Genomic DNA, 45845 nt, shown 5'->3' on the forward strand with positions numbered 1-45845 from the left:
CGCGGCCCGACCCGGTGGAGACCGCCGAGTGGCTGGTGCCGTATCTGCTGAACGAGGCGAACGACACCACCGACATCGACCTCTTCGACTACCGAGAGGTGCTCGGTGACCCGGGCCTGACCCGGGCGCGCGCGCTGGTCGTGGCTGCCTGGCGGGCCAACCCGAAGGGGTGGGCGGAGAAATACCTCATGGAGCACGCCCTGAAGGCCGACGGCGACAACGTGGATGCACTGATCGCGGTACACGCGGCGGACCTCGCCCCAAGCGGCCGAACTCACCTGGTGATCGCCAGGGAGCTGGAGGCGGCGGGCCGCGCGGGCCAGGCCCTCGAGTGGGCAGAACGCGGCCTGCGGGAGACCGTCGCCGAATGGGGACCCGACGATGATCTGGTCAACTTCGTCTGTGAGCGCTACGAGCAGGCCGGCCGTCTGGCCGACGTGGTCGGGGTCCGCCAGGATCTGCTGCGCACCCGTCCCTCGCTGGCCGCCTATCAGCACCTGCGTACGGCGGCGCGTGCGGCCGGCACCTGGGAGAGCGCCGAACGCACGGGCGCCTTGGAAGCACTGAAGGCCGTCGCCCAGCCCAAGAAGGGCCGCTGGTACAACGGCTCCGTGCTGGTCGACGCGCTCATGGACGACGACGACCTCCAGGCCGCCTGGCAGGCAGCCTCCGGCGGCTACGCCGACGAGGGTCAATGGCTCGCCCTGGCCGACCGGATCCGCGACCGGCAACCGGCCAACGCGCTGAACGTCTACCTGCGCCAGATCGAACCGCTGCGCAGGCAGACCGGTGACAGTACGTACGAACGCCTTGCGGAGCTACTGCTCAGCGCCCGCGCCTGTCATCGCTTGCTGGGTTCGGAAGCCGAGTTCGCCAGCTACCTGGCCGCCCTACGCGCCGACCAGAAACGCAAGCGGAAGCTGATGGCCATTCTTGACCAGCACGGGCTCTGAGTGACCTACCCGCTGCCCGCCGCCGAGGTGCGCTCCGCGTACCAGGACATCCCGGTGCCGCTGCCCTGCGGGCAGGTGACCACATAGCCCTCGTTGGTCGCGATGACGGCCGCCGCGCTGGGCCTCACCGGCTGTGAGGGGGTGCTGGAGACCGCCCTGTTGCGGCTTGTGCAGACCGCAGTGAGCGTCGAGCGCTGGCCGGACCTGGCGGCGGAAGCCCGGCGGCGGCTGACCGCGCAGGCGCGTGTGCGCCGCTTCGCCCGGCCGGGAAGCCGGCGCGCTACAGCTGGTGGGCGCACACCTACGGCAGGGTCGGTCACGTTCGAGTCCTCTCGCCCAGCGAAACACTCCTGCCGACGCTAGGAACCCTGAGATCGAACTCTGCCGAGATGGCGATCGCTTCGCCTGAACGAAGGAGACGAAGCTGCCGCCGCCTTACTCTGCACCCTCGTCATCCGGTGGATGACTGAACCCGCGTCGCTGGCGAGGACGGGCGGGTGCGGCCTCGACGAGGTCGGGCTCCACGTGAGAGAGGCCGTCACGACGCGCCGACAAGCACCCTAAGCCAGCAACATGCGTGACTGCCGGCGGTTGTGCTTCCGTGAGCAGCCCCAGGGGCTGATGCTGACCGTTTGCTGACCAGAGCCCCGCCACCACGCCGCTGACCTGCGGAAACGTCCAGATGTCAAATGTAGGACTTGAACATTGTCCGAAACATGAAACAACTCCCGAAATATGTGCTCCCTGCCCGCTTTCCGCAGGTCAAGGGCGGTCTCCGGAGACTACAACGATTCGCATGTCCGGTCAGCTCCCCGGGTCTTTCAGGACTCCTGGTGACCGGTGCCTTCGCCCGCGGCTCGCCGGCCGCGGGCTGAACACCATCAGCGCACGGCCGAAGTCTCCGGCGTGGGGCGGGAGGCCATCGGCTCAGTCAAGCGTGGCGAGATGGTCGGCGTCGCCCCCGCGCCACTCGATGAGGAAGATGGTCGCGTCGTCGCTGGTGATGCCGCCCCGCTCCTGTTTCAGCGCGTGGGAGAGAGCCCGCACCACCGACCGCACCCCGGTGTGGTCACTGACGACACGGTTGGTCCACTCGATGAGTTGCTCCTCGCCGAACTGCTCCCCGCCGGCTTGGTGCTCCTCGATCAGGCCGTCGGTGAAACACAGCAACCGGTCCCCGGGTTGCAGCACCCGCTCACTGACTACCGGCTGCTCGCCGCCGAAGCCGACCGGCAACGTGGTCGGGCTCTCCAGCCGGTCCACCACGGCGCGGTCACGGATCAGCAGCGGTGCCGGGTGACCAGCATTGACCCAATGCAGCTGGCCCGTGGCGATGTTCAGACGCATCATCTGCGCGGTGACGAAGTGTTCGTGGCCGAACTGTTCGTTGATGGCCCGGTCCATGAACGCGTACACCTGGGACAGACCGGTGTCGGCCCGTCTCGAGTGGCGATAGGCGCCGATGGCCACCGTCGCCATGGTCGCCGCGTCCAGGCCGTGGCCCATCGCGTCGATCATGGCCACGTGCAGGATGTCGCCGTTGAGGGCGTAGTCGAAACTGTCTCCGGCCGCCTTGTACGCGGGCTCCAGGATTCCGGCCACCTCGACCTGCGGAACCGTCATCGACAGCGGAGGCAGCAGCGACCACTGGATCTCGGCGGCCACGCTCATCGGGGCGCGGCGGCGGGCCTGGAAGAACAGATCGGTGTAGGCGTCTTTGGTGACGATCATGTCGGCGACCAGACCGGCGAGTCTGCGCAGCAGCCGCCGGTCGTCGTCATCGACGCTGTCCAGGGTGACGGACATGACCCCGACCTGGTCACTGCCGTCCAGCAGCGGCAGGTACATCCGCACACTGCCGTCCTGCGCCACCTCTACCGTTTTGCGGCTCAGGAACGACTCTCCGGCCGGGGAGTCCTCGATCGGTTCGGGGTCGCCGACCACCAGCTGCCGGCCCGGCAGCGGCACCAGCAGCATCTGTTCGTAGTCCTGCAAGAGGATCGAGAGGTCCCGGCCGCCGACCCTGGCCACCTCCTCCGCAACGAGCGGGGCGATCAACTGGGGCGGCATCTCGTGCGCCCGGTCCAGCAGCACACCCAGCAACCGCTCACCGAACCCCTCGGACCGGTCCACCCGGAACGTGGTCGGCTTCCGCCCTCCCTCGGGCATCGCTGATTGCACCCCTTCGTACCGCTGCCTCGGGAAACTCACTGGGTGTGACGCGCACCGCGCACATCATGCACGGTGGCCGACCCCGGGCCACCGCCGCAACGCCGCTCTCGCCGGCAAGCAGCAGCTCGCCAACCCGCCGCGCCGACCACCACGGCGTCCACCGAGAGCCGCCGCTCCCCGCACCAGCACACGTCTCCGGGGGCGCAGGAGCCACGCGAACTCGGATACGAGCTGCCTCCGACCAGGACAACCGGAGCTCACACCGACGGTCACCCTGAGTGATTCCCATCGGGCTCGCTCTCCCGGGGAAGGAAGCGGCCTCGGGATCGCCACCGCTCGGCCCCGCTGCCGATGGCCCCCAGAGGTTAGAGAATGGACTATGAGCAACCTCCTGGGACCCTTCCGGCGTTGGCTGCTCCGCTCTACCACGAGCTCTTCCCCTCCCCCTCGGCGTCCCCGCTCAGGACACCGGCAGGAGCACGCCCGGCCCCCGATGGCAACGGCGCGGCCGCAGCGTCTGTCCTCCTTGCTGAGCGTGCGCAGCGTGGCCGGGGAGGTGTTCCTCCTGCAGCTGGCCGTCGTGGTGCTCCTCGTGGCCGCCGCGGTGGTGGCCCTCGTGGTGCAGGCCCGGGGCGACGCCATGCTGGACGCCCGGCACCGTACACTCGCCGCCGCCGGAACGTTCGCGGAGTCTCCGGGAATCGTCGCGGCCCTGCGCAGCCCCCATCCGAGCGCCGTGCTGCAGCCGAGCGCCCGGGCGGCCAGTGACATCGCCGGGGTCGACGGCATCAACGTGTACACGCTCGACGGGATCACCGTCGCCCACAGCGACCCGCAGCAGATCGGGAAACGCGTCGTCGGCCCCTTCGCCGGGGCTGCGGCCGGCAAGTCCTTCACCGAGACGTTCGAAGGGTCCCTGGGGCGGTCCGTGGTCTCCGTGGTGCCCGTCAAGGACTCCCACGGAACCGTCATCGCCATCGTCTCCTCCCCGGTCACCATCCAGAACGTCCAGACCATGGTGAACCGGCAGCTGCCGGTCGTCCTCGGCAGCGCTGCCGCGGTGCTCGCCCTGTCCGCGGGCGGGACGGCCCTGGTGAGCCGTCGGCTGCTGCGCCGGACCCATGGCCTGGGCCCGGCCGAGATGACGAGGATGTACGAACACCACGACGCGGTCCTGCACGCGGTGCGGGAGGGCGTACTGATCGTCGGCGGCGACGGACGGCTGCTGCTCGCCAACGACGAGGCGCGCCGGCTGCTGGACCTGCCCATGGACGCGGAAGGGCGCCCCGTCACGGACCTGGGTCTGGAGGAGGCGATCGCCGAGCCGATCGCATCGGGCCGTTCCGCGACCGACGAGCTGCACATGTCGGCCGACCGGCTGCTGGCGGTGAACATCCGGCCCACCGCGCCCTACGGGCAGGCGGGCACCGTCGTCACACTGCGGGACACCACCGAGCTGCGGGCACTCACCGGCAGGGCCGAGGTGGCCCGCGAGCGGCTGAAGCTGCTCTACGACGCGGGGGTGCAGGTCGGAACGACGCTGAACGTGGAGCGCACCGCGGAGGAGCTGGCGGAGGTGGCGGTCCCGCGGTTCGCCGACATGGTCACCGTCGACCTGCTGGACCCGGTGCTGCGCGGCGAGGAGCCACCCGAAGCGAGCACCGAGATGCGCCGCACCGCCGTCGCCGGCCTTCAGGGCGACCACCCGCTCTCCCCCGTCGGCGAGCTGATCCGGTTCGCTCCCACCGGTCCCATGGCCGCCGGGCTGGCCGGCGGCCATGCGGTCCTGGAGGCGGACCTGCGCGCCACCCACCGCTGGCGGTCCCAGGACCAGGTCAACGCCCTGCAGATCCTGGACCGGGGCATCCACTCCCTGATCGTCGTGCCCCTGCGGGCAAGGGGCGTGGTACTGGGGATGGCCGGCTACTGGAGGGGGAAGGACTCCCCGCCGTTCGACGAGGAGGACGTGTCCTTCGCCGAGGAGCTGACCGCCAGGGCGGCACTGTCCGTCGACAACGCCCGCCGCTACACCCGCGAGCACACCATGGCCGTCGCCCTGCAGCGCAGCCTGCTGCCCCGGGGCGTACCGGAGCATTCCGCCGTCGAGGTCGCGCACCGCTATCTGGCCGCCCAGGCCGGGGTGGGCGGGGACTGGTTCGACGTCATCCCGCTGCCCGGCGCCCGGGTGGCCTTGGTCGTCGGCGACGTCGTCGGCCACGGTCTGCACGCCGCCGCCACCATGGGCCGGCTGCGCACCGCCGTGTACAACTTCTCCACCCTCGACCTGCCCCCGGACGAACTCCTGAGCCACCTGGACGAGCTGGTCGCCCACATCGACACCGACGAACAGGAATGGCAGGGGATCACCGGAGCCACCTGCCTGTGCGCCATCTACGATCCCGTCTCGGGGCAGGTGACCGCAGCCACCGCCGGGCATCCGGGCCCCGCCCTGGTCAGTCCCGACGGGACCGTGTCCTTCCCCGAGGTGCCGGTCTCCCCGCCGCTGGGCCTGGGCGCGGGCCTGCCCATGGAAACCATGACGGTCACACTGCCCGAAGGCTCCCGGCTGGCACTCTTCACCGACGGGCTGATCGAGAGCCGCGACCGCGATCCGGACGCGGGCCTCGCAGCGCTGCGCGCCGCCCTGGCGGGGCCCGCCCGCACCCCCGAGGAAACCTGCACCGAGGTGATCAACGCGATGCTGCCCGCCAGGCCCAGCGACGACGTCGCACTGCTGGTGGCCCGCACTCGCCGACTGGATCCCGCGCGGATCGCCGAGTGGGACGTGCCCCCCGACCCGGCGGCCGTGTCCCCGGTGCGCAACTCCTGCGCCCGCCGGCTGTCGGACTGGGGCCTGGACGACATCGCCTTCACCACGGAACTCATACTCAGCGAGCTGATCACCAACGCCATCCGCTACGGCACCGAGCCCATCCGGGTGAGGCTGCTGTACGACCGCAGCCTGGTCTGCGAGGTCTCCGACGGGTCCAGCACCTCCCCCCACCTGCGCCGGGCCGAGGCCACCGACGAGGGCGGCCGCGGCCTGTTCCTCGTCGCGCAGTTCGCCGAGCGCTGGGGCACCCGCTACACCGCCCGCGGCAAGATCATCTGGAGTGAGCAGGCCCTCCACGGCGGGGCCGCCCCTCCCGGGGTGGATCTGGGCGAGGCCCTCCTGGCCGGGTGGGACGACGAGGGGGCCTGAGAACGGGCGGTACGGCAGTCGAAGGGAAGACTGCGGACACCACCGTCCGGGACTGCGCCGCCGGGGCCGGCGAACGTACGCTGGCCTCGATCAGTACGCGACCGCCCGTTATGGAGCCTTCGTGCCCGCACCTCGTGTCCGGACAGTCTCCGTCGCCGCCTGCCTGGCCCTCGCGGCGGCGCCCCTCGGTGGCTGCGGCGACGAGCCTCCCGCCTCGCCGAGAGCACCCGCGGTGGCCACCTCCGCGGCGGACGCCGGCGGCATGGCGGCATTGACCGCAGCGGCCAAGAAGGAGGGCTCGCTCAACGCGATCGCGCTCCCGAGGGACTGGGCCAGCTACGGTGCGTTGATCGACGGCTTCGAGCACAAGTACGGGATCAAGGTCACGACGGAGAACCCGGAGGGCACCAGCCAGGACGAGGTCAACGCCCTGAAGGAGCACAGGGGCGGCGGCCGCGCCCCCGACGTGATCGACGTGGGGGGCTCGTTCGCGCAGTCCGCGGCCCGGCAGGGCCTGCTCGCGCCGTACAAGGTCGCCGCGTACGACCAGATCCCCGATGAACAGAAGGACCCGCGGGCCCGCTGGTACAACAACTACGGGGGCTACGTCTCGATCGGCTGTGACGCCAAGCGCGTCAAGACCTGCCCGGCGACCTTCGCCGACCTGCGCAAGCCCGAGTACAAGGGCCGGGTCGCGCTCAACGGCGACCCCACCAAGTCCGGCTCCGCCTTCGCCGGAGTGTATGCGGCGGCCCTGGCGAACGGGGGTTCCTTCGACGACATCCAGCCCGGTATCGACTTCTTCGCCGAGCTCAGCAAGAACGGAAACTTCATCCCGGTCGAATCCACTCCGGCGACGATCGAGAAGGGCCAGACCCCGATCAGCATCGACTGGGACTTCCTCAACCTCGGATACGCCGACGAATTCCGCGAGAAGGGCGCGGACGTCGACTGGCGGACCGCCATCCCCTTCGACGGCGGCTTCGCCGAGTACTACGCGAACGGGGTGAACAAGGACGCCCCGCACCCGGCGGCGGCACGTCTGTGGCAGGAGTACGTCTTCAGCCCGGAGGGCCAGAACCTCCGGCTCGGCGCCTACGCACGCCCCGTCCTCATGGAGGCGATGAAGAAGGACGGCACGCTCGACAAGGCCGCCGCGGACAAACTGCCGACGGTCGAGGGCACGCCGACGTTTCCGACCGAGGCGCAGACGGAGAAGGCGAGAGAGACCGTCAACCGCGGATGGGCCAAGGCCGTCTCGGGCTGAGGGCGGGCCTCCGGCGGGACTCGACCCGGGCTGCACAAGTGGTGACGCAGAGCGATACTCGGAAGCAGTACGCAGAGCGTACGCAGGGAGTCGTTCCGCGGATCGGGAAGTGGGGCGCAGTGATGCACGACCCGGTGTTCCACGATGCCTCCGGCGTGGTTGCGGAACCGGGCGACGAGACGTACGCCCTGCTGGACGCGCGCGGGGTGGTCATCGGATGGGGGCAGGGGGCCGAGCGGCTGCTCGGGTACACCGCCCGGGAGGTCCACGGGCTGCGCGGGGCCGATCTGCTGCTCACGCGCTCCGAACTCGGGCACGCGGTGCTGCGGCACCGGAGCGGGCGTGAGGTCGAGGTGGCGCTCCACGCGCGGCCCATGACGTCCACGACCGGGGAGCGGCAGTGGCTGATCCAGGCGACCGACACCGACGCCACGCAGCGGCGCGAGCTCAGCGAGGCCCTGATCAGGGGGCTGTTCACCGAGTCCCCTTTCCTCATCGACGTCTTCGACACGCAGCTGCGGTTCATCGCCCAGAACGACGCCCTGCGGCGCGGCGCCGGCTTCGAGAACGAGGAGTTCGTCGGGCGCACGATGTCCGAGGTGGCGCCGCCCGACCTGCTGGACATGGCGGCCCTCGAAGCACGGCAGCGCCATGTCCTGCAGACCGGTGAGGCACTGGTCCAGACCGAGGTACGGGGCCTGCTGCGCGGCGACCCCGACCGGCAGCACGTCTGGTCCGAGACCATCCTCCCGCTGCGTTCCAGCTCCGGCGAGCTGATCGCCCTCGCGCACACCGTGGCCGACGTGACCGAACGGGCCCGGGCGCGCGAGCGGTTGGCGCTGGTCAACGACGCGAGCACGCGCATCGGCACCACGCTGGACGTGCTGCGCACCGCGCAGGAGCTCGTCGACGTGGCGGTACCGGAGTTCGCCGACCACGCCTACGTCGACCTGCCGGCCCTGGTCTTCGGCGGCGAGGAGCCGCTCGTCGGCACGGTGGGCGAGAGCATGACCCTGCTGCGCGCGGCGACTTCCTCCGCACCCGGGATGCCGGTGAAGGCGGCGGTCGCGACGGGGGATCCCGACCCCTTCACCACCGGGCCCGGCTCCCTGTTCACCCGGGCCATGGCCGGCGGCGAACCACTGCTGCTGACGGGCGAGGAGCTGATCGCGGAGCTCGCGCCGGTCGATCCCGGGCAGGCGGCGCGGGTCCGCGCGTACGGGGTCCACTCCTGGCTGCTCGTGCCGATGTCGGCCCGCGGGGCGGTGCTCGGCGCCGCCGTCTTCGTACGGCACGCCCGCGCCCACGGGTTCGAGCCGGACGACGTCCTGCTGGCCGAGGAGATCTCGGCGCGCGCGGCCGTCTGCATCGACAACGCGAGCCGCTACACGCGCGAGCGCACGGCGGCCCTGGCCCTGCGCCGCAGCCTGCTGCCCCAACGGCTGCCCGCACTCGGCGCGTTGGAGGCGGTGTCCCGTTACCTGCCGGCGCACGGCCAGGCGGAGCTGGGCGGCGCCTGGTACGACGTGATCCCGCTGTCGGGCGCACGGGTCGCGCTGGTGGTGGGCGACGCGCAGGGGCACGGCCTGAACGCCGCGGTGACCATGGGCCGGCTGCGGACCGCCGTACGGACCCTCGCGGACCTCGACCTCTCCCCCGACGAGCTGCTCTCCTACATGGACGACCAGATCCACCGGTTCGTGGACGAGCACGGCGACGAGGAGGCCGGCGGCCCCCGTCGCGGCGGTGCGGCCGGGACGACCTGCGCGTACGCCGTCTTCGACCCGATCACCCGGCAGCTGGCGGTGGCGTGCGCGGGCCATCCGCCGCCCGTCCTCGCCCCGGTGGGCGGGGAGCCCGCCATCGTGGCCCTGCCGGGCGGACCGCCGCTCGGCCACGGCGGTTCGCCGTTCGAGAGCGCCGAGATGGGGCTGAACGACGGGGACGTGCTGGTGCTGTACAGCCACGGCCTGGTCGCGGCTCCCGACCGGGACGTGGACCTCGGCCTCGAACGCCTGCCAGAGGCGCTGTCGGGCATCGCCCTCGCCCCGCCGAACGGGCTCGACCAGGCCTGCGACGCGGTGATCGGCCGGCTGCTCCCGGTGCTGCCGCAGAACGACGTGGCCGTGCTGATGGTCCGCCTGCACGAGCTGCCGTCCGAGCACCACGTCACGTGGGACCTTCCGGCCGAGCCGGAGATCGTGGCGCGCGCCCGGACGCTGGCGACGCGGCAGCTGGCCCTGTGGGGCCTGGAGGCGCTGGAGTTCACCACGGAGCTGGTGGTCAGCGAACTGGTCACCAACGCCATCCGCTACGGCAGCGACCCGATCCAGCTGCGGATGATCCGCGACCGCGAGCTGATCTGCGAGGTCTCGGACGGCAGCAGCACCTCCCCGCACGTACGGCGCGCGGAGGAGACCGACGAGGGAGGGCGCGGGCTGTTCATGGTGGCGCAGCTGGCCCAGCTGTGGGGCACCCGCTACCACGCCCGCGGCAAGACCATCTGGGCCGAACAGCCCTTCCCCGAAGGGTTCCTGGAGGAGGCCGGAGCCTCCCCCAGGAAGGGTTGAGCGCCGCGCCGCGCGGCGGGAAGCGGCGGCCCGGCCCGATCGACAAGACGCCCCCTAGCCGGCCGACGCCTGCCGGTACGCCGCCGCCGGGACGGGGGCGTGGCCCGCGGGCCGGGTGGTGAACGTGCCCCGGCCCTGGGTGCGGCTGCGCAGCCGGGACGCGTAGCCGAACAGCTCGGCCAGCGGCACGGTGGCGGTGACCGCCGTGGTCCCGGCCCGCGCGGCCGAGCCCGAGACCCGTCCGCGCCGGGCCGCCAGATCGCCCAGCACCCCGCCGACGGCTTCGTCGGGGACGGTCACCACGACCTCGGCCACCGGTTCCAGCACCTCCATCCCGGCGGCGCGCAGGGCCTCGCGCAGCGCGAACCTGCCCGCCGCCCGGAAGGCCATCTCCGAGGAGTCCTTGGAGTGCGTGGCCCCGTCGGTCAGCGTGACGCGCAGGCCGGTCACCGGATGACCGCCGAGGGGGCCCTCGGCGAGCGCGTCCCTGCAGCCCGCCTCCACGGCGCGGGCGTACTCCTGCGGCACCCGCCCGCCGACGACGGTCGACCGGAACTCGAACGCGCAGTCGCCGCCGGCGCCTCCCGTGCCGCCGACGCCGTCCGTCGGGCCCTCCAGGGGCTCGACGTCGAGGACCACATGGGCGAACTGGCCCGCGCCGCCCTCCTGCTTGACGTGCCGGTACACCAGACCCGACACCCCGCGCACGACGGTCTCCCGGTACGCCACCCGCGGACGGCCCACGTCGATCCGCAGCCCGTGGCCGCGGCGGATCTTCTCCACCGCGACCTCCAGGTGCAGCTCGCCCATCCCCGACAGGACCGTCTGGCCCGTCTCGGGATCCGTCCGCACCACCAGCGACGGGTCCTCCTCGACCAGTCTGGCCAGCGCCGCGGACAGTCGGCCCGTGTCGGCGCTGCCGACCGCCTCGACCGCCACGGACACCACGGGGGCGGCGGACTTCGGCGGTTCCAGGACGAGCGGCGCCTGCGGGGAGCACAGCGTGGACCCGGCGCGGGTGCCCTTGAGCCCGACCACGGCGACGATGTCCCCGGCCACGGCCTCGTCCACCTCGGCGTGGCGGTCGGCCTGCACGCGCAGGATCCGTCCGATCCGCTCGGTCCGGCCGGTGCCCGCGTCCAGCACGGTGTCCCCCTTCCTCATCGTTCCCGAATAGACCCGCAGGCAGGTCATCCGTCCGGTCGCCGTCGCGTTCACCTTGAAGGCGAGCGCGGCGAAGGGCGCCGCCGGATCGGCGGCCCGTTCCTCCACCGCCGCGCCGCGGGTTCCCCGTACCGGCGGCATGTCCACCGGCGAGGGCAGGTACGACACGACGGCGTCCAGCAGCGGCTCGACACCGCGGTTGCGGTAGGCCGACCCGCAGAGCACGACGACGCCTTCGCCGCTCCGCGTCAGGTCGCGCAGCGCGGCGGTCAGCGTGGCGGCGGAGAGTTCCGAGGTGGCGCAGTACTCCTCCAGGGCGGCCGGGTGGAGTTCCGCCACCCGCTCCTCCAGCATCCGCCGGCGGCCGCGGGCCTCCTCGTAGAGGGCATCGGGCACGGGGCCCGCCGCGAACGAGTCCGGCTCGTCGCCCCAGACCAGCGCCCGCATCTGTACGAGGTCCACGGCGCCGCGGAATCCGTCCTCCTGCCCGATGGGCAGCTGCACGACCAGCGCGGCGACGTGGAGCCGCTCCTGCACGGACGCGACCGCCCGGTCGAGGTCGGCGCCGACGCGGTCCATCTTGTTGACGAACACGAGGCGCGGTACGCCGTGGCGGTCCGCCTGCCGCCATACGGACTCGCTCTGCGGTTCGACGCCCGCGACGGCGTCGAACACCGCGACCGCTCCGTCGAGTACGCGCAGGGAGCGCTCCACTTCGTCGGAGAAGTCGACGTGTCCCGGTGTGTCGATCAGGTTGACGTGGTGGCCGTCCCACGTACAGCTGACGGCGGCGGCGAAGATGGTGATGCCACGGTCGCGCTCCTGGGGGTCGTAGTCGGTGACGGTCGTGCCGTCGTGGACCTCGCCGCGTTTGTGGGTGGTCCCGGTGGCATAGAGGATGCGCTCGGTGACGGTGGTCTTGCCGGCGTCGACGTGCGCGAGGATGCCGAGATTGCGGACGGTGGTCGAGGTGTTCAGGTGGGTGCGCATGGCCCGAGGTCTTTCCGGAAGTTCGTGAAAAGGGCGGCGCGATTTCCGGCGGACGAAGGACGTGCGGGGCAGCACGGAGGAACACGAAGGAGCCCCGGTGCGTAGCCGTGCCTGCCCGGGCGTGCGGGGACGCACCGGGGCGGGGGTCGTGTCAGTCGTCGCGGACATCCGATGGCGGCCGCGCAGCCGTCATCGGGAAGACGGAGACACCAGGATCACGTCGTACCGGGACCGGGGAGCGAAGACGGCGATGCGGTGACACACGGCCCGGCTCCCCTCTCGTCGACGAAGTGCGCACCACGTCCCGTGGCGGCATGGGAGCGAGTGTAGGGACACGACAGCGGCCCGGCACCGCATTTTCTGCGCGGGCCGGGCCGGACGCCCCCTCAGGACGCGGCGGGACTCGGGGAGTCGTGCCCGCCGGCGTGGGAGGTGCCGGGAGAGGCGTCGTGTGCGGGGTGCTGCGAGGGATCGGACGAGGGGTCGGAGGAAGGGTCGTGAGACGGGTCGTGGGCGGAGGAGCCGTGGCCGGAGACCGTCTGGATCGTGCCGCCGAGGCGGGTGTGGGCGCCGGCCAGCGCCTCGGCGGAGGCCGCCGTGATGACCCAGGTGGGGCCGACGAGGTACGTGCCGCCGTACATCTGGGCCTCGGTCAGCCAGGTCTGCCGGCCCTGCTCGCTGGTGAAGGTGGCCATCCGGAAGCCCTCCTGGCCCGATCCGCACGCCCCTTCCCGGAGTTCCTCCGCGTCGACCGTCGTCTCGGGCGTACAGCCGAGGGCGTCGGCGATCGTCTGGAGCGGGGCGGGACGGGCGGTGGCCGGGGCCGGGGCGGCGGACGAGCTCAGGTCGGTCGGAGCCTGCGGACCGGCCGCCACCCGGGCGGCGCAGCCGCCGCACAGCAGCGTCGCGAGCAGCGCGACAGCGGCGGCGGAAGCGGCGGTACGGGGTGAACGGGGCATGGCTGACTGCCTCACATGGGGTCGGGGCCGGGCTGGATCGGAGGGGGCGGCAGGCGCGCTACGCCGTCGGCGGGACCTTCTTGCCCTCGGCCGTGACCGCGAACCAGAGCCCCTGCTTGTTGTGCCCGTTCGCCTGGCCCGGCTGGGTGTCCCCGGTGAACGTGTAGACCGGCCAGCAGTCGATCGTCAGCTGCTCGCTGCCGTCGGGCCGCTTCACCGATCCGACCAGCTTGCCGGAAATTCCCTCGGCCTTCGCCTTGTCGATCGCCGCGGCGGGCTTCCACGTATCCAGGCAGGCCCCGAGGCAGCCGAACTTCATCGGCCACGCACTGTCCTTGTCGAATCGGTAGAGCGTGCGCCACTGCCCGTCCACCAGAATCTTGCCGAGTTTCTCGTTGTCGGCCACGGAAAGCTCCGCGCCCGTCTTCATCTCCATTCCTCCCGTTCCCGCCCCCATTTCCATTCCCGCTCCGCCGTCGCCGCCCGCCTTCTGTTTCTTGTCGACCGCCTTCTTGCCGTCCGGTGCCAGTGCGTGCCAGGTGCCACCGACCCCCTCGCCCTTCGCCTCGCCGGCCTTCGTGTCCTTCGCGTAGCGGTACACGGGCCAGCCGCCCAGGGTCAGCTGCTTGCTGCCGTCGGTGCGGTCCACCGAGCCGAGGAGGGCGGCGTCGATGCCCGCGGCGGCGGAGGCGTCGTCCGCCGGGACCGCGGGCCAGGTCGTGGCGCAGTCCCCGTCGCAGTTGGACTTCGGGGGCTGGGGCGTGTCCTTGTCGAAGCGGTAGAGGGCCATCCCGGCGCTGTCGGTGACCACGCTGCCCACGCTCGCGATCTCCCGTACGGACAGCTGGCCGGCCGAACCGGCCTTGCCGGAGCCCGATCCGACGTCCGAGCCCGACCCGGAGCCGGCGGCGCCCGCCCCGTAGCCGCCCGCTCCGTAGCCCGTGTCGTATGCGCCTCCGAGGGCCTTGCCGGCACCCGCCGGCTGTACGGAATTCGCGTTGCGCGCGGCTCCGTTGTCGCTGCTTCCGCATCCTGCCGCCAGCAGCAGAACCGCGGCCACCGATCCGACCGTTGAGATACGACGCATCTTGTTCACGATCACTCCTTCGGGTTGAACCCGGGGGGTTCGTCTACTGCCTTATTCATAAGGCCTGGCGGGTTCACCGAATTCGAATGAGCGGGAATTTATCAGATCGCGCTAACCCTTGAACTCCCTTCACCGGCAGCCGTTTACCGCCGGCTCATTCCTGAATGCGCAGGGCGAGCGCGGGGCAGCGCCGCACCGCGCGGAGCGCCATCGGCCGCAGCCTTCCGGGCACCGACATGACGGCCTCGGCCGGATATCCGTCCCGGTCCAGCCGCACCACGTCGGGCAGCACGTCCACGCAGAGCCCGTGCCCCTTGCACAACGTCCAGTCAACGACGAGCCGTTCGGGGTTCTCGTCCTCGGGCAGGGGCAGCGCCCCCAGCACACGGCGTCCGCAGCCGCTGCCCAGGGCGTGGTCGCGCATCTCGTCGGGGAAGACGGCGAGCGCGGAGGCCATGAAGGCCGAGGTGCCGTCGGGATGGCTGCACGCACCGCGTCGCAGCACTCCCCGCATCCGCGCCTCGACCGCCTCCAGGGCGGGCCGGCCTCCACCGGCCACCAGGGCCTCCACGGCATCGGCGAGCGAGGGCAGGCCTCTGACGCACGGGCCGCACTGGCCGGCGGTCTCGTCCGCCATCCAGCGCATCACGCGGGCCACTTCGCCGGCCGGGCAGGTGTCCTCGGGCAGCGGCAGGACCGCACCCGCACCCAGCGTGGCCTTGAGCGAGGACAGCGACTCCCGGGAGAGCAGGGCGGTACGCGCCGCCGCCGGCGTCAGCCATTTGCCGTGGTACCCGCCGACCAGGACGCCCTGGCCCGGGGAGGAGCCGCACAGCTCCAGGACGTACGCGAGGGACGTCCCGAGCGGCGCCTCGACGACCGTCGAACCGCTGATCGTCAGCATGACGGTGCCCGGCTCGGACTCCAGGCCGACCGAGCGGAAGCCCGGCACCCCGATCCTGGCCGCGACGGCGAGCTGGGCGTACGTCTCGGTGTTGGACAGCAGGGTCGGCAGTCCGCTCAGACCCCGCTCACTGGTGCGGACCTTCTGCCCGTTGGGGACGGCGGCCCCCCCGTTGAGGCCGTTCACGAGGGAGGTGCCCTCTCCCGAGACGAAGCGCTCGGGAAGCCGGCCGACGCGCAGGCGGTTGCCGGCCACGCCGCGCTCGGCGACGGCGGCCCGCAGGGACTGCTCCACGTCGTCCCGGGTCACCCCGATGGCAACCTCCTCGGCGCCGATCGCGTCGGCTGCCAACAGGGCTCCGTCGAGCACCAGGTGCGGGGAGTGCAGCAGCATCGCGGCGTCCTTGAGGCAGCTCGGCTCCCCCTCGGTGCCGTTCACCACGACGGCGGTCCGCCCCTCCTTGGTCCGGGCGGACCGGATGACCGCTTTGAGCTTGCGGGCGAACGGAAAACCCGCTCCCCCGCGGCCCCGCAGGTCGATGCCCTCGGCGAGCTCCACGAGATCGCCCGAGGTGTACTGCGGCAGCGGACCGTGCACCACCAGGTGATTGGCGCGGTCCAGTCGCGGCAGCACATCGAGGCCGGCCAGCAGCCTGGGCTGGCCGACGCACCCGAGGGCGGGATCGACGATCGAGGTCACTGACGTCCCCGCATCCCGTCGAACGACCCACCGGACCGGTCCGTCCCCGGACCGGCCCCGATTCCGCTCGGGATGACCACCGTGTCGTACGCGTCGGCGCCGTACGACGGCGCGTACGGCGTCGTCCCGTACGGCGGGAGGATCTCGGTCGTGGGCTCCAGGGCCTGCCGGGGCGAGGGCACGAAGGCGCTCCCCACCGGCGCGGTGGCCGGATCCGGCTGCTGTGCGACGGAACGCCGGTCCGACTGCCGGGCCAGCCGGGCCGTCAGCCGTTCGGCCGCCCATTCCGCGGGCTGACGCACGAACCGCTGCGGGGGCTTCCTGGGCCGGGGCGGCGCGCCTTGGGGGGTCGCCGCCGATGCGGCCACCGGGCGGACCGGGGCGGCGCGCAGCCTGGCCCGGAGCCGTACGGCGAGCACGCCGGCGACCCCGGCGAGGCAGAGCGCGTACGACACGGTCACCCAGCCGCTGGCGGGGCGGCCGGCCTTGAGCCCGTGCACCAGGGCCGCGCCCCACGCCGGGTACGCGCCGAAGTGCAGGGCCCGCCACCACAGGGAGCGGCCCTTGGTGGCGAAGGCACTGCGGACCGCGCCGGAAACCGCCGTGGAGACGAATATGTATCCGGCGAGGGTGCCGAGGCCGATGAGGAACGGCTGGTCCTGGTCCGTGAACGGCAGGAGGGCGGAGGCGACCCCCGTCTGCGCCTCGGCGACCTTGACCCAGATGTGGAGGAGCAGGAAGCCCAGCCCCGCGACGGCGAGGCCGCGGTGCGCCGCCTGGGCGACGAGCCGGTGCCCGGAGGTGAGGACCGTACGGTCGGTGGCCGCGAGGCCCCACAGGACGGCGGAGGTGAGCGAGACGAGCGCGAGGACGCCCGCCCCGAAGTCGAGGAAGTCCCAGAGATGGCTCAGGGCGCCCGCCCGGGCCGCCACGGACAGGGCGAGCAGGCCCGTGAGGGCGCCGACGATCAGTGTGGCGGGACGCACGCCTCCGGCGGGGGACAGCAGGGGCGGCCTCCGTACGGCACGCCGGCCTGCGGCCGCCGCAGCGGCCACGCCGGCATGGCGTCTGGTGCGGCGGGCCCGGTGTGAGCGGGGCGTACGGGCTGGGGACAGGGGCATGTAGTTCTCCCATACGCCCAGGCCCGAGGCACTCGACCGCGCACTCGGCGCCCGGGGTAGTCGACGGAACTGCTCCGCGGCGGGCGGGAGATGAGGCCCCACCGGCCGGGAGCGGGGGCCGGAGTGCAGAAGCATCGTGGACCTTCGCAACGCCTCCACAGTATTTATCTAATCGTGACAAGTTCTGGCGCGCGTGGCATCGTCACACCGGACAGCCCCGGAAGATTCCCTTCCAACGGTGCGGTGGCAACAAGAGTTACGCCTTGTCCGCCATCACACCTCCCCGTCGGCAAAGCTCAGGCAAAGCCGCGGGACTGCAAGTGGATGGCACTCTCCTGGAGGGTGTACGAGGTGCTCGACTCCCCCGTCCGCACTGGCGCAGAGGGGGGAGGAAGGCGGCCTCGACAGGCTTGTCACCCTCCCACGGGGCAGGCCGTACCCCGGCATGAACGAGGTAACAATGTGCGAACTTCTGAACCGCATCTGGGCCCGTCCCCGAGGCGAATGGACCCGGGTCCTGCGAAGGGAACTCCCCGCGATCACCGCGGGGATGGTGGAGGAGCTGAGGGAGGAGCTCCCCGGGTTCTCCGCCCTCGTCGACGAGCTCGACGAGGAGGTGGTCAGACAGCGGCTCGAAGTGGCCCTGCTCACCGCCCTCGGGTACCGCGAACCCGCGCCGCAGCAAAAGAACAAGGCCGCGGAACACGCCCACCCCGACGAGGACGAGGAAGAGGAGGACTATGCCGCCGAGCACGACCTCCCGGACCAGGGAGAAGAGGAGGAGGAAGAGGATGAGGAACACCGCGGCCCGCCGGCCGGCATCCGGGTCCCCCGCCAGCGAGGGCAGTTGTCCCCCCTGACGGTCGTCCCCCGCGAGGGGCTCGGCACCCGCACCGAACGGGCCAGGCGCGAGCTGTTTTCCGCCCTCACTAGTGACATGCCCATGGCTGAAATCGCCCTCTCCGAGCTGGCCGCCGCGGCCGACTGGCCGCTCCCGGCGGAGATACGCGCCATCGCCCTCGCCACACCGGGCGAAACCCAGCAGCTGGCGGCCGTCCTGGACGACGGACTCGCGGGCATGGTCGGCGGGCAGCCCTGCCTGCTGGTCCCGAGCCCGGACCCGGAGACCCGGGCCTCGCTGGAGGCCCTGCTGCGCGGCCGGTTCGCCGCCGTCGGCCACCCCGTCGCCCCCCGCGACACCGCTTCCTCCCTGCGGTGGGCCCTTCGGCTGCTGTCCCTCACCCCCAACCGCCCCGGACCGGAGGCGCGGGCCCTCTTCGTGGACGACCACCTCTCCACCCTCCTGCTGCTCCAGGACGAGCCCTTGGCGCACGCGCTGGCCGCACGCTGGCTGCGGCCGCTGGCCAGCCTGACCCCGCGCCAGAGCGAGCGACTCGAAGTGACCCTGCTGGCCTGGCTGGAGGGCGGCGGCGCCCCCGAGGCCGCGAAGGCGCTGAGCGTGCACCCCCAGACCGTGCGCTACCGCATGCGGCAGCTGGAAAAGCTCTTCGGACCCGGCCTGCGCGATCCGCGGACCCGGTTCGAGCTCGAAATGGCCCTGCGCAGCCGCCGCCTGATGGCCCAGGTGCGCCGCCAGAACTCGCGGATCGGCCGCAAGGTGCGCGTCGCCACCACCGACTTCCGGCCGCTGGGCGGCGTCGGGCGCATGGCCCGCGTCAACGGCCTGTAACCCCCCGGGCCCCCCGGCCCCCGAACCCCCCGAACCCTCCCCCCCGACCCTCCCCCGTACACACGGATTCGGCCCCGGTCCCCTCCCCGCCCCCGCGGAGCAGAGGGACCGGGGCCGCCGTGTGCCACGGGTCCACCGGCCGGCAGATCCACGGACCTGCAGATCCGAAGCCCTACGGGTCCACAGGCCTACCGGCCCACGAGGGCCGCGGACGCCGCCCCGGCCCGCAGCGCGGCATTGAGGTCGAGCAGTTCGGCGTACGCACGGGAACAGGACCGGCAGGCCGCCAGGTGCCGGGCGAGACCCCGGCCGCGCGGCGTGGTGCCGCGGCGCCGGATCACCGCCCCGAGCAGGCTGCCGTAGTGGCGGCACCGGGCGTCGGCGGCCGTGTCCAGGTGCGCCCGCAGGTACGCCTCGCGCAGCCCCTCGCGGGCCCGGAAGGCCAGCGAGGTCACCGCGCTCGGGGTGATGCCGAGCAGCAGGGGCACGGGGTGCGGGCAGTCGTCCTCGACGAGGGTGTGCCAGAGGACGGCCCTCCAGCGTTCGGGCAGGCCCTGGAAGGAGCGGGCGACGAGCCGGCGGTCCTCGCTGGCCAGCAGCCGGCGCTGCGGGTCGTCCCCGTCGGGACCGGGCCGGCACCAGGCCTCGACGTCGGGCGTCAGGACCGTCCGGCCGGCGCACTCCCGCCACTCGACCGCCGTGCGGCGGACCACAGACAGGAGGTACGGACGCCAGACCTCCCGGGGCCCGGCCCCGGAGCGGACGGCCTGGAGGGTGCGGATGAACGCCTCCGAGACGAGGTCCTCGGCGTCCTGCGGGGCCCTGGAGCAGCGGCGCGCACATGCGAAAGCGGCGGCACGGTGCCGCCGGTACAGGCGCTCGCAGGCGGCCGGATCGCCGTCGCCGGCGGCGTAGGCCGCTCTGAGCCGCCGGATGAGGTCCCCGTCCGAGGGCTCGGGACCGGGGTCGGGTTCCGGACGCGGTTCCCGACGCGGTTCCGGGCGGGGCGCGGAACGGGGTTCGGGAGGGGTGGTGTGACGAGAGCCGGACATGGCACTCCTCGTATGGGTCTCAGGGCCCGGACCCGGGCCCCTTCGGGCGGGGGCACAAACGCCTGTGCGGTGCCGGCCCGAAGGGGGCTTCGGGCCGGCACCGCTCTCGGGGCGACGCGGGGGAGGTGGGAGGGGGGCGCCGTCCCGAGGGTTCTCAGCGGCAGGCGCGCCCGTCGTTGATGCAGCGCACCGCGCCAGACATCAGGCCGTTCGACATGACGTTGATGAAGTCCCCGTGGTCGGTCACCGGCTTGTGGAGCTGCTCCGGGAAGCTGTCCACGGCGAACCGGGAACCGGGCGGCACGCTGTAGACGATCCGCTGGACCAGCTGCGGGATGGCCTTGAAACCCTTCTTGCAGTTGCCGTTGTTGTCGGCGAAGGCCACGTGGGTGCGGTGGTTGGCGCTGTCGATGTTCTTTCCGTCCCAGCAGCTCTGGAAGTTGAACGTCCGTACGACGTCACTGCCCTTGGGGCACACCGGGTACTTGTCCTTCAGCTGGCGGTTCTCGAAGCCGGTGCAGCTCCACGACGCGTTGGCGTTCGCGTTGCCGTTGGTGAGGGCCTTGGCGTCGCCGGTGATGATCCGCATGAAGCGGGGCATCGCCGTCACCTTGCTCACCGGGCTGCCCTTGAACTCGATGGTCACCTGCTTCGGCTTCAGGATCGTGCCGATGTTGGCGTCCTGGCCGCCGCCGGGCGCCTTCGCGTCCTTCTCCGCCTTGCCGTCGCGCAGTCGCAGCACGGGCCAGTAGTACGTCGACTGGTCGCCGTTGGTGCAGGTGGTCCCGGACTGGGCGAGGCTGTTGTTGGTGGAGAAGGCGTCGGTGGTCTTGTTGCCGACGTAGTCGTGCATGTGGTGGGCGCCGTTGCTCACACCGGGCGCGACGATGACGTTGTCGGGGTTGAAGTGTCCGTTCTCGTTGCGCCCGCACTGCACGGCGAACGATCCGGTGGAGGCGCCGCCGCCGGCCGCGGGCTTGCGCACGTTGGGCTTCACGGTGCCGATGCTGACGAAGTCACTGCGGGCCGGGCCGCCCTTGGCCTGCTGCTGTTGCTGTGCCTGCTGTTGCTGCGGTGCGCCCTGCTTCGCGGCGTCCTGGGCGCCGTTGTCGGCGGCCGGCTCGTCCGCCGGGTCGGCGGCCGCCGCCTCCTTCATCACGCATCCGCTGAGCCCTTGCAGTCCGGCGGGCTTCTGGCCCGCCTTCCCGAGCGTGTCGGACAGGTTGGTGATGGTCTTGTCGCGCTGCTGCTTCAGTCCGCCGAGCAGTGTCTTGCTCTTGGCCTGACCGGAGGAGAGCTGCTTGTAGGCGTCCGCGACCTGGGTGTCGAGCTGCGCGAGGTTCGCGTCCACCTCCTTGCGGGCCTGGTCGGGGACGTTGTCGAGCTTGTCGCCCACGTCCGGGCAGTCGATGGTGGCGGTCACGGGCGCGCTGCGGGAGTTCTGTCCCGCGAAGGCGCCCTGCGAGACGAGCACGACCCCGCCGCCGCCCAGGACCAGGGCGGACATCGCGGCGAGGATCTTGTGCTTCGGCCGCAGACGGCGTTTGTGGCCCTTTTGACTCATGCGATCACTTCACTTCGTCGGTCGGGAATTGGGGGAGGAGGCGGGGGCGGGTGCGGAGGGGGTGCCCGACGGGGCGTCCGCGAGGCCGTCGAAGTCGACGAGCCCACTGGCCTCGAGGACCGTGATGTGGTCCAGGACCGTGCTGTTGGCGTCCGTGGCGAGGGCCCGGACCATCGAATTGCGGGTCTGCGCCCGGATCTGGGCCACGAGTGCGAACACCTTGCCGTGGGCCCTGCGCAGCAGCTGGATGAACAGCTGCTCGTACTGGGGGCCTTGGGCCCGGTCCATCTGGTCGAGCCAGCCCTGCTGCTGCGCGCTGGGCTGGTTGGGGATCTCCATGCCGAGGGCCTGGCTCACCTCCATGACCCTGCGGTCCAGTTCGGTGTGGCCGTCGACGAGGTGCTCCCCCGCGGTGCGGATCGCGGGCCGTGTGCTGCGCTGCATGGCCTGCCGCCCTGCGGGCAGCTCCCACAGGCCGGCGAGCCGCACCTTGCGGACGAAGTCCCGGTCCTGGGGGGTGAGCGGCCCGAAGGCCGTGCTCTGGATACCGGCGCCGTCGTCCTCGGCCGCCGGAGCCGTGGCGGCCGCGGCGTTCCTGCCGCCGAACTTCTGCACGGGGATCAGCAACGCGATCAGGGTGAAGGCCAGGGCGCCGATGACGACGCCGGTTGCCATCACGTGTCTCGATGCCACCGACATGCCACCGACGGCCGACCGACGGAAAGACAGCACTGCGCCTCCTTGCTGCGTGGACCGGGAGGGGGTGCGCAGGCTCGGGCTCCAGCAGTTGCCCGTGTCCAATGCACCCGCGCTCCCCGGGTGCCACGGGACGCTAGTGCCAGTTGTGGTGCCCGTTTGGAAGGACCATCACGAATGGACAAACATCCGGTCAACGCCCTGAAAGGCTGGTACCGTTCGCGGGCGCTAGCTCTCGGGCGCCGTGGGCACCGGGCGGGTGCGGGCCACGAGCAGGGCCACGTCGTCGCGGTCGCCCGGCTGGCGCAGTTCGGCCAGCAGCAGGTCGCAGGTCTCCTCAAGGGGACGGGCGGGGTCGCGGAGCAGGGACGTGAGCACCTGCAGGCGGATGTCGATGTCCTCGTCGCGGGTTTCGACGAGCCCGTCGGTGTAGAGGACGAGCTGGTCGCCGACGTCCAGGTCCAGGGCAGTGGCCTCGAAGGGCACACCGCCGACCCCCAGGGGCGCGCCCGTCGGCAGGTCGAGCAGTTCGGGCTGCCGACCGGGGCTCGTCCGTACGGGCGGCAGGTGGCCGGCGGTCGCGATGCGGCACTGGTTGCGGTGCGGATCGTAGACGGCGATCACGCAGGTGGCCATGGTGTGCCCGAGCCCGGTGGCCGTGTGGTCGAGCCGGGTCAGGACGGTGGCCGGGTCGAGGTCCAGCTCCGCCAGGGTGCGGGCGGCGGTGCGCAGTTGACCCATGGTGGCGGCGGCGTTGATGCCGCTGCCCATGACGTCGCCGACGACCAGGGCCGTCTTGTCGTCGGGCAGCGGGATCACGTCGAACCAGTCCCCTCCTACCTCGCCGGCCGCCTCGGCGGGCTGGTAGCGGTAGGCGATCTCCAGGCCCGGGGTGGGGGTGGGGCTGTGGGGCAGCAGGTGGCGCTGGAGGGCGAGGGCCGCGTGCCGCTGCTTCTGGTACCAGCGGGCGTTGTCGATGCAGACGGCGGCGCGGGCCGCGAGCTCGCTGGCGAGCAGGACGTCGTCCTGGTCGAACGGCAGCGGATTGTCCGTGCGTTGGAGGCCGAGGGCGCCGATGACCTCGCCGCGGGCGATCAGCGGCACCGCCAGGTACGAGTGGAGCCCGGCCGCGGCGAGGAGGGTCGCGGCCTCGGCGTCCCGGGCGACGCTGGGCAGCTCGGCTTCCGTGACCCTCGCGACGAGCACGGGGCGGGCGGCCCGTACGCACTGGGTGACCACGCGGGTGGTGTCGTAGCGGGCGATCGTGCCCACCTGGTCGGCCGCGAGGGTGGCGGGGGTCGGGCGGGCCGCCTTGACGGCGAGGGCGCGGAACCGCACGCTCTCGTCCGTCGGGGCCCCGGGCGGGTGCTCGCCCGTCAGGACGGCGTCGAGGATGTCGACCGTGGCGAGGTCGGCGAGCTGCGGCACCGCGATGTCGCCGAGCTCGCGCGCGGTGACCCACAGGTCGAGGGTGGTGCCGATGCGTACGGAGGCGTCGGCGATCAGGGCGAGCCGCTGGCGGGCCAGGGCGACGGCCATCGAGGTCTTGTGCTGTTCGGTGACGTCGACGATGGAGGCGGCGACGCCGAGGGGCCGCCCGGCCGGGTCCTCCAGCCGGTAGAGGGAGAGGGACCAGGCGTGGTCCTGATCGGGGTCCGCCGGCGTACGGCCGGTGGTGAACCGGTTCAGCTGCGGCCGGCCGGTGGACAGGACGTCGCGCATGGCTGATTCGATGGACGCGGCGTCCACGTGCGGCAGCGCCTCGTGGACGTGGAGGCCCATGTGTCCGGCCGCGGGCAGCCCGTTGATCCGTTCCAGGGCCGGGTTGACCAGGACGTAGCGCAGATCGGTGTCCAGGACGGCCAGACCGATCGGGGACTGCGCGACCAGCCGCGTCGACAGGGCCAGGTCGCGTTCCACACGCCGCAGGGTGGCCTGGTCGGAAATGATGCCGAGGGCGTAGCGGCGCCCCTCGCCGTCCTCCAGTCGCATGTTGCGGAACTCCGCCAGGCGGGTGGTGCCGTCCTTGTTCCGTACGGGGAAGGCCCCGGCCCAGGAGCCCGTGCCGGCCATCACCTCCTCGAAGAGGGAGAGGACCGTGGCCAGGTTCTCTTCGTCGACCAGCAGCTGCGCCGCGAAGCGGCCGAGGGCGTCGCCCGGGGTGTAGCCGAACAGTTCCTCGGCCTGCGGGCTCCACAGTGCGATCCGTCCCTCCCCGTCGAGGACCACACCCGCGACGCCGAGCACGTCGAGGAGGCCGGGCCCGGTGGCGGGGTCGACGGAGAGGGCACCGGAGGACTCCGGGTCCGGGTGGTCCGGGTGGTCGGGTTCCGGGTCCGGGCGCTCCGGGTCAGGGTCGGCCGGGGAGGGGTCCGCCGTACTCATGCCGGCCGCTCCTTCCCGTCCGCTGCCGCAGGGGTGCACCGGCCCGCTCGGTCTCCGCGCCCCGGGTCCGCGCCGGGGTGCTCCCATCCTCCCCCCACTCCCGCGGACCGGCAGCGCAACCGCCCCCCGATACCGCCGTACGACGGAGCGCGGCCGGTGTGCGGCCGGTGCGCGGCCGGTGCGCGGCCAAAATGGGCGCGGTGCATTCAGGAGTCATGGACCACCGGCCGCCGCATCCGAGCCGTCGCCACGTCGGCGAACCGCGCCTGCCCCCTCCCGGCGGTCCCCTTCGCGCTGATCCTGATCTCGATCTTCGTCACTCTCTTCGCACACCTGCGCGAGGTTCACGAGAAACAGCTGACGCAGCTGCGCTCGGTCGCCGAGGCCGCTCAGGAGGTCGCCCTGCGACCGCTCCGCGGCCGGATGGACCCGCTGCGTCTGGCCTGGCCGGGGGACGGTCCGGAGGCCCTGCTGCGCCACCTGTGCGCGGACCTGCTGGCGCACTCCCCGTGCGGGAGTCTGGGCGACGACGCGGCGATGGTCGCCATCGAGCGCATCGGCGGCGGTGCCTGAACCGGCGGATACGGTTTCCGCCGTGACATCAGTTCCTGTGGCGTGTCGGCCAGTTGTCCGGATTTGAGCTCGTTCGTGAGGCGCATGCACACCGGCCCTTCGGGATGATTCGCACGGGGGCCTTCGTACAACAAGGTGGTGAGGCCATCGCATTCACGGAAGGAAACGGCTCTTCGTGAAAATGAAACGCCTCGCACCCATGCTCGCCGCCGCCGGTCTCGTCGCGACCGGTGTCCCGCTGCTCTCCGCGACGCAGGCCTCGGCCGCCCCGGCCGCGGAGTACACGCCGCAGAAGCCGGCGTGGCAGCGCTGCAGCGCCGATCAGCCCGCCTCGTACGAGTGCGCGACGATCAAGGTCCCGCTCGACTACCGGCGCCCGCAGGGCCGCACGATCGACCTCGCGATATCGCGGATCAAGAGCGAGAACCCGGCCAAGCGGCACGGCGCCATGCTGCTCAACCCGGGCGGGCCGGGCGGCGGTGGGCTCGATCTGCCGCTGATGATGAACGAGCTGATGCCGAAGGACGTGCGCGACCAGTACGACCTGATCGGCTTCGACCCGCGCGGGGTCGGCGCGTCCACGCCCATCACCTGCGGGCTGACGGACGCCGAGCAGAACATCGACCGGCCGTACAAGGAGGAGACCTTCCCGGCGGACGTGGCCTGGGCGAGTACCGTCGCGGACAAGTGCCGCGAGAAGTCCGGTTCCATCCTGCCCTTCGTCACCACGCGGAACACCGCGCGCGACATGGACGCGATCCGCGCCGCGCTGGGCGAGAAGAAGATCTCGTACGTCGGCTACTCGTACGGCACGTACCTGGGCGCGGTGTACACGCAGATGTTCCCCGAGCGCAGCGACCGCTTCGTGCTGGACAGCGGCGTGGACCCGCAGCGCATCTGGCGGGGAATGATCCAGGTGTGGGCGACCGAGGCGGAGCCCGCCTTCAAGCGGTGGACGCAGTGGACGGCCGAGCGCTCGGCCGACTACGGGCTCGGCGACACCCCGGACGCGGTCTCCAAGACCTTCTGGGACCTCGTGGCCCGGGCGGACAGGGAGCCGATCGAGTTCGAGGGCACGAAGCTCACGGGCGATGACATCCGCACCGCGCGCGCCCTGTTCTTCTACCCCTCGCAGGCGGCCCCCCTGGTCAAGTCGCTGAAGGACGCCGCCGACGGCAAGCCCGTCCGGCTGACCGAGCCCCAGCGCAAGCTGCTGAAGCCTGCCGACGGACCGGCGTCGGACAACGGCACGGCCGTGTTCTGGTCCGTGGTGTGCGGGGACACGGAATGGCCCCGCTACCCGGAGCAGTACCAGCGGGAGGCCGCGAAGGACAAGGCCAGGTACCCGCTGTACGGGGACTTCGCGTCCAACATCAAGCCGTGCGCCTACTGGCAGCGGCCCATCGAGCCGCCGACGGCCATGAAGACGAAGACCAACGTGCTGACCGTGCAGAACGAGTGGGACTCCCAGACCCCGCTGGTCAGCGGCCAGGGCCTGCACAAGGCGCTCAAGGGCTCGCGGATGGTGCTCGCGATGGGCGGTGAGGGCCACGGCGTGTACCTCGCCGACCCGAACTCCTGCGCCAACGCCACGGTCAACTCCTACCTGACGACGGGCGAGCTGCCCGCCCGGGACGTGACCTGCCGGACGGCGCCGGGCGCGCAGGAGCGCCGCTCCGAGATCGCCCCGCAGTCTCCGCAGCGCTTCCCGGTCCTCGGCGACGGGAGGTTCTGATCCCGCGGGCTTCGGCCGCCGGTCAGGCCGCCTCCGCGGCGGCCTTGATCCGGCGGCCGAAGTCGGGCGCGTCCTTGCGGGCCGCGCTCAGCGCGAGGCCCACCAGCAGCTTCCCCAGTCCGTGTCCTTCGAGGGTGTTGAAGATGCGGACCCGGGTGCGGTCGCCGGGGAGGGCTTCGAAGTCGTACCCGCCCTCGGCGGTGACCAGGTTCCTGCTCTGCTCCGTCCAGCGGATCAGCTTCTGCGGCTCCAATCCGGTGATGCGGAACTCGCGGCCGGTCTTCATCCCGGCGTCCTTCACCGTGCTGCGGAAGACCGTGCCCACACCGGTCGGGCCGTCGGGCGTCTTGGTGATCTCCTGGACCCTCGGGCTGAACTGCGGGTCGTTGCGGCCGTCGGCCAGGTAGGCGAAGACCTCCCCGATGGGTCGGTCGATCTCGACGGTCGACTCGAACTGTCCGGACACGACTGCTCCTCCGTACACTCCCCCGCGATCCACGATCGCAGAACCGGGCCTCCTGCGCGCGCCGCACGGGCCGCGCGGGCTCCGGTCCGAGGCGGAGCGCCTCACCGGCGTGAGGACCGCCGGGGGCCGCTGAGCGCGTCCCGCGCGGTGTCCGGCGTCCGGGCGCGCCCGGCCCGGCTCCCCCGCAGCGGCGTCAGCAGCCCCGCTCCGACGATGGCGAGGCAGAACGCCCCGGCGCCCACGCTGACCGCCGGTACCCCGTGCCGGCCGGCCAGCAGGGTGAGGGCGGCCGCGCCCACCGGCCCCGAGGCGCCGTGCACGGTCCAGAAGGCGGAGGTGACCCGCCCGAGCAGCGGATCCGGGGTCACCTCCTGGCGCAGGGTCAGGGAGCAGACCGCGCCGAGGGTCAGCCCGAACATGAACACGGCGGCCGCCGCGGCGATCACCGGCAGGCTGCCGCTGACGCCCGTCACCGCCATCGCCACGCCAATCAGGGCCACCGAGCCCAGCCAGCAGGAGCCGAACCCGAAGGTCCGGCGCAGCGGGGCGGCGGCGAAGGCCGCGCCGACCACGCCGAGGCCGCTGACGGCGATGACGTAGCCGACGGTGGCCGCGCCCAGCCCGAGGTCGTGCCGGATCCGGAAGACCAGCAGGTCGGTGGCGCCCATGGTGACGAAGGTCAGCAGCGTGAGCAGAACGGTCAGTGCCCGCAGCACGGGATGGGCCCACAGGAAGCGGAACCCTTCGAGGAACATCTCGCGCAGCTTCCCGGCCTGGGAGACGCCCGTCTCCGCGGTCACCGGTCCGGCGGTGCCCTCCCGCCCGAAGGCCACCCACCGCAGGCTCACGGCCGAGACCAGGAAGGTCGCCCCGTCCACCCCCAGGGCCCAGTCCGGTCCGACTCCGGCCGCGATGAACCCGGCCGCGGCCGGACCGCACAGGGTCCCGAAGGCGAAGGTCGCCGTCAGCCGTCCGTTGGCGGTGATCAGGTGCTCGGCGCGGACCAGATTCGGCACCGCCGTCACGTACGCCACGTCGAACAGCGTCTTCAAGGTGGTGACCAGCGCCGTCAGCACGTACAGCACCCAGATCCGCGGCCCGGCCAGCCAGACGAACGGGACCGCGCCCAGCAGCAGCGCCCGTACGAGATCGCAGGCGATCATCAGGCGGCGCCGGTCCGTCCGGTCCACCACGTACCCGGCGAACAGACCGGTCACGATGGTGCCGACCCCCGAGATGACCGTGATCAGGCCCATCTGTACCACGGACCCGGTGGCCTCGAAGACCAGCAGGGGCAGCGCGAGCAGCGAGATCGACCCGCCGAGCACGGACAACGCCTGGCCGAGCCAGAAGACGTTGAAGTCGCGGTTGCGCCGGAGCGAGGGGGGGTGGACCGGTGCCGGCACTCCGGCTCAGCCCAGCAGGGCGTAGACCGTCGACGCCGTCGCGGACGGCTCCTCGGCGCCCTCGGGGGTCATCGTGATGTCGGCGAAGGCCATGCGCTTGCCGAGCTTGGTCACGCGGACCCCGATCAGCACGTCCGCGGCGACCACCGGCCGCTGGAAGCTGGTCGACTGCTGGACCGTGGTCATCGGCCCGTACGCCCCGCGCGCCGCGGAGATCGCGATGACGGTGGCGGTGTCGGCGGCCGCCATCAGGGCCTGGCCGGACATGCCGCCGCCGTCCCGGGCCAGCTCCTCGGACCAGGGCAACCGCAGCACGGCGTGCCGCTCGCCCGTCTCCTGGACGGTCAGCCCGAGGGCGAGCACCCAGGGGGCGAAGTTGTCGGCGAGGATCTTGTCTGCGTCCGCGGGTGTCAAGGTCACCCGGAGATTGTGGCGGCCCGCCCACGGCCGCCACAACACCTTTCAGCGCACTACGCGTTCCAGCCACCCGAGCAGGTCGGCGACGACCTCGTCCCGGTCCGTCTCGTTGAACAGTTCGTGTCGGGCGTCCTCGTAGGTGCGGTACTCGACGTCCGGGTGGCCGGCCGCGCGGTAGCGCTCGACCTCCAGATCGCTGAGCTCCAGCCCGTGGTTGAGCGGATCCGCCGAGCCGACGGCCACGTACAGCGGGACGGCGTGCGGAGCTCCCGCCGGGTCGTGCAGCCGGGTCGAGGCGGCCTCGTACAGCTCCCCCATGGCCCGGTCGTCGATCGCGAAGCCGCAGAGCGGATCGGCGAGGTACGCGTCGACCTGGGCCTCGTCCCGGCTGAGCCAGTCCGCCGGTGTACGGGCGGGCTCGAACGGCGCGTTGAAGGCGACGAGCGGATCCGCGCCGGCCTCCGCGACCCGCAGGAACATCCGGTCCACGGCGGTGGTGCCGTACAGCGCGACGGCGTCGGCGTGCTCGGGCCAGTCGAGCAGGTAGTGCTGCGCGGCGAAGGAGCCGAGGCTGTGGCCGAGCAGCACCAGCGGTGTCCCGGGGTGCAGGCCGCGGACCGTCTCGGAGAGCGCGGCGAGGTCGTCGACCAGCAGCTGCCAGCCGTTCTCGCCGAGCACGCCGGGCCCGGCGTTCATCGTCAGGCCGTGGCCCCGGTGGTCGGGTGCGTAGACGGCGTAGCCGCGCGCGGTCAGTTCACCGGCCAACGGAGCGTACCGCAGGGCGTGTTCCCCCATGCCGTGGGCGATCAGGACGATCGCCCGCGGCTCGGGGCCGGCCGGCCCGCCGCCGGGGCGCGGGCCGGGGAGCCACGTGTGCACGGTCACGGTGGTGCCGTCACTGCTGTCGAACGTGAACATCGTGGCTCCCGGACCGGTCAGAGGGTGGCTGCCAGTTCCGTACCCTGGCGGATCGCCCGCTTGGCGTCCAGTTCGGCGGCCACGTCCGCGCCGCCGATCAGGTGCGGCCGGGCGCCGGCCGCGAGCAGGGCCTCGTACAGGTCGCGGCGCGGCTCCTGGCCGGTGCAGAGCACCACCGTGTCGGCGGGGACGAGCCTCTGCTCGCCGTCGACGGTGATGTGCAGGCCCTCGTCGTCGATGCGGTCGTACGTGGCGCCCGCGACGGAGACGACACCGCGGTGCTTGAGCTCCGCGCGGTGGATCCAGCCGGTGGTGGTGCCGAGGCCCGCGCCGACCTTGGTGGTCTTGCGCTGGAGGAGGTGGACCTGGCGCGGGGGCGCGGGCCGCTCGGGGGCGGTGAGGCCGCCGGGGCCGGCGTACGCGGTGTCGACGCCCCAGTGGCGGAAGTACGTCTCGGGGTCCTGGGAGGCGCCCTCGCCGCTGTCGGTGAGGAACTCGGCGACGTCGAAGCCGATGCCGCCGGCGCCGACGACGGCCACGCGCTCGCCGACGGGGGCGCCGTCGCGCAGCACGTCGAGGTAGCTGACGACGTTGGCGCGCTCCACGCCCTCGATGTCGGGGGTGCGGGGGGTGACACCGGTGGCGACGACGACCTCGTCGTAGCCCTGGAGGGTCTCCACGTCGGCGCGGGTGTTCAGCCGGACGTCGATCGCGCGGGCGGCGAGCTGGGTGCCGAAGTAGCGGATGGTCTCCTCGAACTCCTCCTTGCCCGGGATGCGGCGGGCGATGTCGAGCTGGCCGCCGATGTGGCCGGAGGCCTCGAAGAGGGTGACGGAGTGGCCGCGTTCGGCGGCGGAGACGGCGCAGGCGAGGCCGGCCGGACCGGCGCCGACGACGGCGACGCGCTTCTTCGACCGCGTGGGCGAGAGCACGAGTTCGGTCTCGTGGCAGGCGCGCGGGTTCACCAGGCAGCTGGTGATCTTGCCGCTGAAGGTGTGGTCGAGGCAGGCCTGGTTGCAGCCGATGCAGGTGTTGATGGTCTCGGCGCGGCCGGCCGCGGCCTTGGCCACGAAGTCGGCGTCGGCGAGGAAGGGGCGGGCCAGCGAGACGAGGTCGGCGCGGCCGTCGGCGAGCAGTTCCTCGGCGATCTCGGGGGTGTTGATGCGGTTGCTGGTGACGAGGGGGACGGAGACCGCGCCCATCAGCCGCTTGGTGACCCAGGTGTAGGCCCCGCGCGGTACGGAGGTGGCGATGGTGGGGATGCGGGCCTCGTGCCAGCCGATGCCGGTGTTGATGATGGTGGCGCCGGCCGCCTCGATCTCCTTGGCGAGGCGGACGACCTCGTCGAGGGTGGAGCCGCCGGGGATCAGGTCGAGCATGGAGAGGCGGTAGATGAGGATGAAGTCCTCGCCCACGGCCGCGCGGGTGCGCCGGACGATCTCCAGCGGGAAGCGCATGCGGTTCTCGTACGCGCCGCCCCAGCGGTCGGTGCGCTTGTTGGTGGCGGCGGCGATGAACTCGTTGATCAGGTAGCCCTCGGAGCCCATGATCTCGACGCCGTCGTAGCCGGCGAGCTTGGCGAGGCGGGCGGCGCGGACGAAGTCCTCGACGGTGCGCTCGACCTCGATGTCGCTGAGCTCGTTGGGAACGAAGGGGCTGATGGGGGCCTGGAGGGCGGTGGGGGCGACCAGGTCCTTGTGGTAGGCGTAGCGGCCGAAGTGGAGGATCTGCATCGCGATCTTCCCGCCCTCGGCGTGCACGGCCTCGGTGATCACCCGGTGTTCGGCGGCCTCGTCCTCGGTGGTGAGGCGCGATCCCCCCTCGAAGGGGCGGCCGGCGTCGTTGGGGGCGATGCCGCCGGTGACGATCAGGCCGGCGCCGCCGCGGGCGCGCTCGGCGTAGAAGGCGGCGAGCCGCTCGAAGCCGCCCTGGTGCTCTTCGAGGCCGGTGTGCATCGACCCCATGATCACGCGGTTCGGCAGCGTGGTGAAGCCGAGGTCCAGGGGGCTCAGCAGATGCGGGTACCGGCTCTGGGAACTCTGCGTGCTCATTGGGGTGTGCCTCCTCGCACGGGGGTGATGGACCTGTTCTAGGCGAGGAGGGCCCGATTGTGCAACTAGGTGCATAACCAAGTGGCGGAGTTCACGCCCGCGCCTGCATGGCCGAGACCTTCCGTACGAAGACGACGGCGAAGCCGGCCGCCACGGCGAAGAGCAGGTCGGACGCCATGGCGACCAGCGCGGCGGCGCGCAGCCCTGCCGGCGCCTCGGCGGCGGCGCCCATCCGGCTGGAGACCAGCGAGGCGAGCATCGCCGCGCCGAAGGAGACGGACCAGGCGGCGACGGGAGCCGTGGAGACGGGCGCGGCGGCGCGGGGGGATTTCGGCGCACTGGCCGCCCACACGCCGGTGGCGATCCCGTACGCGAGGAAGGTGCAGCCCACGAAGGGGATGAACCAGATCCCGATCGCCCAGCCCGGGCCCCGACGGAACAGCTCGGGGGCGAAGACTCCCGCGTTCACCCGGACCCGGTGGAACCAGACGACGAACACCACGGCCGTGGGGAGCATCGCCAGCAGCGACAGGCTGGTGGCCACCGCGAACAGCCGCCCCGACGGATCCGCGTCCCGGGCGCCGTCGAGGGCCGGGTACCGGGCGGCGTCGGCGGCGAACAGGAGCAGCCGGGTCGCCGCGCACACCCCCAGCAGCACGGTCAGGGCCGAGGCCAGCGCCCGGGGCGAGCGGAGCAGCGAGCGCGCCGGGGGCGCGCCGAGCGGAGGCAGCGATCTGGTGCCGAAGGACATGACGAGGAACCCCCCATGGGCGCACGGTGGCATGAAAAGGCCCGCCGACGCGGGCGGGCAGTCAGGAACTTACGCCACCGGCACCACCCCGTCCACGTCGCCCCGTGCGCCGGCACGTACGCTCGGCCGGGTGGCAGAACACCTCACCCTGGCCGTGGACGGAATCCGGCTGGCCTAACAGGCGGCGGGCACACGGGGCGACGCCCCGCCGGTGGTATTGCTGCACGCGCTGGGCGAGCGCGCCGAGGACTGGGCCCCCGTACGGGACGCGCTCGCGCGCGATCGGCGGGTGTACGCCCTTGACCTGCGCGGGCACGGTCTGAGCGAGCGGCCGGCGCGGTACTCGCTGGAGCTGATGCGGGACGACGTCCTGGGCTTCCTCGACGCCCTGGGGCTGCACCGCGTCGACCTGGTCGGGCATTCGCTGGGCGGCGTGGTCGCGTACCTGGTCGCGGCGGAGCGGCCGCACCGGATCGGCCGCCTCGTCCTGGAGGACGCCCCCGCTCCGCTTCCCCGCGCGTCCGCCGCCCCCGTACGACCCGAGGGGGACCTGGACTTCGACTGGGCGATGGTGCTCGCCGTCAGGCCGGAGCTGGACCGCCCGGATCCGGCCTGGCTGACCGCCCTGGGACGGATCACCGCCCGCACACTCGTCATCCACGGCGGCCCCGCGAGTCACCTCGCGGCGGCCTCCTTCGACGAGATCACCACCCGCATCCCGGACGCCCGGCTGATCACCCTCCCGTACGGCCACCTGATCCACGCCGCGGCGCCCGAGGAGTTCACGCGGACGGTGACGGACTTCCTCGCGCAGGACCGGACGGCGGAACCCGGGCCCACGTAGGCCGTGCCTTGTGGATCAGGGCGAGCCCGGCATGGTCCACAAGACACGGCCCGGGCCGGGTTCCGCCGCCGCGATCGCTCAGGCCCGGCGCAGCCGGACCGTGACGATCTGGAAGGGGCGCAGGGTGAGGGCGACCGCGCCGTCCGCCGCGGGAGCGGCGACCGCCGGACCCGGCAGGGGGCGTTCCAGGAGGTCGGTTTCGCATGCCTGCGTGATGCGGAAATCCGCCGTCAGGCGGGCCGTCGCGCGGCCGCCGCGGGATTCGTAGAGGCGGACGATCACGTCGCCGCCGCGGTCCTCGGCCAGTTTGACCGCCTCGACCACGACCGCGTCGTTGTCCACGGCCAGCAGCGGGGTCACCGGGGCCGCCCCCTGGACCACCCGCTCCGGAAGGTTCAGCGCGTGGCCCTCGCGTACCGCGTCCGCGATCTCCGCCCCCGGTGCGAGGGAGAACCGCAGGGTGTGGCCGCCCTGGTCGGTCTCCGGGTCCGGATAGCGCGGGGCCCGCAGGAGGGAGAGGCGGACCGTGGTGGTCTGACCCCCGTCCGGTCGCACGTCGCGGGTCACGTCGTGGCCGTACGTGGAGTCGTTGAGGATCGCCGTCCCCCACCCCGGCTCCGCCACGTGGATCCAGCGGTGCGCGCAGATCTCGAACTTGGCCGCCTCCCAGGAGGTGTTGGTGTGGGTCGCCCGGTACACGTGTCCGAACTGGGTCTCCGAGGCGGACCGTTCGGCCTTCACGTCCAGCGGGAAGGCGGCCTTCAGGAACTTCTCCGTCTCGTGCCAGTCCACCTCCGTGACCATGTCCACCGTCTTGGCCCCCGCCCGCAGCGTGATCGACTGGACCGCCGCCGAGCGGCCGAAGGAGCGGGAGACCCGGACCGTGACCGCCTCCGGGCCGGCATCCGCCACCTCCAGCGCGTCCAGCTCGACCAGATCGGTCACGCTGTTGCGGTAGAACGCGTCGATGTCCCACGCGTCCCACATGTTGGGGAAGTCGGGGTGGATCTGGAGCAGGTTCGCGGCCTGCCCCGGGGCCAGCGCCTCCCGGCGCGCCTCCAGGTCGTACGCCGACACGATCAGCCCGCGTCCGTCGATCTCCACCAGCAGCCGCCCGTTGGCGATGACGTGCCCGCCGCCGTGCCGCTCCTCCACCGTGACCGGCTGCTGCCCGGCGGCCGCCCGAGGCACTCCCGCGCCGCCCGCCGGGATGCCCCGCCGGGCGTGCGGGGCGCAGTTGAAGACCAGCTCCTCGGTGCCCTCCCCCGCCAGGGCCGAGTGCGCGGCCGACGTGATGCCGCCCAGCTCTTCCCGGACCCGCGCGTAGGTCGCGCGCGCCTCGCGGTGCACCCAGGCGATGGACGATCCGGGGAGGATGTCGTGGAACTGGTGGAGCAGCACGGTCTTCCAGATCCGCTCCAGGTCCTCGTACGGATACGCGTACCCCGGCACCCGGACCGCGGCGCTCGCCGCCCACAGCTCGGCCTCGCGCAGCAGCGATTCGCTGCGCCGGTTGCCCTGCTTGGTCTTGGCCTGCGAGGTGTACGTGCCGCGGTGCAGTTCCAGGTACAGCTCGCCGGCCCAGACGGGCGCGTCCGCGTACTCGGCGTGCGCCTTCTCGAAGAACGCGTCGGGCCGCTCGATCTCCACGCGCGGGGAGCCTTCGAGGTCCCGCTGGCGCCGGGCCCGAGCCAGGTGCTCGCGGGTGGGGCCGCCGCCGCCGTCGCCCCAGCCGAAGGGCACCAGGGAGCGCGAACCCCGACCCTTCTCACGGTAGTTGGATGCCGCGTGCGCCAACTGCGCACCGCCGAGGTCGCTGTTGTAGGTGTCGACGGGCGGGAAGTGGGTGAAGACACGGGTGCCGTCGATGCCCTCCCACCAGAAGGTGTGGTGCGGGAACGCGTTCACCTGCGACCAGCAGATCTTCTGTGTGAGGAACCACTTCGAGCCGGACAGCTTCACGATCTGCGGCATCGCGGCGGTGTAGCCGAAGGAGTCGGGGAGCCAGACGTTGTGGGTCTCGATGCCGAACTCGTCCAGGAAGAACTTCTTCCCGTAAAGGAACTGACGGGCCATCGCCTCGCCGCCCACCATGTTGGTGTCGGACTCCACCCACATGCCGCCGACCGGCACGAACTGCCCGTCCGCGATCTTCTTCTTGATCCGCTCGAAGAGCTCGGGCCGGTGGGTCTTGATCCAGTCCAGCTGCTGCGCCTGCGACATGGCGAAGACGAAGTCGGGGTGCGCGTCCATCAGGGCGACCATGTTGGACGTGGTCCGGGAGACCTTGCGGACCGTCTCGCGCAGCGGCCACAGCCAGGCGGAGTCGATGTGGGCGTGGCCGACCGCGCTGATCCGGTGGGCGGAGGCGCGCGCGGGCGCGGCGAGCACGCCGGTCAGGCGTGCGCGGGCGGCGGCCGCCGTCCCGGGGACGTCGCCGAGGTCCACCGCGTCGAGGGCCGCGTCGATCGCGCGCAGGATCTCGTACCGCCGCGCGTCGGCCTCGTCGAGCTGCGTCATCAGGTCGTACAGAACCTCCAGGTCCTGTACGAGTTCCCAGACCTCGGTCTCGAAGACGGCGAGGTCCATCCGGGCGAGCCGGTAGAGGGGCTGGTCGCCACTGGTCTGCCGGTCCCCCTCGTAGGTCGCCGCGTGGTCGACCAGGACCGGGTTCGAGGCGGCCTCCACATACCATTCGACCTGTTCGCCGCCGGCCGCCGAGTCGGCCACGCGCACCCAGTCGTTGTACGGGTTCAGCGCCTTGACCTCGCCGCCGTCGGCCCGGTGGACGAGTCCCTCGCACTGGAAGCCGGGCATCATGCGGTCGAAGCCGAGGTCGAGGACGGCCTCGACCGTACGGCCCGCCCAGTCGGCCGGGACGCTGCCCGTGACCTTGAACCAGGTGGTGCCCCAGGCCGGGCCCCACGCCTCGCCCACCGCGCAGGGCTCGTACGGGGCGGCCAGCCCGTCGGCGACCGGCACCGGCTCGCCCGGTGCCTCCCAGCGCCCGATCTCCAGCGGGACCCGACGGGAGTGGACGGCGGGCTTGATGCGCTCCTTGAGGACCCTGCGCAGGCGGTGTTCGGTGATGCTGCGGTCGTCGTGCATGACGGCTGCTCCAAGGGAGGGAGGGTTCGTATGACGGCAGGAGGGGGTGGGCGGGGCTCAGGTCTTGACGGCTCCCTCGCCCACTCCCTTGAAGAAGAAACGCTGGAGGGCGAAGAAGAGCAGCATGATCGGCAGGAGCGCCGCCATCGCGCCGGCGGCGATGATGCGCTGGTCGTTGGTGGTGGTGGCGCCGGCCAGGGTCTTCAGGCCGAGCTGGAGGGTGTAGTGGTCGCTGTTGGTGAGGACCAGGAGCGGCCAGAGGAAATCGTCCCAGGCGCCCATGAAGCTGGTGATGCAGACGACGGCCAGGGCCCCCTTGGCGGCGGGGAGGAAGAGCCGGGTGAACCGGGTCCATTCACCGGCACCGTCGAGGACCGCCGACTCCTCCACCTCCTTGGGCACGGCGAGGAAGGCCGAGCGCATGATCATGATGTTGAGTACGGAGACCGCTCCGGGCAGCCAGACCCCGACGAGCGTGTCGACCAGGCCCATTTCCCGGACCGTCAGGAACATCGAGATCATCACGGACTCGAAGGGGAACATGAGGGTGGCCACCAGCACCGTGAAGACGGACTTGCGGCCCTTCCACCCGGCCCGGGAGAGGGCGTATCCGCCCATCGCCGAGAAGAGCATGTTCGAGGTGATCGCGAGGACGGCCACGACCAGCGTGTTGCCGACGTACTGGAGCAGCGGGAACGAGTCGGCGACGAGCACGTAGTTGTCGAGGGTGGGCCGCGCGGGCAGCACGCCGTCGTACACGTTCTCTGTGCGGCCGCGGATCGAGGTCAGGAACTGCCAGACGATCGGCCCGAGCATCACGACGAGCATCAGGACCAGCGTGGCGTACCGGACGGCGAGCCGGAGCCGCCCGCGGGGGGCGGCGGTCAACTCTCGTCCCCCTTCGACAGGCGGCGGCCCAGCAGGCTGAAGACCAGGGTCAACAGGAACAGCAGGATCGAGAGGGCGGAGGCGTAGCCGGTCTCGCCGGAGAAGCCGAGGCCGACCTGCCGGATGAGGAAGGGCAGGGTGCGGGCGCCGCCGCCGGGGCCGCCGCTCTCACCGCCCAGGATGTAGATCTCGGTGAAGACGCGCAGCGCGGAGATGGCCGACAGGGTGCCCACCAGCAGCATCATCGGCTTCACCTGGGGGACGGTGATGCTGAAGAAGCGGCGTACGGGGCCGGCGCCGTCGAGCGCTGCGGCTTCGTGGAGGGACGGGGACACGTTCCCGAGCGCGGCGAGGTAGAACACCATGTAGTAGCCGAGGCCCTTCCACACGGTCACGATCATGGCGGAGACCAGCAGCATGGTGCTGTCGGTCAGGAACGGGACCGGCTCCGAGACGATGCTCAGCTTGCGGAACACGGTGTTGACGAGCCCGTCGCTGCGCAACACCCACTGCCAGATCAGGCCGACGACCACGGCGGAGGCGATCACCGGGGTGTAGAAGGCTGAGCGGAAGAACCCGATGCCGGGGATCTCGGCCTGGACGAGCACGGCGAGTGCGAGCGGCAGCAGGACCAGGCAGGGCACGACGACCACGAGGTACAGCACGCTGTTGCCGGTGGCGGTCCAGAAGTCGGGGTCGGCGAAGGCCCGGGTGTAGTTGTCGAGGCCGACGAAGGTGCCGCCGCGCAGGATCTGGGCGTCGGTGAGGGACAGGATGACGGTGTTGACGAACGGCCAGAGGCTGAAGAGGGCCACCATCACCAGGCCGGGGGCGAGGAAGAGGTAAGGGGTCCACCACCGGCGGTGGACCAGCCCGGTCTCGGCCTCCATGGCCGCGAGGGCCTTGCGGCGGTGTCGTCCGGCGTCGGCGGTCATTTCCGCGCCGACTTGGCGAGCAGCTGGTTCGCCTCCTCCTGGGCCTTGCGTACGGCCGTCTGCGGATCCTGCTCGCCCTGGATCGCCTTCTGCATCTCGCGGACGACCGCGTCGCCGACCTGGTTGGTCCACTGGACCGGGGTGTTGGCGTCGAGTGCGGCGCTCGCCAGCTGTTCGGCGCCGACCGCCCGGGCGACCGTCTCGGCGTCCTTGCCGTCGCCCCGGTCCGCGAACCGCGGATCGGCCAGGCCCCGGGCGTTGGACGGGTAGATGGTCGCGTTCTTCGAGAACTCCACCTGGTTGGGGCCGTTGGTCACCCACTTCGCGAACTCGGTGGCCGCGTCGAGGTGCTTGGTGTCCTTCTTGATGCCGAGCGACTGGGCGTAGATGCCGATGTGGCCGAGTTTGCCGGTGACGGCGCCGGCGACCTGGGTGCCGGCGTAGATCTGCGGGGCGTTCTGCTTGATGTCCTTGACGAAGCCCGGGGAGCCGGGGCCGAAGACGAGTTTGCCGCCGCCGTACAGCTGGTTGATGTCGTCGGACTTGAGGAGGGATTCCTTGGGCATGGCGCCCTTGGCGTACAGGTCCTTCATCCGCTGGACCCACTCGACGGCCTTGGGGGTGTCGAAGACGAAACGATCCTGCGCCTCATTCAGGATCGGTACGCCCATCTTCTGCCAGTCCCCGGGCAGGCGGCCCTTGGGGTCGGCCATGAAGGCGGAGTACCGGCCGCCGGACACGGCGGCGATCTTGTCGGCGTAGTCGAAGAACTGCTCGACGCTGGTCGGCGGCTGCGCCGGGTCGAGGCCGGACTTCTCGAAGAGCTCCTTGTTGTACGTGAGGATCTCCGGGGTCACGTACCAGGGATACGCGTACACGCCGTCGCCCTTCCCCGGGAGCTTGAACTGCTCCCAGGCCCCGGGGACGTACTCCCCGGCGACCTGCGGGTCGAGCCCCGCGACGTCGGCGAGCAGGCCGCGGTCGCCGAGGAGCTGGAAGGAGTCGGTGGAGAGGTTGACCACGTCGGGGAGGGCGCCGGCCTGGGCGTCGGCGACGAGCTTCTCGTTGTAGCCGTCGCCGGGGACGTCCTCCCATCTGACCTTCGCCCCCGGGTACTTCTTCTCGAAGGCGTCGATCACGCCCTGCACGTACGCCGTGAACTTGGGCTTGAGCTGGAGGGTGCGGAAGGTGATCTCGCCGGCGACCTCGCCGGTCTTCTCGCCCTGCCGCACGTCCGCGGCGCCACCGCTCACGCCGCAGGCGGAGACCGAGAGGAACGTGCCGGCCACGAGCGTGGCGACGGCTGTGCGGGTCGCGTTCGAACGGGTCATCGTCGCCACCTTCAGGGGGAGTTCCGGCCTCACTGCCGGAGCGCGCAGCCCACGCTGACCCCAAATCCAGATCGCGTCAATGCGGCCGAAGTCGGGATGGGCGGGTACCGGTGGGTCCCGAATGGCGACAGGGGCCGTACAGGCAGAGGGAACCGCCTGAGTCAACACCGCGACAACCTGCACTAATGCGCTTTAGTTCTGACCCGTCGCAACGCGATATCGATTCCATAACAACGCCCGCCCGGCGCCGGATGTTGACTGTTTACCGGCGCTGCAACAGCCCCGCACTAATGCGCTTTACCTGACACCGGCCCAAAACCCTGTTGCGCGCGCCGCCTTCGGATGGTCGGCTCCGCCCCACACGGCGTGTAGCTCAGCAGCCAGAGCACCGGCCTGCACAGTCGGAGGGCGCAGGGGCAGAACCTGCCACGCCGGCCATGGAACCCGACGCCGACGCTCACGGCGCGCGGTGGCGTGCCGAGGGCGCCGCCCTCCTGGAGCGCGCGCCGGAGGAGGCCGTCACGGGGCGCGCCCCGGACCCCCGGCCGGCCTCCTGCGGCATGCCGTCGCGTCGATGGTCACCAGGCGCGGCCTGCCCGGTCGCGCGGCTCCGGTCGGCCGCCGATCCCCCTACTTCATCCGGTACTCGACCTTTTCGGCGAGTTTTCCGTCCTTGAAGCAGAAGCGGTAGACCGTCTCCCCCTCACTGTCCTCGGCCGACATGTACCAGGAGCAGACGCTGCCCTCGGGTTCGGCCGGGCCGCCCGCCTTCAGGGCGTTCTTGATGAAGCTGTCCCCGGAGGGCATCTTGGCGCGGACCGCGTCCTGCGGGTCGCCGACGTTCACGGACCGGTAGACACCTGGTTCGAGCATCGTCTTCCCCGCGGCGTCCACGACCTTCCCGACCCCGAAGACGAGCGCCCCGACAGCCGCGATGCCGAGCACCAACGCCACCCCGCAGCCGATGAGACAGCCCTTGTGCTGCGCCACGTCCGTTCCTCCGTACCTTGCCGAACCCCGCCGATCTCACTGACACCCAGACCTTCGCAAGCCGGCCGTACCGCGCGCTGTCCTCCAAAGTCTTCGGCGCCCGCAACGATCGTCGCCGTTCGAGGTCGGCCCCCCTCATCCGTGTATACAAGAGGCGAAGCAAGGACGATACGGATGAAACGAGAGGATTCCACCATGAGTGAGACCATCGAGCCTCTGATCGTCGTCGGCGTGGACGGTTCGAACCACTCGAAGGAAGCCCTGCGCTGGGCCGTGGCCCAGGCCAAGGCCATCGGCGGCCGGGTGCACGCCGTCATGAGCTGGGAGTGGAACACCAATCCGTTCGCCGTGGGCACCGGCACCCCCGACGAGCTGGTGGACGCGGAGGAGACGGCCCGCCGGCGCCTCGCGGACACCGTGGCCTCCGCCGTCGGCACCTCCCCCGGCGTACCCGTCTTCCGCCGGGTCGAACAGGGCTCACCGGCCCAGGTGCTCGTGGACGCCTCCAAGGAGGCGGACCTGACGGTCGTCGGCACCCGGGGCTACGGCGGCTTCAAGGGCGTCCTGCTCGGCTCGGTGAGCCAGCAGGTGGTGCAGTACGCGGCGAGCACGGTGGTGGTGGTCCGCGAGGGCGAGGACGAGGACTAGGCCGAGGACCGGGGCCCGTTGCGCAGTGGACCGCCTGTCGGACCCGCCTGGGATGCTCCGGGCATGGAGATGACAGTGCAGCTGACGATCGACTGCTCCGATCCGCAGAGAATGGTGGCCTTCTGGGCCGAGGCCCTGGGCTACGTGCCCGAGCCTCCGCCGGGCGGGCACGCCACGTGGCGTGCCCACTGGGCGGCGGTGGGGGTGCCCGAGGCGGAGTTGCCGGCCGGGGCCGGGGACGTTCCGGAGTCGATCATCGATCCCGCGGGACGCGGACCGCGGGTGTGGTTCCAGCAGGTCCCGGAGCCGAAGGCCGTCAAGAACCGGTGGCACTTCGACCTCAAGGTCGGTGGGGGCCGTGACGTCCCGCCGGACGTCCGCGCACAACGGGTCAAGGCCACGGTGGAACGGCTGGTCGAAGCCGGGGCCACCGTGCTGCGGATCAAGGACGAGCCGGACACGGGGTTCTACGCCGCGGCCCTGCAGGACCCCGAGGGCAACGAATTCGACGTCGTCTGAGGGCCGTTGCGGCGGTGCCGGTCACAGCCGCTCGTTCACGGCCGCGACCGGTTCCGCCGCCTCGGGGCGGACGGAGCCCCGGGAGGGGCGGGTTCAAGCCGCCGGCTCGGCCGTCAGGTCCGCGGGATCGGTGTTCGCGCCGCACAGGACGACGGCCACGCGCTCACCCAAAGGCTCCCGGGCGGTCCGGACGGCCGCCAGGGCCGTGGCCGCGCCCGCCTCCACCACGATCCGGTGCTCCTCCCACAGCGCGCGCCGGGCCGCCGTGATCGCCGGGTCCGGGACCAGGACGGACCGTACGTTCTCCTCCTGCGCGGCGGCCAGAGCGGCCGCCGAGACCCGGGTGGCGCCCAGCGAGTCGGCGGCGACCGAGTCCACGGCCACGTCGACCACCCGGCCCGCCTCCAGGGCCGCGTTCAGGGCCCGGCAGTTCTCCGGCTCCGCCGCGATGACCCGTACGCCGTGCTCGCGCGCCGCGGCCGCGACCCCGGCGAACAGCCCGCCGCCGCCCACCGCGACGACCACGGTGTCCAGCCCCGGCAGCCCGGCCCGGATCTCGTCCAGCAACGTACCGGCGCCCGCCGCGATGAGCGGGTGGTCGTAGGCGTGGCTGCTCAGGGCACCGCTCCGCGCCGCGAACTCCTCGCACGCGGCCAGCGCTTCGGCGTACCGGTCGCCCACGAGCCGCACGTCGGCCCCGTACCCCCGCAGCCTCTCCACCTTCACCCGCGGCGCGTTGGCGGGCAGGAACACCGTGGCGCGCACGGACTGCGCGCGGGCCGCCCAGGCGCAGGCGAGGCCCGCGTTGCCGCCGGAGGCGATGGTGACGCCCGCCTCCGGCAGGGTCCCGGCGTCGCGGTGGGCGGCCAGGAAGTTGCGGGCGCCGCGGGCCTTGAAGGACCCGGTGTGCTGGAGGTACTCCAGCGCGTACCAGAGGCCCCCGGCGGCGGGCACGACGGCGACGGGGCGGACCGAACCGGCCGTCCGGTCGGCGGCGGCGCGCACGGCGGCGTAGTCGAGCTGCTGTTCCACGATGGAGCTCCCTTCAGGCGGTGGCAGGCCGGTTGGCCTCGATCAGCTGGCGCAGCGCGCCGTGGTACACCTCGTGGTCGGTCAGGGCGGGCAGTACGTCGGCCAGCCCGCCCGCGAGCACGGGGAACCGCTCGGGGTCCAGCGCGGCCAGGGCCGCCCGCGAGGCGGCGGTGGCTCCGGCCGGATCCCGGTGGTCGACGAAGGCGGCGCTGCCGAGGGTGAGCAGGTACATGCGGCGGTACGCCGTCATCGCCTCGGCCGCGGTCATCCCGGCGGCCACGCTGTCGGCGAGCGCGGGCTCGACCAGCCGGGCCAGCAGCTGGCGGCCGAGCCAGGGGCGGCCACCGCGGAGCACCAGCAGCCCGGGGTGCGCGACGAGCAGCCGGTACAGGGCGGTGAACCGCAGTTCGGTGGCCTCGGCCCAGCCGGTCCCGGCAGGAACCTCGGGCAGCTGCCCGGCGAGGTGCTCGGTGCAGAGGTCGAGGAGCCCGGCGAGGTCGGTGCAGCGGCGCTGGACGGTGGCGTGGGAGACCTCGAGCCGTTCGGCGAGGGCGCGGAAGCTCAGGGCGTGCGGCCCCTCCTCGTCGATGAGGCGCAGGGCGGCGACGGCGATCGCCTCGGGTGTCGCACGGTCCAGGGCCTCTGATCTCCTCGGCATGAGATACACCGTATCAGCCATCGGCACATACGGCGTATCGACCCCTGGACTCCCCGATCGTGTGACGTCGACTACGGCCATATTGCTGGTCATTGAGCCATAACCATCGACTTATGTTGACAGAGGGTAGTCGCACCGCTGCACTGAGCGCACTGCAGCCCCACGGGTACGCCCCCCACCTCAAGGAGTCTCCGTGCCGCCTCGCCTGCGTGCGTCGCTCCCCTGTCTGACCGCGGCCGCCCTGCTCGCCTTCTGCCTCGCCCCCGCCCCCGCCGCGGCCGAGCCCTACGCCACCTCCGACGCCCCGCTCGCGCTCACCCCGCCCATGGGCTGGAACAACTGGGCGCACTACATGTGCGACATCGACGAGGCCAAGGTGGTCGCGAACGCCGACGCACTCGTCTCCAGCGGCCTCGCCGCCAAGGGCTACGACACGGTGACGGTCGACGACTGCTGGATGACCAAGAGCCGGGACGCGGACGGCAGCCTGGTCGTCGACACGCAGAAGTTCCCGCGCGGCATGGCCTGGCTCGGCGAGTACCTGCACGCCAAGGGCCTGAAGTTCGGCATCTACGAGGACGCCGGCTCCCTCACCTGCGAGCGCTACCCCGGCAGCGGCTCCCCCGACGGCGGCGGCCCGGACCACTACGCCCAGGACGCCCGGCAGTTCGCGTCGTGGAAGGTCGACTACGTCAAGATGGACGGCTGCAACCTGTGGGTGCCGCCCGGGAAGACGAAGGAACAGGCGTACCGCGACGCGTACAACGCGGTCGCCGACGCCCTGCGGACGAGCGGCCGGGCCATGGTGCTCTCGGCCTCCGCCCCCGCCTACTTCCAGCAGGGCGAGTGGGGAGGCTCCGACTGGCACAAGGTCATCGGCTGGGTCGGGGAGACCGGCCAGCTGTGGCGCGAGGGCAAGGACATCAAGGTCTACAACGCCGCAGCGCCCGCGACCTCCCGGTGGAGCTCGGTGCTCGGCAACTACGGCTACAACCGCTGGCTCGGCCGGTACGCGGGCCCCGGCAACTGGAACGATCCCGACTTCCTGATCGCGGGCGCCCCCGGGCTCACCGAGGCCGAGAGCCGCAGCCAGGTGGGCCTGTGGGCGATGATGGCGGCCCCGTTCATCCTGTCCTCCGACGTCTCCGAGCTCACCCCGGCGGGGCTGGCCGCCCTCGGCAACCGCGACCTGATCGCCCTGGACCAGGACCCGATGGGCCGCCAGGGCGCCGTCCTCTCCGCCAACGCCACCTTCGAGGTGCTGGCCCGGCCGCTGGCGAACGGGGACCGCGCCGTCGCCGTGCTCAACCGTTCCGGCAGCGCGCGGGACATCTCCGTACCGCTCACCGACGTCGGCCTGTACTCCTGCACGGTCGACGCCAAGGACCTGTGGAGCGGCAAGAGCACCGAGGTCTCGACCTCCCTGACCGGGAGGGTGGCCGCGCACGACACGGCGGTCTTCCGGCTCACCCCGCACGAGGGCTGCGGCGAGGCCCGGCCGACCGGGCAGATCACCGGGAACGGCGCCCAGTGCGTGGACGGGGTCAACACCACCGGGGTGGGCGCGCTGGTCCTTGCGCCGTGCACCGCGGCCGGCGACCAGCGCTGGGTGCTCGGGCCGGAGTCGAGCGTGCGCCTGACCGGCAAGTGCCTGTCGGCGGGCGAGGGCGGCGTGGTGGAACTGGCCGCCTGCGCGTCCGGTGAGCCGGGCCGGCGCTGGACGCACCGCCGGGACGGGGCGCTGGTCGAGTCCGTGAGCGGGCTGTGCCTGACGGCACCCGCCGCGGCCGCCACCCCTGACGCCCCGGCCGAGCGGCTGCGCCTGACCGACTGCGGCGACCACCGCGTCGACCAGGCCTGGTCCCTGCCCGTCTGATACCCGGATCGGTGACTCATCGGATGACGAACTTCCCTCCCCGGCGCCGACCGCGCGCGCGGCTGCGCCGCCATGTCGCCCTCGCCGCACTGGTGGCCCTGCTCGGCGCCGGCTCCCCCGCACTGGCCGGCCCGGCCGACGTGGCAGGCGTACGAGGTCCCGCTCCGGCGGCCGTACGCAGCGACGCGCGGGGGGCCGCCGCGGCGCGGCCGGGCGCTCCGGGC

35 protein-coding genes, 1 tRNA gene and 1 pseudogene (1 of these 37 cut by a window edge) are annotated in these 45845 nt (G+C 72.1%); 13 read left to right on the forward strand and 24 right to left on the reverse strand.

Annotation, left to right across the window (positions count from 1 at the left end; genetic code table 11):
• Positions 1–953, forward strand: partial view of an SWIM zinc finger family protein gene (locus tag K7B10_RS08630; RefSeq protein WP_229335417.1) — the 3' portion only. Its footprint begins 736 nt before the window's first position; the window shows 953 of its 1689 coding nt (coding positions 737–1689); its start codon lies beyond the left edge, outside the window; the stop codon is at positions 951–953.
• 5 nt (positions 954–958) lie between these two features.
• On the opposite strand, the gene K7B10_RS40770 is transcribed toward K7B10_RS08630, so the two are convergent.
• Together K7B10_RS40770 and K7B10_RS08635 are read right to left on the reverse strand one after the other, a co-directional pair.
• Positions 959–1081, reverse strand: a complete 123-nt coding sequence (locus tag K7B10_RS40770) for a hypothetical protein (protein ID WP_267501354.1) — start codon at positions 1079–1081, stop codon at positions 959–961.
• 799 nt (positions 1082–1880) lie between these two features.
• Positions 1881–3122 (reverse strand): PP2C family protein-serine/threonine phosphatase, encoded by a 1242-nt coding sequence (locus K7B10_RS08635; protein WP_229335419.1) that lies wholly within the window; start codon positions 3120–3122, stop codon positions 1881–1883.
• 496 nt (positions 3123–3618) lie between these two features.
• Here K7B10_RS08635 and K7B10_RS08640 point away from each other — a divergent pair, with 496 nt between their 5' ends.
• The 3 genes from K7B10_RS08640 (at position 3619) to K7B10_RS08650 (ending at position 10164) form a co-directional block, all read left to right on the forward strand.
• Positions 3619–6327 (forward strand): SpoIIE family protein phosphatase, encoded by a 2709-nt coding sequence (locus tag K7B10_RS08640; RefSeq protein WP_229335421.1) that lies wholly within the window; start codon positions 3619–3621, stop codon positions 6325–6327.
• Between the two features lie 121 nt (positions 6328–6448).
• Positions 6449–7594 (forward strand): ABC transporter substrate-binding protein, encoded by a 1146-nt coding sequence (locus tag K7B10_RS08645; RefSeq protein WP_229335423.1) that lies wholly within the window; start codon positions 6449–6451, stop codon positions 7592–7594.
• A 122-nt stretch (positions 7595–7716) separates the two neighbouring features.
• Positions 7717–10164, forward strand: coding sequence for a SpoIIE family protein phosphatase (locus K7B10_RS08650; protein ID WP_229335424.1), 2448 nt, complete (start codon positions 7717–7719; stop codon positions 10162–10164).
• A gap of 54 nt (positions 10165–10218) precedes the next feature.
• Here the strand turns inward: K7B10_RS08650 and fusA are convergent, their stop codons facing one another.
• The 5 genes from fusA to K7B10_RS08675 form a co-directional block, all read right to left on the reverse strand.
• The gene (gene fusA / locus K7B10_RS08655; RefSeq protein WP_229335425.1) at positions 10219–12318 is read right to left on the reverse strand and encodes an elongation factor G; all 2100 of its coding nucleotides are present in this window, start codon (positions 12316–12318) and stop codon (positions 10219–10221) included.
• 386 nt (positions 12319–12704) lie between these two features.
• Positions 12705–13277 carry a hypothetical protein gene (locus K7B10_RS08660; protein ID WP_229335426.1) on the reverse strand — a complete coding sequence of 191 codons (573 nt, stop codon included), beginning with the start codon at positions 13275–13277 and terminating at the stop codon, positions 12705–12707.
• A 58-nt stretch (positions 13278–13335) separates the two neighbouring features.
• Entirely contained in the window at positions 13336–14364 is a 1029-nt protein-coding gene (locus K7B10_RS08665; RefSeq protein WP_229344857.1) for an SCO0930 family lipoprotein, read from the reverse strand.
• Positions 14365–14518: 154 nt separating this feature from the next.
• A complete protein-coding gene (locus tag K7B10_RS08670; protein ID WP_229335427.1) occupies positions 14519–15967 on the reverse strand; it encodes an NADH-quinone oxidoreductase subunit NuoF family protein in 1449 nt (482 codons plus the stop codon).
• Positions 15964–16953, reverse strand: coding sequence for a hypothetical protein (locus K7B10_RS08675; RefSeq protein ID WP_229335428.1), 990 nt, complete (start codon positions 16951–16953; stop codon positions 15964–15966). The genes K7B10_RS08670 and K7B10_RS08675 overlap by 4 nt, the downstream gene beginning before the upstream one ends.
• A gap of 595 nt (positions 16954–17548) precedes the next feature.
• On the opposite strand from K7B10_RS08675, the gene K7B10_RS08680 reads away from it, so the two are divergent.
• A complete protein-coding gene (locus tag K7B10_RS08680) occupies positions 17549–18778 on the forward strand; it encodes a PucR family transcriptional regulator (protein ID WP_229335429.1) in 1230 nt (409 codons plus the stop codon).
• Between the two features lie 188 nt (positions 18779–18966).
• Here the strand turns inward: K7B10_RS08680 and K7B10_RS08685 are convergent, their stop codons facing one another.
• From K7B10_RS08685 to K7B10_RS08700, 4 genes are all read right to left on the reverse strand, one after another.
• Positions 18967–19830 carry an RNA polymerase sigma factor gene (locus tag K7B10_RS08685; RefSeq protein ID WP_229335430.1) on the reverse strand — a complete coding sequence of 288 codons (864 nt, stop codon included), beginning with the start codon at positions 19828–19830 and terminating at the stop codon, positions 18967–18969.
• 154 nt (positions 19831–19984) lie between these two features.
• Positions 19985–21394, reverse strand: coding sequence for a DUF1996 domain-containing protein (locus K7B10_RS08690; RefSeq protein WP_229335431.1), 1410 nt, complete (start codon positions 21392–21394; stop codon positions 19985–19987).
• A 9-nt stretch (positions 21395–21403) separates the two neighbouring features.
• On the reverse strand, positions 21404–22069 hold the full coding sequence (locus K7B10_RS08695; RefSeq protein WP_229335432.1) for a DUF4142 domain-containing protein: 666 nt from the start codon (positions 22067–22069) through the stop codon (positions 21404–21406).
• 249 nt (positions 22070–22318) lie between these two features.
• On the reverse strand, positions 22319–24475 hold the full coding sequence (locus K7B10_RS08700) for a SpoIIE family protein phosphatase (protein WP_229335434.1): 2157 nt from the start codon (positions 24473–24475) through the stop codon (positions 22319–22321).
• A 156-nt stretch (positions 24476–24631) separates the two neighbouring features.
• On the opposite strand from K7B10_RS08700, the gene K7B10_RS08705 reads away from it, so the two are divergent.
• Positions 24632–25048, forward strand: coding sequence for a hypothetical protein (locus K7B10_RS08705; RefSeq protein WP_229335436.1), 417 nt, complete (start codon positions 24632–24634; stop codon positions 25046–25048).
• Between the two features lie 181 nt (positions 25049–25229).
• Entirely contained in the window at positions 25230–26783 is a 1554-nt protein-coding gene (locus K7B10_RS08710) for an alpha/beta hydrolase (RefSeq protein ID WP_229344858.1), read from the forward strand.
• Positions 26784–26805: 22 nt separating this feature from the next.
• Here the strand turns inward: K7B10_RS08710 and K7B10_RS08715 are convergent, their stop codons facing one another.
• The 6 genes from K7B10_RS08715 to K7B10_RS08740 all read right to left on the reverse strand — a co-directional run bounded on the left by K7B10_RS08715 (position 26806) and on the right by K7B10_RS08740 (position 32792).
• The gene (locus K7B10_RS08715) at positions 26806–27249 is read right to left on the reverse strand and encodes an SRPBCC family protein (protein WP_229335438.1); all 444 of its coding nucleotides are present in this window, start codon (positions 27247–27249) and stop codon (positions 26806–26808) included.
• Between the two features lie 101 nt (positions 27250–27350).
• Complete coding sequence (locus K7B10_RS08720; protein WP_229335439.1) at positions 27351–28655, reverse strand: MFS transporter; 1305 nt, start codon at positions 28653–28655, stop codon at positions 27351–27353.
• Positions 28656–28661: 6 nt separating this feature from the next.
• Positions 28662–29075 (reverse strand): PaaI family thioesterase, encoded by a 414-nt coding sequence (locus K7B10_RS08725; RefSeq protein WP_030870303.1) that lies wholly within the window; start codon positions 29073–29075, stop codon positions 28662–28664.
• Positions 29076–29117: 42 nt separating this feature from the next.
• Positions 29118–29990 (reverse strand): alpha/beta fold hydrolase, encoded by an 873-nt coding sequence (locus K7B10_RS08730; RefSeq protein ID WP_229335440.1) that lies wholly within the window; start codon positions 29988–29990, stop codon positions 29118–29120.
• Between the two features lie 17 nt (positions 29991–30007).
• Positions 30008–32041, reverse strand: coding sequence for an NADPH-dependent 2,4-dienoyl-CoA reductase (locus tag K7B10_RS08735; protein WP_229335441.1), 2034 nt, complete (start codon positions 32039–32041; stop codon positions 30008–30010).
• A gap of 91 nt (positions 32042–32132) precedes the next feature.
• Positions 32133–32792, reverse strand: a complete 660-nt coding sequence (locus K7B10_RS08740; RefSeq protein ID WP_229335442.1) for a DUF4328 domain-containing protein — start codon at positions 32790–32792, stop codon at positions 32133–32135.
• Between the two features lie 211 nt (positions 32793–33003).
• Here K7B10_RS08740 and K7B10_RS08745 point away from each other — a divergent pair, with 211 nt between their 5' ends.
• On the forward strand, positions 33004–33636 hold the full coding sequence (locus tag K7B10_RS08745) for an alpha/beta fold hydrolase (protein WP_229335443.1): 633 nt from the start codon (positions 33004–33006) through the stop codon (positions 33634–33636).
• A 78-nt stretch (positions 33637–33714) separates the two neighbouring features.
• On the opposite strand, the gene K7B10_RS08750 is transcribed toward K7B10_RS08745, so the two are convergent.
• Genes K7B10_RS08750 through K7B10_RS08765 form a run of 4 tightly spaced genes read right to left on the reverse strand, consistent with a single transcriptional unit; the run spans position 33715 to position 39898 of the window.
• The gene (locus tag K7B10_RS08750) at positions 33715–36744 is read right to left on the reverse strand and encodes an alpha-mannosidase (protein ID WP_229335444.1); all 3030 of its coding nucleotides are present in this window, start codon (positions 36742–36744) and stop codon (positions 33715–33717) included.
• A 57-nt stretch (positions 36745–36801) separates the two neighbouring features.
• Positions 36802–37572, reverse strand: a complete 771-nt coding sequence (locus K7B10_RS08755; protein ID WP_372481543.1) for a carbohydrate ABC transporter permease — start codon at positions 37570–37572, stop codon at positions 36802–36804.
• A gap of 56 nt (positions 37573–37628) precedes the next feature.
• The gene (locus K7B10_RS08760) at positions 37629–38567 is read right to left on the reverse strand and encodes a carbohydrate ABC transporter permease (protein ID WP_372481387.1); all 939 of its coding nucleotides are present in this window, start codon (positions 38565–38567) and stop codon (positions 37629–37631) included.
• On the reverse strand, positions 38564–39898 hold the full coding sequence (locus K7B10_RS08765) for an ABC transporter substrate-binding protein (RefSeq protein ID WP_229335447.1): 1335 nt from the start codon (positions 39896–39898) through the stop codon (positions 38564–38566). Before K7B10_RS08765 ends, K7B10_RS08760 begins: the two co-directional genes overlap by 4 nt.
• A gap of 362 nt (positions 39899–40260) precedes the next feature.
• On the opposite strand from K7B10_RS08765, the gene K7B10_RS08770 reads away from it, so the two are divergent.
• Positions 40261–40336: transfer RNA gene (locus K7B10_RS08770), tRNA-Cys, on the forward strand.
• 192 nt (positions 40337–40528) lie between these two features.
• On the opposite strand, the gene K7B10_RS08775 is transcribed toward K7B10_RS08770, so the two are convergent.
• Positions 40529–40888 (reverse strand): hypothetical protein, encoded by a 360-nt coding sequence (locus K7B10_RS08775; RefSeq protein WP_229335448.1) that lies wholly within the window; start codon positions 40886–40888, stop codon positions 40529–40531.
• 195 nt (positions 40889–41083) lie between these two features.
• Between K7B10_RS08775 and K7B10_RS08780 the strand changes: the two genes are divergently transcribed.
• Both K7B10_RS08780 and K7B10_RS08785 read left to right on the forward strand, forming a co-directional pair.
• Positions 41084–41536 (forward strand): universal stress protein, encoded by a 453-nt coding sequence (locus tag K7B10_RS08780; RefSeq protein ID WP_229335449.1) that lies wholly within the window; start codon positions 41084–41086, stop codon positions 41534–41536.
• 63 nt (positions 41537–41599) lie between these two features.
• On the forward strand, positions 41600–42055 hold the full coding sequence (locus tag K7B10_RS08785; protein WP_229335450.1) for a VOC family protein: 456 nt from the start codon (positions 41600–41602) through the stop codon (positions 42053–42055).
• 93 nt (positions 42056–42148) lie between these two features.
• On the opposite strand, the gene K7B10_RS08790 is transcribed toward K7B10_RS08785, so the two are convergent.
• A complete protein-coding gene (locus K7B10_RS08790; protein WP_229335451.1) occupies positions 42149–43087 on the reverse strand; it encodes a serine/threonine dehydratase in 939 nt (312 codons plus the stop codon).
• A 13-nt stretch (positions 43088–43100) separates the two neighbouring features.
• Positions 43101–43745, reverse strand: coding sequence for a TetR/AcrR family transcriptional regulator (locus K7B10_RS08795; protein ID WP_229335452.1), 645 nt, complete (start codon positions 43743–43745; stop codon positions 43101–43103).
• Between the two features lie 193 nt (positions 43746–43938).
• Between K7B10_RS08795 and K7B10_RS08800 the strand changes: the two genes are divergently transcribed.
• Positions 43939–45621, forward strand: a complete 1683-nt coding sequence (locus tag K7B10_RS08800; RefSeq protein WP_229335453.1) for a ricin-type beta-trefoil lectin domain protein — start codon at positions 43939–43941, stop codon at positions 45619–45621.
• A 23-nt stretch (positions 45622–45644) separates the two neighbouring features.
• Positions 45645–45845, forward strand: a pseudogene (locus K7B10_RS08805) (glycoside hydrolase domain-containing protein); the annotation flags it as partial.

Origin of the sequence: Streptomyces flavotricini (assembly GCF_020639365.1) — a bacterium.
In the GTDB taxonomy this organism is placed as follows: Bacteria; Actinomycetota; Actinomycetes; order Streptomycetales; family Streptomycetaceae; genus Streptomyces; species Streptomyces flavotricini.

What these genes read in the sequence shown, in the direction of transcription:
- K7B10_RS08635 (WP_229335419.1), bottom strand. Translation starts at nt 3,122, where the DNA reads ATGCCCGAGGGAGGGCGGAAGCCGACCACGTTCCGGGTGGACCGGTCC.
- K7B10_RS08640 (WP_229335421.1), top strand. Translation starts at nt 3,619, where the DNA reads ATGGCAACGGCGCGGCCGCAGCGTCTGTCCTCCTTGCTGAGCGTGCGC.
- K7B10_RS08650 (WP_229335424.1), top strand. Translation starts at nt 7,717, where the DNA reads ATGCACGACCCGGTGTTCCACGATGCCTCCGGCGTGGTTGCGGAACCG.
- fusA (WP_229335425.1), bottom strand. Translation starts at nt 12,318, where the DNA reads ATGCGCACCCACCTGAACACCTCGACCACCGTCCGCAATCTCGGCATC.
- K7B10_RS08660 (WP_229335426.1), bottom strand. Translation starts at nt 13,277, where the DNA reads ATGCCCCGTTCACCCCGTACCGCCGCTTCCGCCGCCGCTGTCGCGCTG.
- K7B10_RS08665 (WP_229344857.1), bottom strand. Translation starts at nt 14,364, where the DNA reads ATGCGTCGTATCTCAACGGTCGGATCGGTGGCCGCGGTTCTGCTGCTG.
- K7B10_RS08680 (WP_229335429.1), top strand. Translation starts at nt 17,549, where the DNA reads ATGTGCGAACTTCTGAACCGCATCTGGGCCCGTCCCCGAGGCGAATGG.
- K7B10_RS08685 (WP_229335430.1), bottom strand. Translation starts at nt 19,830, where the DNA reads ATGTCCGGCTCTCGTCACACCACCCCTCCCGAACCCCGTTCCGCGCCC.
- K7B10_RS08690 (WP_229335431.1), bottom strand. Translation starts at nt 21,394, where the DNA reads ATGAGTCAAAAGGGCCACAAACGCCGTCTGCGGCCGAAGCACAAGATC.
- K7B10_RS08695 (WP_229335432.1), bottom strand. Translation starts at nt 22,069, where the DNA reads ATGGCAACCGGCGTCGTCATCGGCGCCCTGGCCTTCACCCTGATCGCG.
- K7B10_RS08700 (WP_229335434.1), bottom strand. Translation starts at nt 24,475, where the DNA reads ATGAGTACGGCGGACCCCTCCCCGGCCGACCCTGACCCGGAGCGCCCG.
- K7B10_RS08710 (WP_229344858.1), top strand. Translation starts at nt 25,230, where the DNA reads ATGAAACGCCTCGCACCCATGCTCGCCGCCGCCGGTCTCGTCGCGACC.
- K7B10_RS08730 (WP_229335440.1), bottom strand. Translation starts at nt 29,990, where the DNA reads ATGTTCACGTTCGACAGCAGTGACGGCACCACCGTGACCGTGCACACG.
- K7B10_RS08735 (WP_229335441.1), bottom strand. Translation starts at nt 32,041, where the DNA reads ATGAGCACGCAGAGTTCCCAGAGCCGGTACCCGCATCTGCTGAGCCCC.
- K7B10_RS08740 (WP_229335442.1), bottom strand. Translation starts at nt 32,792, where the DNA reads ATGTCCTTCGGCACCAGATCGCTGCCTCCGCTCGGCGCGCCCCCGGCG.
- K7B10_RS08750 (WP_229335444.1), bottom strand. Translation starts at nt 36,744, where the DNA reads ATGCACGACGACCGCAGCATCACCGAACACCGCCTGCGCAGGGTCCTC.
- K7B10_RS08755 (WP_372481543.1), bottom strand. Translation starts at nt 37,572, where the DNA reads ATGCTCGTCGTGATGCTCGGGCCGATCGTCTGGCAGTTCCTGACCTCG.
- K7B10_RS08760 (WP_372481387.1), bottom strand. Translation starts at nt 38,567, where the DNA reads ATGACCGCCGACGCCGGACGACACCGCCGCAAGGCCCTCGCGGCCATG.
- K7B10_RS08765 (WP_229335447.1), bottom strand. Translation starts at nt 39,898, where the DNA reads ATGACCCGTTCGAACGCGACCCGCACAGCCGTCGCCACGCTCGTGGCC.
- K7B10_RS08780 (WP_229335449.1), top strand. Translation starts at nt 41,084, where the DNA reads ATGAGTGAGACCATCGAGCCTCTGATCGTCGTCGGCGTGGACGGTTCG.
- K7B10_RS08785 (WP_229335450.1), top strand. Translation starts at nt 41,600, where the DNA reads ATGGAGATGACAGTGCAGCTGACGATCGACTGCTCCGATCCGCAGAGA.
- K7B10_RS08795 (WP_229335452.1), bottom strand. Translation starts at nt 43,745, where the DNA reads ATGCCGAGGAGATCAGAGGCCCTGGACCGTGCGACACCCGAGGCGATC.